Source organism: Gulosibacter sp. 10, assembly GCF_900163695.1.
In the GTDB taxonomy this organism is placed as follows: Bacteria; Actinomycetota; Actinomycetes; order Actinomycetales; family Microbacteriaceae; genus Gulosibacter.
On record NZ_FUIC01000008.1, the window covers coordinates 56,069 to 112,943 of the forward strand.

Sequence of the window (56,875 nt, forward strand, 5' to 3'; positions counted from 1 at the left end):
CTCGGGCAGGGGTCCGGCCAGGGCGGGAATGGTGTCGGTCATCGTTGCTCCTTCGGTGTCGTCCGCTGCGGCAGGGCTGCCGGCGCTGCGGGCCGGGCCGCGAGATGCTCGCGCACGAGCCGTGCGAGCGGGATCGGGGTCTCGTAGTGGATGAGGTGGCCCACCCCTCCGATGAGGTGGAGATCGGAGCCCGGCATCGCCCGGTGCAGGCGCCGGGACGCGGCCGGCGGGGCGATCTGATCGCGCTCCCCCGCGATCAGCGTCGTGCCGGGAGGGAAGGCGCCCGCGTGGGAGCGGACGTCGTCCGAGACCGAGGCCTTGAAGGCCTCGAGCAGGACGTCGCGATCGGCGAACTCCGAGAAGTGCTCCCGATGCTCGGCGTGGATCCACCGCCGCAGCGCGCGGCTGCGCGTGGTGGCCATCACCTCGCTCATGATCCGGGTGATCGCCGGCGCGCCGAGCAGTGCCCGGCCCAGGCGGCCGGGCAGCGCCGCCCCGATCCGGTAGTAGAGCACGCCGAGGTTCGTGAGCAGCCGTTCCGGGCCCTCGAGCGCGTTCTCCGCGATCGGGTTCACCAGGACGATCGAGGTCTGCCGCAGCCGCTCCGCGGCCGCCGCGACGATCATCGACCCGAAGGAGTGCCCGAGCACGGTCGCCGTGCCCGCCGGGTCCTCGGCCTCGAGCAGGGCGAGCAGCCACTCCGCGTAGGCGTCCAGCGAGTGCGGCCGGTCGAGGGGCGTCGACGCGCCGAATCCGGGGAGGTCGGGGGCGATGAACCGCACCTCGGGCAGCAGGGCGATGAGATTCGCGAGCCCGTGATGCGTGCCCCGGAAGCCGTGCACCAGCATCACCGTGCGCTCGGCGTGCGCGGGCCCGTAGTCCCAGATCGCCGTGCGCCCGCCGAGCAGCGGGAGGGTGCGGGTCGTGACCGGGATGTCGGCGAGCCGTTCATGGATTGGGTTCGAAGGTCGCATCGTGCAAGAGTGTAGGCGAGCGAGTTCCGTCGCCGCACCGGGAGCGCCCCGGCCGCCGCGATCGGCGCCGCGCAGGAATCCGTCGACCGAGGAAGCAGCTGATGACCTGGACCGATCGCATCGCCGTGTTCGATACCGAGACCACGGGGGTGGATCCCGCGCAGGCGCGGCTGGTCACGGCCTTCGTCGGCCTGCTCGACGCGGAGGGCGAGCTCGAGCGCGGAAGCGACTGGCTCGCCGATCCCGGCGTCGAGATCCCCGAGCGGGCCGCCGCCGTGCACGGGATCACGACCGAGATCGCCCGCGCGGAGGGCGCCCCGATCGCCGAGGTGCTGCAGAAGATCGCCGACTCGCTCGCCTGGATCGCCCGGCACGGCATCGCGCTCGTGATCTACAACGCCCCCTACGACCTGACGCTGTTCGAGGCGGAGTGCCGCCGGCACGGCGTCGAGCCGCCGCAGTTGGGCCCCCAGGTGGTGGACCCGCTTGTGATCGACCGGGCGGTGGACAAGTACCGCAGGGGCAAGCGCACGCTCACCGATACCGCCGCGGTGTACGAGGTCGAGCTCATGGATGCGCACGACGCGGCCTCCGATTCGCTCGCGGCGGGACGGGTGGCGCTGGCGCTGGCGCGCCGGTACCCCGAGCAGGTCGCGATCCCCCTGGACGCCCTGCACGAGCAGCAGGTCCGATGGGCCCGCGAGCAGGCGGAGGACTTCCAGGCGTACATGCGCCGCACCAAGGATCCGGAGTTCGTCGCGGAGGGCGACTGGCCGGTCCGTCCGAGCTAGCGCTCCCCCTCGGAGGCGCTGCTCGACCGGCCCGGCCGGACCGCGGCAACGTACACGAGCGACATGAGGGCGATGAAGGCGACGCCCACGATCAGGGCCGTGTGATACGCGGGCTGCCACACCATGATGCCGAAGGTGAAGAGGATGAAGGCGATCGCGAAGTACTGCCCGTAGGGCCAGAAGGGCACCGGGAAGGCGAGCTCCGCGGCCTCGGCCTTCGACATCCCCCGGCGCGAGGCGACGTGCGCGAGCAGGATCATGAGCCAGACGAAGATCGTCGCGAACGTGGCGAGGGCCGCGACGATCGTGAAGACCTCGTCCGGCAGCGCGTAGTTGAGGACCACGCCGACGACGAGGACCAGGAGCAGCGCGATCGTCGTCATGACCGGCACCCCGCGCACGGTCCTCGCGAATCCCCTCGGCGCCAGGCGCTCCCGCGCCATGCCGGCGATGACCCTGCCGGCGCCGAACAGGTCGGCGTTGATCGCGGAGAGCGCGGCGGTGATCACGACGACGTTGAGCAGCGCCGCGGCCCAGTTGAAGCCGAGCGTGTCGAAGATCTGCACGAACGGCGATTCCTCGCCCGTGATGCTGCGCCACGGGTTGAGCATCAGGATGATCAGGATCGCGAGCACGTAGAAGAGCAGGATGCGCACCGGCACGGTGTTCACGGCCTTCGGCACCGCCTGCTCGGGGTGCTCGGCCTCGGCGCCCGCGACGCCGATGATCTCGGTGCCGCCGAAGGCGAACAGGACGAGGATGAAGGCGGAGATCATGCCGCCCGCCCCGTTCGGGAAGAAGCCGCCGTCCGCCCAGAGGTTCGCCGGTCCGGAGGCCTCCGCGCCGCCGAGCCCGAAGGCGAGGATCGCGGCCCCGCCGAGGATCATGGCGACCACGGCGGCGACCTTCACGATCGTGAACACGAACTCGAGCTCCCCGAACCAGCGCACGCTCGCGAGGTTCGCGGCGCCCACGATCAGCAGCGTCGCCGCCACCCAGACCCACTGATCCGTGTCGGGGAACCACAGCCGCATGTAGATCGCGATGGCCGTGAGGTCCGCGAGGCACACGATAATCATCTCGAACGCGAACGTCCAGCCGGTGAGGTAGCCGGCCCAGCCGCCGAGGAAGCGGCGCGCGTACTCGGCGAAGGAGCCCGTGACGGGCATCCGGACCGCCAGCTCCCCCAGCCCGCGCAGCATGAAGTAGACGACCGCGCCGCCGAGCAGGTAGACGAGCAGCACCGAGGGCCCCGCCGCCTGGATGGCGCCCGCCGAGCCGTAGAAGAGGCCCGTGCCGATCGCCGAGCCGAGGGCGATGAAGTGGATGTGCCGCGTGCGCAGGCCGATGCCGCTCCGCCGGGCGGCCGCCGGTGCCGCCGGCGGCCTCGTGCCGGACGCGGAGCGGGGTTCGTCTGCGGTGTCGTTCATGGGCGTGGGCTCGTTTCCTTCCCGGTCCCCCGGATTCCGCCCGGCGTTCCTCCCTCCGCCGGACACGGCACGAGGTCCGGCGCTCGACGGAGCACCGGACCTCGTGAAGCGCTGAGGCTAGTTCTTCTTGCCGAACTTCGCGTAGCGGTTCTTGAACTTCTCGACGCGGCCGGCCGAGTCCATGATGCGCTGCTTGCCGGTGTAGAACGGGTGCGAGGCGCTCGAGATCTCGACGTCCACGACCGGGTAGGTCGCGCCCTCGAACTCGATGGTCTTCTCGGACTTCACCGTCGAACGGGTGAGGAACTTCTCACCCGAGGCGAGGTCATTGAACACCACGTAGTCGTAGTCGGGGTGGATGTTTGCCTTCATCGGGTTTCCTTCTGCGAAAAGTCGATTGGTTATGAACGAATGTCCAGGCTCTGCGACAGCACGACAACGGCCTGGAAAGCCAAGAGACGAGTCTAGCACGGGGTGCGCGTGGCGCCGAGGAGGGCTCGACCGCGCAGTCCCGGCGTGTCGCCCCGGCCCCTTCTAGTACTCGGCGCGCGCCGAGTAGCGGCCGTCCCGCTGCTCGAGCGCGAGCCGCACGCCGAAGGCCTCGGAGAGGTTCGCGGCGGTGATCGTCTCGGCGATCGGCCCGGCCGCGACGGCGCGCCCCTCCCGGAGGAGCATCGCGTGCGTCATGCCCACGGGGATCTCCTCCACGTGGTGGGTGACCATCGCGATCGCGGGCGCGAACTCGCTCGCCGCGTAGGCCGAGAGCGAGCGGAGCAGCCCCTCCCGGGACCCGAGGTCGAGGGAGGCGCTCGGCTCGTCGAGCAGCAGGAGCTCGGGGTCCGTCATGACCGCCCGGGCGATCATCGCGCGCTTGCGCTCGCCGTCCGAGAGCGTGCCGAACGTGCGGTCGGCGAGCTCCGCGAGCTGCCACTCCGCGAGGACCGTGTCGGCCTGCGCGTCGTCGATCTCGTCGTACTCCTCGTTCCAGCGACCGGTCACGGCGTACCCGGCGGTGAGCACCATGTCCCGGACCGTCTCGGCCTCCGGGATGCGCCGGGCCATCGCGGTGGAGGCCAGGCCGATGCTCGGCCGCAGATCGAACACGTTCGTCCTGCCGAGCTGCTCGCCGAGGATCGAGACCGTGCCCGAGGTCGGATGCATCTGCGCCGATGCGAGGGCGAGGAGCGTGGACTTGCCCGCGCCGTTGGGACCGAGCACCACCCAGCGGTCGCGCTCGTCGACGCTCCAGTCGATGCCATCGAGGATTGGGCGCCCGGATCGGACCACGCCGACGCCCTGGAACTTCACGACTTCTGCCATGGCTCGAGGCTACCGCCAACGGGCCGGCCGGGCGCGCGCACGCGCCGCGGCCCGCGTCCTCGGCTAGATGAGTTCCCGGTAGAGCGCCTGGGTCTGCTTCGAGATGCGGGCCCAGGTGAACTCGCGCTCGACCCGCGCCCGCCCCGCGCGCCCGTACTCGGCGGCCCGCTCCGGATCCGCGAGGACCTCGCCAAGCGCGGCCGCCAGGTCGGCGACGAACCTGTCGGGGTCGATGGGCGTGCCGGTGCCGTCCTGCACCTGCTCGATCGGGACGATCCGCCCCGTGACGCCGTCCTCGACGACCTCGGGGATGCCGCCGGTGCCGGAGCCGACCACGGCGGTGCCGCAGCTCATGGCCTCGAGGTTCACGATGCCGAGCGGCTCGTACACCGAGGGGCAGACGAAGACGTCGGCCGCGGTGAGCAGCGCCATGATCTTGGGGCGGGGCAGGTGCTCGGAGATCCAGTGCACCGCTCCCCCGCGCTCCTCGCGCAGCCGGTCCACGAGCTCGCGCACCTCGGCCTCGATCTCCTTGGTGTCCGGCGCACCGGCGCACAGCACCACCTGCACCTCGGCCGGCAGCTCGCGCAGCGCCCGCAGCAGGTACGGCAGGCCCTTCTGCCGGGTGATGCGGCCCACGAAGATGACCGTGGGGGCGTCCGGGTCGATGCCGAGCGCGCGCACCGCGTCCGGGTCGTCCGTCGGCCGCCACTCGTCGATGTCGATGCCGTTGTAGATCGTCACGACCTTCTCGGGGTCGAGGTCGGGATAGCTGCGGAGGATGTCCTCCCGCATGCCGTTCGACACCGCGATCACCCGGTCGGCGTTGAGATAGGCATCCCGCTCCATCCAGCTCGAGAGCCGGTAGCCCCCGCCGAGCTGCTCCGCTTTCCACGGGCGCAGCGGCTCGAGGGAATGCGCCGAGACGACGTGCGGGATGCCGTGAAGGAATTTCGCGATATTGCCTGCCTGATTCGCATACCAGGTGTGCGAATGGACGAGATCTGCACCCTCAACGTCGTTCGCGATGCGCAAATCGGTACCGAGGAAGCCGAGGGCGGCATTCGCGCCGACGAGGTCCGCGGGCACGTCGTAGGCGAAGGTGCCCTCCTCGTCGCGCGGGCCGCCGAAGCAGCGGACGCGGACGTCGATGTCCTGCCGCATCGCTCGAACCAGCTCGGTGACGTGCACCCCCGCTCCTCCATAGACCTCGGGCGGATACTCGCGGGAAATCACGTCGATCTTCATAGCTGCACAATACGTGAGAATTCCTACGGATTCGGTCCGCATTCCTGACTTACGATGTGGTTATGGCACAGGCGCAGAAAAAAGTCTTTGGAATTGTTTTGGCAGGCGGCGAAGGCAAGCGCCTCATGCCGCTCACGGCCGACCGGGCGAAACCCGCGGTCCCCTTCGCGGGGCAGTACCGGCTCATCGATTTCGCCCTCGCGAACCTGATGAACTCGGGGCTCGACAAGATCGTCGTGCTCACGCAGTACAAGTCGCATTCGCTCGACCGGCACATCTCGCAGACCTGGCGGCTGCCGGCGATCCTCGGCTCGTACGTGTCGAGCGTGCCGGCCCAGCAGCGCCGCGGCAAGCACTGGTTCTCCGGCTCCGCGGACGCGATCTTCCAGTCGCTCAACCTCATCCAGGACGAGAAGCCCGACATCGTCGTCGTGGTGGGCGCGGATCACGTCTACCGCATGGACTTCTCGCAGATGGTGCAGCAGCACATCGAGTCCGGCAAGGGCGCCACCGTCGCGGCGATCCGACAGCCCATCGAGATGTCCACCTCCTTCGGCGTCATCGACTCGGACCCCGAGGACCCGACGCGCATCCGGCAGTTCCTCGAGAAGCCCGAGAGCGTCGAGGGGCTCCCCGACAGCCCGCACGAGATCCTCGCGTCGATGGGCAACTACGTCTTCGACGCGGACAAGCTCGTCGACCATGTGACCCGGGACGCCGACGACGACACCTCGAAGCACGACATGGGCGGCGACATCATCCCCGCCTTCGTGGCCGAGGACGACTGCGGCGTCTACGACTTCATCAACAACGACGTACCGGGCTCCACGCCGCGCGACCGCGAGTACTGGCGGGACGTCGGCACCATCGACTCGTTCTTCGACGCCCACATGGACCTCATCGCGACGCTGCCGATCTTCAACCTCTACAACGAGCAGTGGCCGATCATGTCGCAGCAGCTCAACTCGCCGCCCGCGAAGTTCGTGCGCGACGGCCGCGGCTCGACCGGCACGATGATCGACTCGATCATCTCGCTCGGCTCGGTCATCAACGGCGCGCACGTCGAGCGCTCCGTGCTCGGCCCGTGGACCAGGGTGATGTCGGGGGCGCTCGTCGTGGACTCCGTGACCTTCGACCGGGTCGAGGTGCAGCCGGGCGCCGTGGTTCGGCGCGCGATCCTCGACAAGAACGTCGTGGTGCGCGAGGGCGCCTCCGTGGGCGAGAACGCGGAGCTCGACCGGGCCCGCGGCTTCACGGTCACCCCCACCGGCATCACCGTCGTGCCGAAGAACGCGGTGGTCGAGGCATGAGCGGTGCGCGGTTCGCGCTGAAGCCCAAGCACGGGGAGGGCGTCGTCACCGGCGGCGCGGGCTTCCTCGTGGTGCTCGACGTCGACTCGACGCTCATCGAGGACGAGGTCATCGAGCTCGTCGCCGACTACGCCGGCGTGCGGGACCGCGTCGCCGACGTCACGGAGCGGGCGATGCGCGGGGAGCTCGACTTCGAGGGCAGCCTCCGCGAACGCGTCGCACTCCTCGCGGGGGTCTCGCTCGAGGAGGTCGCGGAGGTGCGCCGCCGCATCCGCGTCACCGCGGGGGTGCCCGAGATGATCGAGGCCGTGCACGCGGGCGGCGGCCGGGTCGGTGCCGTCTCCGGCGGCTTCCACGAGATCCTCGATCCGCTGGCCGCCGATCTCGGCCTCGACCTGTGGCGGGCCAACCGCTTCGAATCGGATGCCGCGGGGCGCCTCACCGGGCGGGTATCGGGGCCGATCATCGGCCGGGAGGCGAAGGCCCACACGCTCCGCAGCTGGGCGCAGTCGCTCGACGTGCCGATGGAGCGCACCGTGGCGGTGGGCGACGGGGCGAACGACCTCGGGATGATGGCGATCGCGGGCCTGTCCGTGGCCTTCGACGCGAAGCCGGTCGTGCGGGAGCGGGCCTCGGTCGTGCTCCGCGATCGCGACATGACGGCGCTGCTGCCGCTGCTCGGCCTGCGGGGCTGAGCCTTCGCCCGACGAGGACGGGGCGGGGACCGACGTCGGTCCCCGCCCCGTCCTCGTCTCGGTTCGGCTAGTGGCCCATGCCCAGGCCGCCGTCGACGGGGATCACGGCGCCCGAGATGTAGCCCGCCTCGTCGGACGCGAGCCAGCGCACGGTCTTCGCGACCTCGTCCACCTGCCCGAAGCGCCCCGCGGGGATCGAGGCGAGGTACTGCCGCTGCGTCTCCTCGGGCAGCACGGCGGTCATCTCGGTCTCGATGAAGCCGGGCGCCACGACGTTCGCCGTGAGGTTGCGCGCGCCGAGCTCGCGCGTCAGCGAGCGGGCGATGCCCACGAGGCCGGCCTTCGAGGCGGCGTAGTTGATCTGCCCCGGCGACCCGTACAGCCCCACCACCGAGGACAGCAGCACGACCCGGCCGAACCGCGACTTGAGCATCCCCTTCGAGGCCCGCTTGATCACGCGGAACGCGCCGGTGAGGTTCGTGTCGACCACGCTCGTGAAGTCGTCCTCGCCCATGCGCAGCAGGAGCCCGTCCTTGGTGACGCCGGCATTCGCCACGACGACCTCGACGGGGCCGTACTCCGCCTCGACGGCCGAGAACGCGGCGTCCACCGAGGCGGAGTCGGTCACGTCGGCGGCGACCGTCAGCGCCCCCTCCGGCCCGCCCTCGCCGGAGCGGGAGGTGACCGCGACCCGGTGCCCGGCGGCCAGGAATTCCTCGGCGATGGCCCGACCGATGCCTCGGTTCCCGCCCGTGATCAGCACCGTGCGCTGCGTTGTCATGAAGCTCCTTCGAGAAGATGTGCAGTTCTGGCCATGGTACTGGCCGCGGAGTAGTCTTGAACCGTCGAATGGAGCGAGTCACCCGTCATGCCTAGGCAAGTGCCCAACATCACGTCGATCGAAGAGTCGGCGGAAGAGGAGCGTCGGCATCGCACCCGGCAGTACCTCATCACCATGGCGATCCGCACGGCGTGCCTGCTCCTCATGGTCTTCGTCCGCGGCCCCTGGCTGTGGGTCTGCGCCGCCGGCGCGATCTTCCTCCCGCTCATCGCCGTGATGTACGCGAATCACGCCCGGCAGCGGAGGCTCGTGCCGATCGAGCGCCCGGAGGCCGGCGCCGTCGAGGTGCGCCGCGATCCGGTGTCGGCGGATGCCTGGTACCGGGCCGCGGATGCGGACGAGGACGCCGAGCCGAGCGCCCCGGGCGAGTCCGGGGAGAGGGAGGAACGATGAGTTCAGGCGAGTTCGACCTGCGCAGCCGCCTCGGCGGCTATCTGCCCGCCGAGTCCACGGTGCCCGCATGCTCGCGGGCCGGCTGCGAACAACCCGCCGCGACGCGCATCGAATGGCGCAATCCGCGCATCCACGACGTCGAGCGTATTAAGATCTGGTTGGCCTGCGAGGAGCATCTCGACTTCCTCCTCGGCTTCCTCTCCAATCGAGATTTCCCCGTGCGCACCAGCAGCGTGCACGACCCAGTGAACGAGGCCCCGATCCAGTGACACGCGGTTCCGAGCAGACCAAGCCCCGCGCCGGCTGGCGGTTCCTCCTCTCGCGACGATGGCTGAGCTACCTGGCGCTGCTCGTCGTGTTCGCCATCGCGTGCGGATTCCTGTCCTCGTGGCAGTTCGACCGGCGCGAGCAGCGCGTGGACCAGAACAACCTGGTGGCGAACAACTTCGACGCCGAGCCCGTGCCCGTGGGCGAGGCCCTGCCCTCGCTGGACGCCTTCGACCCCCAGCAGGAGTGGCTGCCCGTACTGCTCGAGGGCGAGTACCTCGCGGACGAGGAGCTCCTCGTCCGCGCCCGCCCGCGCGACGGCATGCCCGGGTTCGAGATCCTCACCCCGCTGCTGACCGAGGACGGCACGGTGTTCGTCGTGAACCGCGGCTGGATCCCGACCGGCTCCGATCAGGACCACCCCGACGCCGTCCCCGAGGCCCCGACCGGTCACGTGACCGTCTCAGCCCGCCTCAAGCCCGGCGAGCCCGAGATCCCGGGGCGCGGCGCCCCCGAGGGGCAGATCGCGACCATCCACCTGCCCGCGATCGCCGAGTCCCTGGGCGCCGACCGCACCTACACCGGGGCCTACGGGCTGCTGCGCCAGGAGTCGCCGGCCGCGGAGACCGGCGCGCTCGTCCCCAGACCCGAGCCGACCGAGGGCAATCACCTCAGCTACGCGGTGCAGTGGATCATCTTCGCGATCATCGCGGCGGTGGGCCTCGTGGTGGGCGTGCGAGCCGAGTTCCGGGAGCGCAACGAGGACGATCCGCGCGTGATCGCCGCCGAGGAGCGCCGCCGCGCCCGGGCGGCGAAGGCGAGGAAGACCGAGGCCGAGATCGAGGACGAGCTCATCGACGCGCAGCTGCGCTGATCGATCGCGGCGCGCTGCGCAGCACGACGAAGGGAGGCGCGCCGTGCGCACACCGGTTCCGGAGTATCTCCACGAGATCCTCGAATCCTGCCGCGGGAACACCGGCGGCGAGGTCGCCACCTACATCCCCGAGCTGGGCCAGACCGACCCGGATCTCTTCGGCATCGCCATGTGCACGCCCGCGGGCACCGTCTACTCGACGGGCGACGCCGACGCGCCGTTCACGATCCAGTCGGCCTCGAAGCCGTTCGTCTACGCCGTCGCGCTGCGGGAGCGCGGCCTCGACGTCGTCAACTTCCACGTGGACGTCGAGCCCAGCGGCGACCCCTTCAACGAGATGTCCGTCGACTCGGAGACCGGCAAGCCGAGCAACCCCATGATCAACATGGGGGCCATCACGACCCATTGCCTCGTCGGCGACTCCGGCCTCTCCCCCATGGAGCGCTCGGAGATCGTGCGGCGCGAGCTCTCGCGCTTCGCCGGCCGGGAGCTCTCCGTGAACGAGACCGTGCTCGAGAGCGAGTTCAAGCACCGCTACCGGAACGTGGCGCTCGCCTCGATGGCGCGCAGCAACGGCTTCATCCTGCTCGAGCCCGACGACGCCGTGTGGGGCTACACGCGGCAGAGCGCGATCGTGGTCACGGCCCGGGACCTCGCCGTGATGGCCATGACCCTCGCGAACGGCGGGGTCAACCCGCTGACCCTCGAGCAGGTCGTCCCGCAGTGGGTGTGCCGCCAGGTGCTCAGCGTGATGGCGACGTGCGGGATGTACGACTCCGCCGGCGACTGGCTCTCGAACATCGGCATCCCCGCGAAGAGCGGCGTCGGCGGAGGCATCCTCGGGGCACTGCCCGGCCAGGTGGGGATCGGCACGTTCTCGCCCCGGCTCGACCAGCACGGCAACAGCGTGCGGGGTGTGGAGGCCTGCGAGCGGCTCTCCCGGCAGCTCGGCCTGCACCTCATGGAGCTGCCCGCGCCCTCGATCGACGCGATCGGCCAGCAGAGCACCACCGAATCGGGCGCGGTGCTCGTGGCGCTGCAGGGAGCGCTCACCTTCCCCTCCGGCGAGCTCATGCTCCGCCGCTTCGAGGAGATCCCGATGGGAGGCGACGAGATCGTGGTCGATCTCACGCTGGTGCCGAGCATCAACGTGGTCGGCGACCGGATGCTGCGGGAGGGACTGCGCCGCCTCGGCCGCGACGGGCACGAGGTGACGCTCATCGACCCGTACGAGCGGATCCCCAACCCGGTCGCGCACGACCGCTCCGAGATCCCCGTGGTCGACGATCTCGAGACCTACGAGGAGGCCTGATCCGGAGCGCCCGGGGCCTCAGCTCATCTCGATGAGCTCGAAGTACTCGGGGTTCCAGTGGTCCTCGACCGCATCGGGCATGATCAGCACGCGCTCGGGGTTGAGGGCCGCCACCGCGCCCTCGTCGTGCGAGACGAGGATGACCGCGCCCTCGTAGTGGGAGAGCGCGTCGAGGATCTGCTCGCGCGAGACCGGATCGAGGTTGTTCGTCGGCTCGTCGAGGAGCAGCACGTTGGCGCTCGAGACCACGAGCATCGCCAGCGCGAGCCGGGTCTTCTCCCCGCCCGACAGGACGCCCGCGGGCTTGTCCACGTCGTCGCCCGAGAAGAGGAACGAGCCCAGCACCTTGCGCGCCTCGGTCTCGGTGAGGTGCTGGGAGACCCGCATCATGTTCGCCTTCACCGTGGCGTCCACGTCGAGGGTCTCGTGCTCCTGGGCGTAATAGCCGACGCGCAGCCCGTGGCCGGGCACGATCTCCCCCGTGTCCGCGTCGTCCACGCCCGCGAGGATGCGCAGCAGCGTGGTCTTGCCGGCGCCGTTGAGCCCCAGCACGACGACGCGCGAGCCGCGGTCGATCGCGAGGTCGACGCCCGTGAAGATCTCGAGCGAGCCGTAGGACTTCGACAGGCCCGTCGCCTGGATGGGCGTCTTGCCCACGGGCGCGGGCGTCGGGAAGCGCAGCTTCGCGACGCGATCCTGCTGGCGCACCTCCTCGAGCGAGCCGAGCATGCGGTCCGCCCGGCGCTGCATCTGGTGGGCGGCAGCGGCCTTCGTGGCCTTCGCTCCGAAGCGCGCGGCCTGCTGCTGGAGCACGGAAGCCTTCTTCTCGATGTTCGCGCGCTCCTTCTTGCGCCGCTCCTCGTCCGCCTCGCGCTGGCGCTGGTACTGCTTCCACCCCATGTTGTAGACGTCGATGACCTGGCGGTTCGCGTCGAGGTAGAACACGCGGTTCACGGTGTCGCCGACGAGCTCGACGTCGTGCGAGATCACGATGAGCCCGCCCCGGTAGCCCTTGAGGAAGTCGCGCAGCCACACGACCGAGTCGAGGTCGAGGTGGTTCGTGGGTTCGTCGAGGATCATGGTGTCCGCATCTGAGAACAGGATGCGCGCGAGCTCGATCCGGCGGCGCTGCCCGCCCGAGAGCGTCTTCAGCGGCTGGCTGAGGATGCGATCCGGCAGGTTCAGGTTCGAGGCGATCGCCGCCGCCTCCGACTCCGCCGCGTACCCGCCCAGCGTCACGAACTCGTCGTCGAGGCGGGAGTAGCGGCGCATCGCGCGGTCCCGCTCCGAGTCCGTGGCGGCCTCCGCCATAGCGGTCGCCGCGGCGGCGAGCCGATCGCGCACGGAGCCGAGCCCGCGGGCGTCGAGGATGCGGTTGCGGGCCGTCTGCTCGGGATCCCCGGAGCGGGGGTCCTGCGGCAGGTAGCCGATCTCGCCGGAGCGCTCGATGCGGCCGTCGGTGGGGAGCGTCCAGCCGGCGAGCACCTTGGTGAGCGTGGTCTTCCCCGCGCCGTTGCGGCCGACGAGGCCGACCTTGTCGCCGTTCGAGACGCGGAAGTCCACGCCGCTCATGAGGGTGCGCGCTCCCACGGTGATTTCGAGATCGTGGACGGCTAGCACGGGGCGTACTCCTCAGAACGCGGGAACGGACAACCTTGCCATGGTAGCAATCGGCGCCCGGCACGGGAACCCCGGTGCGCCCGGACCGGCTCTCAGGCTCCGCCGAGCAGCCGGTCGAGCCCCGCCCGGAAGGTGCGCGCATCGGCGCTGACCCTGCTCTCGCTCATCGCCACGCCGAGTCGCTCCGCCTGGCGCCGCTGCTGCTCGTGCGACACGTGGCCGAGGCAGTAGTGCACGAGCGCGGTGGCGAGCAGCGCCGCCTCGGCCTCCTCCCGGCCCTGCCCGATGAGCGCGGCGCGGAAGCCCTCGTAGGCGCGGTCGGCGCCAAGCCCCAGCGCGATCGTGCTGATGACGACCTCGGCCCCGTCGGTGACGGACAGCATCGAATCGCGGAACCGCTCCGCGAGGGCGCGGGGCGCGGCGGGCGCACCGCCCTCCCCCACCGGCTCGATGATCCGGTCGGCCACGGCGGCCAGCAGCTCCTGCTTGTTCGGGTAGTGCCAGTAGAGGGCGCTGGGCTGCACGTCGAGCTCCCGGCCGATCGCGCGCATCGTGAGGTTGGGCAGCCCCTCGCGGTCGAGCAGCGCCACGGCGGCCGTGACGATGTCCTCGCGCGATCGTCGCGGCTGCCTCGCGGTTCCGCCCATGCGCGCCTCCTCCGAGCTGCGAATCCTCGCACTATCGTATAACCTGAACGCTGTTCAAGTCTCCTGAACAACGTTCATGTATCGGAGGTTCCACAGATGACCACAGCCACCGCCCCCCGGGAGCGCGGCTTCGAATCGGCGGACATCGCCCGCATCGCCGTCTTCGCCGCCCTGATCGGCGTGCTCGGGCTGCCGGGATCGATCTCGATCGGCGGCGCCGTCCCCATCACGGCGCAGACGCTCGGCGTCATGCTCGCGGGCGCCGTGCTCGGCGCCCGCCGCGGCGCCCTGGCCGTGATCGCCCTGCTCGTGCTCGTCGCCATCGGGCTCCCCCTCCTCTCCGGCGGCCGCGGCGGCCTCGGCGCCTTTGTCGGCCCCTCCGCCGGATACCTCTTCGGCTGGATCGCGGGCGCCGCGGTGATCGGCCTCGTCGTGCGACTCGGCGCGGCTCGGCCCCGGTGGTGGCGGGTCGCCCTCGGCGCCGTCGTCGGCGGCATCGGCGTGATCTACCTCTTCGGCGTCCCCGTGCAGTCGATGGTCACCGGGCTCGGGCTGTGGGAGACGATCGTCACGAGCCTGGTCTTCCTGCCCGGCGACCTCGTCAAGGCCGCGTTGACGGTGATCATCACGATGGCGCTCTGGAAGGCGTACCCGCGCGCCTTCGCGTGGCCCCGTCGCGCGCCCTCGGAGCCGATCCCGGCGGGGGCTCCGTCCGAGGCATGATCGAGCTCGCCGATGTGACCGCGGTCCGAGAGGGCCGCACCGTGCTCGCGGAGGTGAGCGTCTCGCTCCCCCAGCGCAGCATCGCCGTGATCGGCGCCAACGGCTCCGGCAAGTCCACCTTCGCGCGGCTGCTGAACGGACTCGTCGCCGCCTCCGCGGGCACGGTGCGCGTGGACGGCCTCGATCCGGCGGTCGACGGCAGGGCGCTCCGCGCTCGCGTGGGCATGATCTTCAGCAACCCGGTGGCGCAGCTGATCATGCCCACGGTGCGGGAGGACCTCGGCTTCACCCTCCGCGGGCGCCGGCTGAAGAAGCCGGAGATCGAGGCGCGCTCGGCGCGCGCCCTCGAACGCGTCGGGATGCTCGACCATCTCGAGCACTCGGTCTATCAGCTCTCGGGCGGCCAGCAGCAGCTCGTCGCCCTCGCGTCGGTGCTGGTCGCCGAGCCCTCGGTGATCCTGGCCGACGAGCCCACAGCCCTCCTCGACCTCGGCAATGCGAGGCAGATCGAGCGCATCCTGCTCGAGGAGTCGGGCGCGCAGGTGGTGCTCGTCACCCACGACCTCGAGCTCGCCTCGCGCTGCGAGCACGCGCTCTGCTTCCGCGGGGGCCGGCTCGCCGATCAGGGCGCCCCTGCCGACGTGATCGAGCGGTACCGGCGGAGCTACGCGTGATCTCGCTCTACCGGCACGGCGGCAGCCCGATGCACCGGCTGCCGGCGGGGGTCAAGCTCGCCGGCCTGGCCGTCATCGCGCTCGCCGTCTCGCTGCTCGGCCACTCGTGGCCGGTCCTCCCCGGCGCGGGCGCGGTGCTGCTCACGGGCTATCTGGCCACGGGGTTCGGCCTCGGGGAGTTCTTCCGGCAGCTGGTCGCCGCGCGCTGGCTCGTCGTAATCATGGCGGTGCCGCAGCTGATCTTCCTCGGCGCTGACCTCGCCCTGCTCAACACGACCCGGGTGATCGCCGTCGTCCTCTTCGCCGCACTGGTCACGCTCACGACCCCCATGGGAGAGCTCCTGGACGTGGTCGAGCGCCTCGCCTCGCCGCTGGCGAGGCTCGGCGTCTCCCCCGCCAAGGTGGGGCTGCTGCTCGGGCTGACGATCACCACGGTACCGGTGGTGGCCGGGTTCATGGGGCGGCTGCGCGAGGCGATGCGCGCCCGCGGCGGGCCGCGGATGAGCGTCCGGATCGTCCTGCCGCTGCTCGTGCTCGCACTGCAGCACGGCGACGAGCTGTCGGACTCGCTGCGCGCCCGCGGCCTCGACTAGCCTCGGACGCGCAGCGGGCCTCCGGTGGTCAGAACGCGCGCCACACCTGCTGCGGCCGCAGCGCTTCGACATCCGCGCGCAGCGCCTTCGCCCAGTGCAGGCCCAGGTAGGGGTTGCGCAGCCACTCCCGGCCCACGCACACGGCGTCCGCCGCGCCGAGCGTCAGCAGGCTCTCCGCCTGCGTGGGCTCGGTGATGAGCCCGACGCTCGCGACGGGCAGCCCGGCCTCGCGCACGACCGCGGCGAGCGGCGCCTGATAGGCCGGCCCCACCGGAATGGCGGCTCGAGGCGTGTTCGCGCCGCTCGAGACGTCGATGAGATCGGCGCCCGCCTCGCGCAGCCACTCCGCTGTCTGCCGGACGTCCTCCGGCGTGAGGCCGCCCTCGACCCAGTCGGTCGCGCTCAGCCGGACGAGCACGGGCAGCTCCGGGAGCTCGTCCCGGATACCGGCGACGATCTCCGTGAGGAAGCGGGCGCGGCTCCGCAGATCGCCGCCGTACTCGTCCGTGCGCCGGTTGCTGAGCGGCGAGAGGAACTGATGCCCCAGGTATCCGTGGGCGCCGTGCACCTCGACCGCGTCGAAGCCCGCCGAGGCGGCGCGCCGCGCCGCCGCCACGAAGCCGGCGATGATCTCGCGCACCCCCGCCGCGGTCAGCGCGCGGGGCTCCTCGTACTCCCCGAATGCCAGCGCGGACGGGGCGACCGTCTCCCAGCCGCCCTGATCGAGGGGCACCGAGCCGTCCGGCTCGCCGGGCAGCATCGGCCAGGTGGAGCCTTTCCGCCCCGCGTGGCCGAGCTGTACCGCGGCCTTGGCTCCCGCGGCATGCACGAGCTCGGCGATCCGCGCGAAGGCCTCCGCCTGCTCGTCGTTCCAGAGCCCCAGGCATTCCGGCGAGATGCGCCCCTCCGGCAGCACGCCGGTGGCCTCGACGATCACGAGGCCGGCGCCGCCCCGGGCCATGCCCGCGTAGTGCGCGAGATGCCAGTCCCCGGGCATACCGTCCCGCGCCGCGGCCGAGTACTGGCACATGGGCGAGACCCACAATCGGTTGCGGAACTCGACGTTCCGAAGGGTGATGGGGCTGAACAGCTTCGCGGTCATCGCGCTCCTCGTACTCGTGCGGTTCGGCGATCGCCCGCGGCGCCGCCCGACACGACAACGCCGCCCGGGGCGGGGATATTCCGCGGCCCGGGCGGCGCTCCGATGGATGCGGTCAGCCCCAGTGCCGCGCGGACCGGCGCCGCATCGATTCGCGGTGCTCCCGCGTGGTCTCCTCGAAGAGCTCGCCGGTGCCCCAGTCCAGGATGACGCCGTAGCGCCGGATCACGTCGAGCATGTCGAGCTCCCCGGAGCGGTAGCGCTCCGCGATCCCGTGCGGATCGGCCTCGAGCCATCCCCGCCGATTCGCGCGGATCCCGGCCCGTTCCGCGGCCGTCGCGTCGCGGTCGATCGAGTACTCGTCCAGCTCCGCGTCCCCGACCTCGACGACCACGCCGTAGTCCGCGCGGGCCCGGGCGACGGACACGTAGCCGTCGATCACGTCCTCGAGCACGGCCTCGGGCTCCCGCTCGAGCGGATCGCCGAAGCCGCCTCCGCCCGCGGAGGGACGGGTGAACTCGTCGCCCGGCCGGAGCGGCACCGAGGAGAACACCGAGCCGAGGAAGCGCTCCTCCTCGGTGTCCTTGTTGAGCCAGACCCCGTGCGGGATCGACGGCAGCCCGCCCTCGATCCCCCAGGTGATCGACCGGGCGCGGTCGCAGCAGTAGCTCACCACCGTGGACTGGGCGTCGGTGAGGATGCCGCCCTTCTGGATGCCCACGCCGCCGCGGAACCGGCCCGGGCCTCCCGAGTCCGTCGAGATCGAGTGCTCGGTCGTGATGACCGGCGAGAGCCGCTCCTGGCCCTCGAGCGGCTGCACGGCGAGCCCCGCCCCGAAGACCGGCGCCGTCGCGCCGGAGCCGTCCTTCGTGGCCCGGCCGCCCCAGCCCCCTGCCATCCAGTCGTACCACATGAAGTACGGCTTGGACTCGCTCCGGGCGTCCCGCCCGCCCACGAGCAGGTACTCGAGGTTGAAGGAGCACGCCATCGCGCGTTCGGGCATGATCCGGGACCAGAGCTCGAAGACGGCGTTCATGATCTTCTCGTGCGGGCCGGAGCAGAACCCGGTGACCGCGGTCGGCCAGCTCGCGTTGACCACGGTGCCCTCCGGTCCGAGGTCCGCGGTCACCGCCCGGTAGAACCCGGAGTTGAGCGGCACCTCCGGGAAGAAGGTCTTCGTGCCGGAGTAGAGGGAGGAATGCGTGGTGCCGTATCCGGAGTTGAGGAAGGCCGCCACCGCCGGCGCCGACCCGCTCAGGTCGTAGTGGATGCCGTCCTCGTCGAGCGTCAGCGCGATCCGGATCGGCACCAGCCCCTCCGGGTGCGCCGGGTCGTTGTCGATGTAGTCGACGGTCTCCCACGTCCCGCGCGGCAGATCGGCGATCCTCGCCAGCACGGTGCGCTCGACGTAGTCCTGCGTCTCCTGCATCGCGTCGACGACGGTCTGCTTCCCGTAGCGGTCCACGAGGCGGAGCACCTCGCGCGCGCACACCGCGGTGGCCTCGGACTGCGCGTGGAGATCGCCCAGCGCGACCTCCGGGGCGCGCGTGTTCGAGACGACGAGCTGCGCGACGTCGTCGAGGAAGACGCCCTTGCTCCACACCCGCACGGGCGGGATGCGCATCCCCTCGCCGAAGTGGTCCGACGCGTTGATGTAGAAGGAGCCGGGCACCACGCCGCCGATGTCCGCCCAGTGGCCCTTGTTCTGGGAGTAGGCGATGATCTCGCCCTCGGAGAAGATGGGACGGACGAAGGAGACGTCGTTGAAGTGCGTGCCGCCGCGATAGGGATCGTTGATCATGAAGACGTCGCCGGGATGGATGTCCTCCCCGAACTGCTCGCGCACGGCCTTGGCCTGGAAGTGCAGCGTGCCGACGTGGACGGCGATGTCGGCGGATCCCTGCATCACCGTGTTCCCCTCGGCATCGCACAGCGCGGAGGAGAAGTCCCGCGAGTAGATCACGAACGAGTAGCAGGTGCGCAGGATCTGCTCGCTCATGAGGTCCACGGAGGTCGCGAACGCGTTCTTGAGGACTTCGAAGGTCACCGGGTCGAGCCGCGCGATCTGCTTCGCGGCCTCGGTCTGGGCGGTCATGCGTGCTTCCTCTCGAGATGGATGCGGATGTTGAGCCACTCGTCGATCTCGGCGTCGGTGCCGACGGGGACGACGGTCGTGGCGTCGAGCTGGTTGATGATGGCGGGCCCCTCGATCCTGGCGCCGGCGGGGATCTGGGCACGGTCGAACACCGGCGTCTCCGACCACTCGCCGTCGAAGTACACCGGGCGCCACTCGATCGGCTCGGGCAGCGCTCCCGCCTCGACCGGCGCCGGCTGGAAGTTCGGCTTCGGGGTCCGGCCCACCGCCGTCAGCTGGAGCTGGTACAGCTCGACCGGCGTCTCGTCGTTCCGGAACGCGAACTCCCGCTCGTGCTGCTCGTGGAAGGCCTCGACGGTCCGCTCGAGCGCGTGTTCACCGCGCCCCATCGGGACGACGAGGGAGCGCCACTGCCCCGCGTACCGCATCGAGACGAGCCGCTGGAGCACGACCTGCTCCTCCGGGACGCCCTCGTGCCGCAGCCGTGCGCGGGCCTCGTTCTCGATCTGCCCGAACGCCGTCTCGATCTCCTCGGCATCGGCCTCCGACGCGAGCCCCGTGTACATCCGCGAGAAGTCGTGCTGGATGTCGACGAGCAGGCAGCCCATCGCCGAGGTGACGCCGGGATTCGGCGGCACGACCACGACGGGGATGCCGAGCTCGCGCGCCACGTCGACGCCGTGCAGCGCGCCGGCACCGCCGAACGCGAGCAGCGCGAAGTCCCGGGGGTCGTGGCCGCGACGGATCGAGACCAGCCGCACGGCGTCGGCCATGTTCGCGTTGGCCACGCGGACGATCGATTCCGCGGCCTCCTCGAGGCCGAGTCCCAGCGGTTCCGCGATCGCCCGCCGGACGGCCTCCTCCGCGAGGCGTCGATCCAGGGTCTTCGCGCCGTCGGCGAGCGAGGTGCCGAGCCGGCCCAGCACGAGATTCGCATCGGTGTTCGTGGGCTGCTCCCCGCCGGCGCCGTAACAGGCCGGCCCCGGGTCGGCGCCCGCCGACTGGGGTCCGTTCCGGAGCGACCCCGCGATGTCGATGTGCGCGAGGGATCCTCCGCCGGCCCCGATCGTCAGCACCTCGATGGAGGGGAAGATGATGGGGTGGCCGTATTCGACGGACCATTCCTTCGTCACCCGCAGCTCGCCGTCCGCGACCAGCGAGATGTCCGTGGAGGTGCCGCCCATGTCGAGGCTCACGGCGTTGCGATAGCCGCACTGCGAGGCGATGTGCTGCGCCGAGATCGCTCCCGCCGCGATGCCCGAGGCCGCCAGCCTGACGGGGAACCGGTCCACCATGCGCGGGGTCATCGAGCCTCCGCCGGAATGGAGCAGCAGCAGGTCTCCCGTGTAGCCGCCCTCGGAGAGGCGCTCGCCGAGGCGCCCGACGTAGCCGGTCACGAGCGGGGCGAGCACCGCGTTCGCGACCGCCGTGTTGAACCGCCCGTACTCGAACATCTCGGGGAGGATCTCGGCCGAGGTCGTGACCGCGGCGTCGGGGAGCTCCTCCTCGAGGATCTCCCGCATCCGCAGCTCGTGCGCGGCGTTGGCGAACGAGTTGATGAAGCACACCGCCACCGTGCGGGTGCCCCGCTTGCGCAGCAGGGCGGCGACCCGGCGGGCCTCCTCCTCGTCGAGCGGCGCGACCACCCTCCCCCGGTAGTCGATGCGCTCGAGCACCTCGAAGCGATCGCGGCGCCGGATGTACGGGCCGGAGACGTCGTTGTAGGCGTCCCACAGGTCGTCCTTCGTCCCGTCGCGGATCTCGATGACGTCCCGAAAGCCCCTGGTCGTGACGAGCGCGGCCTTCGGGAAGTTGCGGGTGATCAGCGCGTTGGTGGCGACGGTGGTGCCGTGGGAGAAGAGCGATACGTCCGCCAGGTCGATGGCGCCCCGCTTCACACCGTCCATGACGGCGACCATCGGGTCCTCCGGCGTCGAGGGCACCTTGGTGACGCGGGTCGTCTTGGCCTCGTCGTCGAATATGCAGACGTCGGTGAACGTCCCGCCGACGTCGACGGCGACTCGAAGTTGCGGCATTCCTACCTCCAGGTGGTTGTTCTTCGTCGAACGTAGGGCCCACCCTGCTGGATGCCGAGCACGAATGCCACTGTCCCGGATGAGAAACCGGGCGCTCCGGAGTTGTGCTTTCTCCAAGACCGCCGCTGCCGTGCCGTGCCGCGGCCGGCGGATCCCGCCCGGAGGCCAGGCAGCCGGTGCATACTGGGAGCAGGATCCGGGAGGGCGATGATGCACGATGACCGATGAGCGCGCGGCGTTGCAGTTTCTCCAAGCGACGATGCGCACGCTGCCCGACGCGGATCAGCTCGCCCACGTGCTGTCCGAGACGGCGAAGGCCACCGGCGCCGCCGTGCTGCTGTTCGACGCGCAGGGGGAGCTCCGCGGATCGGTGGGGGGATGCGCCATCCCGGCTCGTGTGGGAGTACGCCTCCGAGGCGGCCCCGGACGCGGTCGGCACGATCGGGCGCTGGTCGGTGCGGGTGCGCCGCTCCGGTCCTCGCGGCGACGTGTTCACGCTCGTGCTCGCGGACAAGCGGATGGGCGCGGCGCCCGTTCCGGACGCCGTCCTCGCCGCCGCGGAGATCGCCGTCGCGGCCGTGCTGGGGAGCATGCGAGGTGCGGATGTGCGGCAGGTGCGGGCGAACTCGCAGCTGCTCGAGACGCTCGAGCGCGGCATCCCCGCCGCGCGCCAACACCGCTACTGGGCCAGGCTCGCCGACTTCGGCTTCGTCCCGGGAACCGGATTCCTCGTCCTCGTGGAGGAGCCCCTCGAGGACGCGCCGCGGGGCGAGCACGCGCTCGTGGACGCGCTCGACGAGGCGGCCGCGGCCGGACTCCCCCTGCTCGTCGCAAATCGTATCATCGCGGCGGCCAGCGACGCCGAGCTGCACGCACTCCTGCCCGACACCGCGGCCGCGCGGCATTGGCTCGGCGCCCGCGGGACGCGTCTGGCGGGCGGCGTCTCGAGCCCCCACGGCTCCCTCGCGGACGTGCCGCAGGCGGTGCGCGAGGCCGAGCACGCCCACCGGATCGCGGTGCGGCGCTCCCGCGCCGCCCGGTCGCGCGGAGCCGCCCCGGCGCACCTCGTCGCCTACGACGGGCTCCGGTTCGGCGCGTGGCTGGCGGGCCGGGCCTCCGACGCGGAGACGCGGACGAGGATCCGACGGCTCATGTCCCCGTTCGACGAGCACGACGACCTGCTCGAGACGCTCATCGTCTACCTGGCGGAGTCGCTCAGCGTCATCGGCACGGCCGGTCGCCTCTTCCTCCATCCGAACACCGTGCGATACCGGCTCCGGAAGACCGAGGAGCTCCTGGACGGCGCCCTGGACGACCCGTTCCTCCTCGCCGACCTCGTCCTGGTGCTGGGCCCCGATGTCGCCGCCGCGCGGGCCGCGCATGACGAGCGGCACTGACCCGGGCGGCGTCGGAAACGCCTTCGGCCCGGAGTCGCGCAGCGCGGCTCCGGGCCGAGGGATCGGGTCGGGATCAGATGTTGAACCCGAGCGCCCGCATCATCTCGCGGCCGTCATCGGTGATCTTCTCTGGGCCCCACGGGGGCATCCAGACCCAGTTGATCTTGAATCGTTCGACGTGGCCGTCGAGCGACTTCGCCATCTCGTCCTCGATCACGTCGGTGAGCGGGCAGCCCGCCGACGTGAGCGTCATCGAGACGACCAGCGCATCCATCTCCTCCTCCCAGTGGAGGTCGTAGATGAGGCCGAGGTCGACGATGTTCACGCCGAGCTCGGGGTCGACCACGTCCTTGAGCGCCTCTTCGATCTCGTCGAAGCGCTCGGGGGCGAGTGAAACGAGTGCCATGCGAGTGCCTCCTAGGCTCCGGCGGCGGCCTTGAGGTAGCTGTCGTACCCCTCGGCCTCGAGCTTGTCGGCCAGTTCGGGGCCGCCCTGGTCCGCCATCTTGCCTGCGACGAACACGTGCACGAAGTCCGGCTTGATGTAGCGGAGGATGCGCGTGTAGTGGGTGATGAGCATGACGCCGAGGCCGTTCGCCTCGTGCGCGCGGTTCACGCCCTCCGAGACGATGCGCAGCGCGTCGACGTCGAGGCCGGAGTCGGTCTCGTCGAGCAGCGCGATCTTCGGCTTGAGCACCTCGAGCTGCAGGATCTCGGCGCGCTTCTTCTCGCCGCCCGAGAACCCCTCGTTGACGTTGCGCTGCAGGAACTCCTCGCCGATGCGCAGGCCCTCCATGGACGCCTTGATGTCCTTGAGCCACGTGCGCAGGGCGGGCGCCTCGCCGTCGATCGCGGTCTTGGCGGTGCGCAGGAAGTTGGACATGCTGACGCCGGGGATCTCGACGGGGTACTGCATCGCGAGGAAGAGGCCCGCCTTGGCGCGCTCGTCGACGGACATCTCGAGGACGTCCTCGCCGTCGAGCGTGATGCTCCCCTCGGTCACCTCGTAGGCGGGGTGGCCCGCGATGGTCGAGGCGAGCGTGGACTTGCCGGAGCCGTTCGGGCCCATGATCGCGTGGATCTCGCCCGAGTTGATGGTGAGGTCGACACCGCGGAGGATCTCCTTGGTGCCCTGGTCGGTTTCAACCTCGACGTGGAGGTTGCGGATTTCAAGGGTGCTCATGACTAGTTGTTCTCCTTGTAGATCGGAGTCGGGTCGATCAAAATGTCATCGCCCTCGACCTTGACGTCGAAGACGGGTACCGGCTCGAACGCCGGGAGGGACTGGGGCCAGCCGGTGCGCAACGAGAACTGCGATCCGTGCGCCCAGCATTCGAGGGTGTCGTCTTCCACGAACCCCTCCGAGAGTGAGATGTCTCCGTGCGTGCATCGGTCCCCGATGGCGAACACCTCGCCGGCGGAGTCCTTCACCACGGCGATCGCCTGACCGCCGACCTCGACGCGCACAGGCGTGTCCACCTGCACCTCGTCGACCGCACAGACGCGCTCGAAGGCCACTACGCATTCACCTCTGCGGCGAATGCATGGTCTGCGATCGCGAGCTCCTCCTCAAGACGTTCGTTGAGCTCGGCGGTGATCTCCTCGTTGCCGATCTGCTGGATGATCTCGTTCAGGAAGCCGTGGACCACGAGTCGACGGGCGGAGCGCTCGTCGATGCCGCGGGCCATCAGGTAGAAGAGCTGGTCCTCCTCGAACCGGCCGGTGGCCGAGGCGTGACCCGCGCCCTCGATGTCGCCGCACATGATCTCCAGGTTGGGGATCGAGTCCGCGACGGGGCCGCGCGAGAGCAGCAGGTTCCGGTTCTCCTCGTAGGTGTCGGTGCCGATGGCGGCCGCGCCGATGAGGACATCCCCGATCCACACGCTGTGCGCGTTCTCGCCCTGCAGCGCGCCCTTGTAGGTGACACGGGAACGGGTGCGCTCCGCCACGTGGTGCACCCACACCTGGTGCTCGAGGTGCTGCCCCGAGTCGGCGAAGTACAGGCCGTACATCTCGACGTCGGCGCCCGGCTCGGCGAGGGCCACGGAGGGGTTGAGCCGCACGGTCCTGCCGGTCAGCGAGACCACGATGTGCTTGAGGAACGCGTCGCGACCCACGCGGATGTGGTGGCTCGACAGGTCCACGGCGTCGTCGGCCCATTCGCCGATGGTGACGAACGTGACGTTCGCGCCCTCCCCGACCCGGATCTCGACCGACTCGGCCAGGCGGGCGGGGCCCTCCTGCACGAGCACGACGAGGCCGCGGGCGTGCGGGGCGATGTCGACGAACGTGTGCGCCGCCTGCGGCGCGCCGGTGTAGCCGTTCAGGCGGATGACCGCCTGCTTCTCCTCCTCGCCCGAGATCGACACGAGCAGGGCCTGCTCGAACGATTCCCAGGCGCCCGCGGCGGCGCGGTCCTCGGGGGCGTGCACGGAGCCGAGGCGCTCGTCATCGCGTCCGATGAACGAGGTCTCGACGCCGGCCGTGCCGGGGTTCCCGACGTTCGGCAGCTCGGCGCCGAGCGGACCGTCGAGCAGGTCGCCGACCTCGCGGACGGGCGTGTACTTCCACTCCGCCTCGCGGCCGGTCACCGGCGGGAAGTCCGCGCGCGCGAACGAGGCGGGACGCTCCGAGCGGGTCTGTACGGGGATGAACTTCTCGGACGCCGAGGCGGCCGGAGTCTGCGTCGCTGTCATGTGGGTTAGCCCACCGATCCTTCCATGCTCAGGTCAATGAGCTTGTTCAGCTCGAGTGCGTACTCCATGGGGAGCTCCCGCGCGATCGGCTCGATGAAGCCGCGCACGATCATCGACATCGCCTCGGTCTCCTCGAGGCCGCGGCTCATGAGGTAGAACAGCTGCGCCTCGGAGACCTTCGTGACGGTGGCCTCGTGGCCCAGCTGCACGTCGTCCACGCGGATGTCGATGGCCGGGTACGTGTCCGACCGGGAGATCTTGTCGATGAGCAGGGCGTCGCAGACGACCGAGTTGGCCGAGTTGTGCGCCTTCTCGTCGACGCGCACCTCGCCGCGGTAGCCCGCGCGACCGCCGCCGCGGGCGATCGACTTCGCCGTGATCGAGGACTGCGTGTGCGGGGCGAGGTGGATCATCTTCGCGCCGGCGTCCTGGTGCTGGCCGGGGCCCGCGAAGGCCACCGAGAGGGTCTCGCCCTTCGCGTGCTCGCCGGTCAGGAAGATCGACGGGTACTTCATCGTGACCTTCGAGCCGATGTTGCCGTCGACCCACTCCATGGTCGCGCCCTGCTCGGCGATGGCGCGCTTGGTCACGAGGTTGTAGACGTTGTTCGACCAGTTCTGGATCGTCGTGTAGCGGACGCGGGCGTCCTTCTTCGCGATGATCTCGACCACGGCCGAGTGCAGGGAGTCCGACTTGTAGATCGGCGCGGTGCAGCCCTCGATGTAGTGGACGTAGCTGCCTTCGTCCGCGATGATGAGCGTCCGCTCGAACTGGCCCATGTTCTCCGTGTTGATGCGGAAGTAGGCCTGCAGCGGGATCTCCACGTGGACGCCCTTGGGCACGTAGACGAATGAGCCGCCCGACCATACCGCCGTGTTGAGCGCCGCGAACTTGTTGTCGCCGGCCGGGATCACGGTGCCGAAGTACTCCTCGAAGAACTCCGGGTGCTCCCGCAGAGCCGTGTCGGTGTCCATGAAGATGACGCCCTGGCGCTCGAGCTCCTCGTTGATCTGGTGGTACACCACCTCGGACTCGTACTGGGCGGCCACGCCGGCGACCAGCCGCTGGCGCTCGGCCTCGGGGATGCCGAGCTTCTCGTAGGTGTTCCGGATGTCCTCTGGCAGGTCCTCCCAGGTCTGGGCCTGCTGCTCCGAGGCCCGGACGAAGTACTTGATGTTGTCGAAGTCGATCCCGGAGAGGTCCGCGCCCCAGGTGGGCATCGGCTTCCGGTCGAACATCTTCAGCCCCTTGAGGCGCCGCTCGAGCATCCACTCGGGCTCGCCCTTGATGCGGGAGATGTCGCGGACGACATCCTCGTTCAGGCCGCGTTTCGCCGATGCGCCGGCCCGGTCCGGATCCGCCCAGCCGAACTCGTAATGACCGAGGTCATTCAGTTCGGGGCGATCGATGAGCACGTCTGACATCGCTACCTCTTTCGTCGTGTTGATTGTTCGCCGCCGCGCTCTCGCTGAAAGCGCACATAGAATAGAACCATCGAGGGCGCAGGAATGTTCCGTTCCACTCCGAGCACTGCCGATGATCTCGCTGGCAATGAACAGCACCCTCCATCCTAGGTCACCGCCCGCGCGGCGCCACCCGCCACTGAGAGGTACTTGTGTCATTCATCGCACGGCTCATGCCCGACCGCGTCACCGTCTGGACCCGCTTCGCGGCGTGGCTCAACCTCGTCCTCAACATCCTCATCGTCGCGACCGGTGGGCTCGTGCGGCTCACCGGATCGGGCCTCGGCTGCCCCACGTGGCCGATGTGCACGGACGAGTCGCTCGTGCCCACGTCCGAGATGGGCGTCCACGGCGTGATCGAGTTCGGCAACCGCACGCTCACCGGCGCGCTGGCGATCGCCGCGCTGCTCGTGTTCCTCGCGGTGATCAACACCCGTGGCTCCGGGCTCGGCCTCGTCGGCCCCGCGGTGTGGATCGGCTCCCTCGTGGTCGTCCAGGCCGTCATCGGCGGGATCACCGTGCTCGTGGACCTCGACCCCCGCGTGGTCGGCGTGCACTTCCTCTTCTCGGTCTCGCTCGCCGGCATCTGCGCCCTGCTGCTGCAGCGGGTCCGGCTGAACGAGCCGCTGCCCGCGGCGGGCGCGGCCTCGGCCGACAGGCTCCTGTGGGCCTCCCTCATGGCCGTCGCGGTGCTCACCTGGATCACCGAGATCGTCGGCGTCCTCACCACCGGCGCGGGGCCGCACGCCGGCGACACCGCGGCGGCGCGCAACGGCCTCGACCCGCAGGTCATGCAGCACGTGCACTCCTGGCCGGGCTACGCGCTCGCCGTCGCGCTCCTCGTCCTGCTCGTGCTCCTCTTCCGCAGCGGCTCCGCGCGCAGCCGCTCGCTCGGCGTGTCGCTCACGCTGCTCGTCATCGTCCAGATCGCGGTCGGCGTGTACCAGTCGCGCATGGGCCTGCCCATCTGGTCCGTCGCCGTCCACATGGTGCTCGCGGTGGTCGCCGTGGCGGTGCTCACGGTGCTGATCGTGAACGTCCGCCGCGACGGCGCGGCGAAGCGGTCGGGCGACGGCGAGCGCCGACCCGATTCCGGGGCCCGGGTGCCGGTCGGCGCCTGAGCCGGAACAGCTCGGAACCGCCGTGCACGACGCCGAAGCCCCCGTCCTCTCCCTGCAGGAGCTCGCGGAGGAGCTCCGGCTGCTGCTGCGCCGAGCCGAGCGGGCCGAGCGGCGCGCCGCGGCGCTCGTCGACGCCGTCCTGCCCGAGCATCGGGCGTCGGCGCGCAACCTCCTCCACTATCTCGCCGTGCGCGAGCATGATCTCCGGCCGCTGCAGCGATCGCTCTCCGCGTACGGCCTCTCGAGCCTCGGCCGGATGGAGTCGATCGTCCGCTCCTGGCTCCTCACCGTGCTCGAGACGGTCTCCGCCCTGGACGAGGGCCGCCGGCGCCGCGAGATCTGGGGGCCGCTCGACGGCGGCGGCCATGTGCTCGACCGCAACCGCGACGAGGTGCTCGGCCGGGCGCACTCTGCGGAGCGCTCGACGCGCATCATGGTCACCCTCCCCTCGGAGGCCGCCGCGGATGCGGCGCTCGTCCGACGGATGGGCGAGGCGGGCATGGACATAGCGAGGATCAACTGCGCCCACGACGACGAGCACGCGTGGGCCGCGATGATCGAGTCCGTGCGCTCGCTGCCGGGGAACGTGCTCGTGGCGATGGACCTCGGCGGGCCGAAGCTGCGCACGGGCCCGCTCGAGCCGGGGCCGCGGGTCGTGAAGGTCAAGCCCCGGCGCGACGCCGAGGGCCGCGTGGTCGAGCCCGCGCGGATCCGCCTCGTCGAGGAGGCCGGGTTCGACGCCGAGCGCGACCTGCAGGCCGAGCCGATCCGGGTGCCGGTGAGCGGGCTGGACGACGCGGCGCCCGACGAGGATGCGGAGCTGCGCTGCCGGGACGCGCGCGGGCGCAAGCGCCGCTTCCGCGTCGAGCGCTCGGAGGACGGCGGGATCGAGCTCGTCTCGGACCGCACGAGCTATCTCGCCACCGGCACCGTCCTACGGGGACGAGGCGCGGACGGCCCGGAGCTCGTCGTGGGCGGGCTCCCGTCGGTGCGCGAGCACCTGCTCGTGCGCCCCGGCGACGAGATCACGCTCCTGCGGAGCCTCGATCCCCAGCCCGCGAGCCGCACAGGGCCCCACCGGATCGGCTGCACGCTCGATCGCGTCTTCGACGACGCTCGGCCCGGCGAGCGGCTCCTCTTCGACGACGGCAAGATCGCCGGCCGCATCGCCCGCGTCTCCTCGACCGCGATCGAGGCGACGGTGGAGCGGGCCGCGCCGGACGGGACCAAGCTCCGCGCGGAGAAGGGGATCAACCTGCCGGACACCGAGCTGCGCGTCGCCGCACTCACCGACGAGGACCGGAGCCACCTCCCGTTCGTCGCCGAGCACGCGGACACCGCGAACCTGTCCTTCGTCCGCTCCCACGAGGACGTCGCCGAGCTCATCGACGAGCTCGAGACGCTCGGCGCTCGGCAGATCGGCATCACGCTGAAGATCGAGACCGAGCGGGCGGTGGCCTCGCTCCCCCGAATGCTGCTCGAGGCGATGCGCTGGGGCGGGGTGGGCGTCATGATCGCCCGTGGCGACCTCGCCGTCGAGCTCGGCTTCGAGCGCCTGGCCGAAGTGCAGGAGGAGATCCTGTGGCTCTGCGAGGCCGCGCACGTCCCGGTCATCTGGGCCACGCAGGTGCTCGACACCCTGGCCAAGACCGGCCTGCCCTCTCGCGCCGAGGTCACGGACGCGGCCATGGGGCGCCGCGCCGAGGCGGTCATGCTCAACAAGGGCCCCTATATCGTCGAGGCCATCGAGGCGCTCGACTCGATCCTCGGCCGCATGGGAGGGCACATCTCCAAGAAGCGCGCCCTGCTGAGCCCGCTGGACACCTTCGACCTCGACGGGCTCGAGGGCCAGGCGCCGGTCGGTCCCGACGAGCCGTTCCGCTAGTAGGGCAGCAGCGGCAGATACAGCAGCGGGTCGAGCCCGACGCCGAGGAACACGAGCGTGAGATACGTGATCGACAGGTGGAAGACGCGCATCGGCTTGGCCTCCCCGTTGTTCGTGACCACGTTGTAGTAGAGCCGGTGGGCCTCGATCACGAACCAGGCCCCCGAGCCCAGCGCCGCGACCACGTAGACCCAGCCCATGGGCGCGATGGGGACGAGCAGGAGACTCGCGATCACGGTCGCCCACGCGTAGATCACCGACTGCAGCGCGACCGCGCCCTCGCCCATGGTCACCGAGAGCATGGGCACCTCGGCCTTCTCATAGTCCTCGGCGTACTTGACCGACAGCGGCCAGTAGTGGGCCGGGGTCCACAAGAAGATGATGAGGAAGAGGATCAGCGGCTCCCACGAGAGGCTGTTGGTCACCGCGGCCCAGCCGATCAGCACGGGCATGCAACCCGCGATGCCGCCCCAGACGATGTTCTGATCCGTGCGGCGCTTCAGCACGATGGTGTAGAAGACCGCGTACAGCAGGATGGCCGCCACCGCGAGGCCCGAGGTCAGCGGATTCGCGACGAACCAGAGCAGCGCCGCGGAGCCGATGCCGAGCAGCCAGCCGAAGACGAGCGCCTCGCGCCCGGAGACCTCGCCCGTGACCAGCGGCCGGTTCTCGGTCCGGCGCATGAGCCGGTCGATGTCGCGGTCGATGTAGCAGTTGAAGACGTTCGCGCTGGCGGCCGCCATGGCACCGCCCAGCAGCACGCCCAGGGCGAGCCACGGGGAGAAGAGGCCTCGCGCTGCCAGGAACATGGTCGGGAGGGTCGTCACGAGCAGCAGCTCGATGATTCTCGGCTTCGTGAGCGAGATGTACGCGGAGATCTTGCGCCGCGCTCGAGAGGCCCGCACCGCCTCGGCGTCCGCGGCGGCCGATACCGTCCCGCCAGCCTGAGAAGCACCCGTCATTTCGTGGATCGACACCGTCACCATTCCTAATCGACTTAACCTTATTAAGTCTATCGCGAAAGTCCTGTCATATCAGGTCAAGAATCGTCGTAGAGCGCCATGCTGAGTTGTAGTCTGTTTCGACGTGCCGCACGGCCGTCAACGCAAGCCCGTCAAAGGAGTCGTCAGTGACTGAATTCGAATGGACCGACCTCGACCAGCGCGCCGCCGACACGGCGCGCCTGCTCGCCGCGGACGCGGTCGAGAAGGCGAAGGGAGGCCATCCGGGCACCGCAATGAGCCTGGCGCCGGTCGCGACCTACTTCTATCAGCACGCGATGCGCCTCGACCCGAAGGACCCGAAGTGGATCGGCCGCGACCGCTTCATCCTCTCGAACGGCCACAGCTCGCTCACCCAGTACACGCAGCTCTTCCTCGGCGGCTTCGGGCTCGAGCTCGAGGACCTGCAGCACATCCGCTCCTGGGGCTACCCCACCGCCGGGCACCCCGAGTACGGGCACGTCGACCACGTCGAGATGACGACCGGGCCGCTGGGCCAGGGGCTCGCCTCCGCGGTCGGCTTCGCCTATTCGCAGCGCTTCGAGCGAGGCCTCTTCGACCCGGAGGCGCCGGAGGGCGAGAGCCCCTTCGACCACCACGTCTTCGTCATTACCGGCGACGGCTGCCTGCAGGAGGGCGTCACCTCGGAGGCCTCCTCCCTCGCGGGCCACCAGCAGCTCGGCAACCTCGTCGTGATCTACGACTCGAACCAGATCTCGATCGAGGACGACACGGACATCGCCTTCACCGAGGACGTCGCCGAGCGCTACGAGGCGTACGGCTGGGACGTCCGCACGGTCGACTGGGTGCCCGGCGGCACCGAGGTCCAGGAGGACGTGCCGGCGCTCGCCGCCGCGGTGGAGGCCGCCAAGGCCGAGACGGGCAAGCCCTCGCTGATCATCCTCAAGAACCTCATCGCCTACCCGGCCCCCACCGCGCAGAACACGGGCGCCTCGCACGGCGCCGCCCTCGGCGCCGACGAGATCCGCGCCACCAAGGAGCTCCTCGGCTTCGACCCCGACCGCGACTTCATCGTCGAGGACGAGGTGCTCGAATACACGCGGGGGCTCGCCGACCGCAACCGCGCCGCGCGGGATGCGTGGCAGGAGTCCTTCGACGCGTGGGCCGCGCGCGAGCCCGAGCGCAAGGCGCTCTTCGACCGCCTCCAGGCGGGCGAGCTCCCCGAGGGCATCGAGGAGTCGCTGCCCGGCTTCGAGGGCGTCGAGAAGGTGTCGACGCGCAAGGCCTCCGGCAAGACCATCAACGCGCTCGCGCAGCGGCTGCCCGAGCTCTGGGGCGGATCCGCGGACCTCGCCGGCTCGAACAACACCACCATCGAGGGCGCGAAGTCCTTCGTCCCCGCCGAGCACTCGACGGGCGCCTGGCAGGGCGACCCGTACGGCCGCGTCCTGCACTTCGGCATCCGCGAGCACGCGATGGCCGCCATCATCAACGGCATCACGCTCGCCGGCAGCACCCGCGCCTTCGGCGGCACCTTCCTCATCTTCTCCGACTACATGCGGCCGGCCCTGCGCCTGGCGGCGCTCATGAACATCCCCTCGATCTTCGTGTGGACCCACGACTCGCTCGCCCTCGGCGGCGACGGCCCCACCCACCAGCCGGTCGAGACCCTCACCACGCTCCGCGCCATCCCGAACTTCAGCGTGGTGCGCCCCGCCGACGCCGCCGAGACCGCGCAGGCCTGGCTCGAGACGCTGCGCCGCCATGGCGGCCCGACCGGCCTCGTCTTCTCCCGGCAGGACCTGCCGGTGCTCGACCGCGGCGCGGGCGTGGCCTCGGGCGACGAGCTCGCCACCGCCGAGCTCACCTCGCGCGGCGCGTACGTGCTCGCCGAGGCGCGCAGCGGCGAGCCGGAGCTCATCATCCTCGCGACGGGCTCCGAGGTGAAGCTCGCCCTCGCCGCGCGCGAGACCCTCGAGGCCGACGGCGTTGCGACGCGCGTCGTCTCGGTGCCGAGCCAGGAGTGGTTCGCCGAGCAGCCCGCGGAGTACCGCGAGCAGGTGCTCCCCTCCGGCGTCACCGCCCGCGTCGCCGTCGAGGCGGGGCTCTCCCTCACGTGGGCGCCCTTCCTCGGCGTGCGCGGCCGCGCCGTCTCGGTCGAGGACTTCGGCGCCTCGGCGGACGGCGACGAGCTGCTCGAGCGCTACGGGATCACCGCGGAGGCCGTCGTGGCCGCCGCCCGCGAGTCGCTCTCGGCCGGCTAGCACCGACCTTCCACACTTCATCCGGACCTGCAAGGAGTCTCCATGTCCAACCAGAACACCGCGGCGCTCGCCGCATCCGGAGTCAGCATCTGGCTCGACGACCTCTCCCGCGAACGCCTCGACAGCGGTTCGCTCGAGACGCTGCTCGACGAGCGCGATGTCACCGGCGTCACCACCAACCCCAGCATCTTCGCGGCCGCGCTGAAGAACGGCGAGGCCTACTCGGAGCAGGTCGCCGAGCTCGCCCGATCCGGCGCCTCCGTGGACGAGGCCATCCTCGAGATCACCACCGAGGACGTGCGCCGGGCCTGCGATCTCCTCCGCCCGCTCTACGACCGCACCCAGGGCGTCGACGGCCGCGTGTCCATCGAGGTCTCGCCGTTCCTCGCGAACGACACCGAGGCGACCATCGCCGAGGCGAAGCTCCTCTCGGAGAAGGTCGGCCGCGAGAACGCGATGATCAAGATCCCCGCGACCGAGGCCGGGCTGCCCGCGATCACCGAGGTCATCGCCTCCGGCATCTCGGTCAACGTCACCCTGATCTTCTCGCTCCCCCGCTACCGCGAGGTCATCAACGCCTACTTCACCGGCCTCGAGCAGGCCATCGAACGCGGCAACGACATCGCGAAGATCCACTCCGTGGCCTCGTTCTTCGTGTCCCGCGTGGACGTCGAGATCGACAAGCGCCTCGACGCGATCGGCGGCGAGGAGGCCAAGGCGGTCCGCAGCCAGGCCGGCGTCGCGAACGCCCGCCTCGCCTACCAGGTCTTCGAGGAGCTGTTCGACTCCGAGCGCGCGAAGACCCTGCGCAACGCCGGCGCCCGCCTGCAGCGCCCGCTCTGGGCCTCGACCGGCGTCAAGGACCCCTCGCTGCCCGACACGCTGTACGTCGTCGAGCTCGTGGCGCGCGACGTCGTGAACACGATGCCGGAGAAGACCCTCGAGGCCGTGGCCGACCACGGCGAGATCCGCGGCGATTCGGTCTCGGGGACCCACCACGACGCGAACCGGCTCCTCGACGCGATCGACGCGCTCGGCATCTCCTACGCCGAGGTCACCCAGCAGCTCGAGGACGAGGGCGTCGAGAAGTTCAACGACGCCTGGAGCCAGCTGCGGGCCACCGTGCAGGGACAGCTCGAGCAGGCTCGCTGAGCCGGGAGTGAGGAAACCGTCATGACGATCAAAGTCTCCACCGCGGGCAGCGCCACCGAGGCCGCCAAGCGCCATCTCGACCGCCTCGTGGAACAGCGCTTCGCGAGCCGGCTCTTCGCCGGGGACCACACGCTCTGGGGTCCCGCGGCCGAGGACGAGTCCTCGAAGCGCCTCGGCTGGACGAAGGCGGCCGAGGTCTCGGCGCCCCTCGTCCCCGAGGTGCTCGCCCTCAAGCAGCGGTTCGACGAGCAGGGCGTGGACCGCATCGTGCTGTGCGGCATGGGCGGCTCCTCGCTCGCGCCCGAGGTGATGACCCGCACCGCAGGCGTCGAGCTCGAGGTGCTGGACGCGACCAACCCGGCGCAGGTCGCCGCGGTCGTGGGCACCGGCATCGAGCGCACCGCGATCGTGGTCTCCTCGAAGTCGGGCTCCACCGTCGAGACCGACTCCCAGCGCCGCGCCTTCGTCGCCGCCTTCGAGCAGGCCGGCGTCGACCCGGCCGAGCGCATCGTCGTCGTCACCGACCCGGGTTCGCCGCTCGAGGAGGCCTCCAGGGCCGCGGGCTACTCGGTGTTCCTCGCCGACCCGTCCGTCGGCGGCCGGTTCTCGGCGCTCACGGCGTTCGGGCTCGTCCCGGCCGGCCTCGCCGGACTGGACCTCGAGGCTTTCCTCGACTCCGCCGCCTCGGTGACCGGAGAGCTCGCCGAGGACTCGGCCGACAACCCGGGCCTCCTGCTCGGCGCCGCGATCGCCGGTGGGGAGCCGATCAAGACCTTCCTCGGCGTGGTGGCCGACGGCACCGGCATCGTCGGCTTCGGCGACTGGGCCGAGCAGCTCATCGCCGAGTCCACGGGCAAGGAGGGCAAGGGCCTCCTGCCCGTGGTGCTGTCGGGGGACGCGCCGGAGATCGGCCTGCCGATCCCGGATCTGCAGATCGTCCGTCTCGTCGGCGACGCCGCCGAGACTCCCGCCGTCGGCGATGAGATCGCCGTCTCCGGCGGGCTCGGCGAGCAGATGCTGCTCTGGGAGGTGGCGGTCTCGGTCGCCGGCGCCATCATCGGCATCAACCCCTTCGATCAGCCGGACGTCGAGTCCGCGAAGGCCGCCGCGCGCACCCTGCTGGACGCCACGCCCGAGCCGGAGCCGGCCTCCTTCGAGGCCGGTCTGATCGCCGTGCGCGGCACCGACTCGGTGGTCGAGGGCCAGTCCACCGTCGCGGGCGCCATCGAGGCGCTGCTCTCCCGGCTCCCCGAGAACGGCTACGTCTGCGTGCAGGCCTACGCCGACCGGCTCGGCCTGCCCGAGCTCGCCGAGGTCCGCGACCTGCTCGCCCACCGGGCGCGCCGCCCGGTCACCTTCGGCTGGGGGCCGCGCTTCCTGCACTCCACCGGCCAGTTCCACAAGGGCGGGCCCAGGGTCGGCGCGTTCCTGCAGATCACCACGGACGAGGCCGAGGACGTCGAGATCGCCGAGCGGCCGTTCACCTTCGGCCAGCTCATCCAGGCCCAGGCCGCGGGCGACGCGTCCGTCCTGGAGGGGCACGGCATGCCGGTGCTCCGGCTCGAGCTGCGCGAGCCCGCCGACGGGGCCGCCCAGCTCCTCGCTACACTGCGTAGCATCTAATCGATCCACATCACCCGCCGCGGGGTGGGAGCGCACCGCTCCCACCCCGCGGACTGTGAAGGGAAACCTTTGACTCCAGTCAACATTGCCCCCGGTTCGAACCCGCTGCGCCCGGCGGGCGAACGTCGGCTCGAGCCGATCGCGGGGCCATCGAGCCTCGTCTTCTTCGGCGTGACGGGCGACCTCAGCCGGAAGAAGCTCCTCCCCGCGGTCTACGACCTCGCCAATCGCGGGCTGCTCTCCCCCTCCTTCGGCCTCGTCGGCTTCGGCCGCCGCGAGTGGTCGCACGAGGAGTTCCGCGCGTTCGTGCGCGAGAACGCGAAGAAGCATGCCCGCACCGAATGGAGCGAGGACGTCTGGCGCCAGCTCAGCGCGGGCATCCGCTTCGTCTCCGGACAGTTCGACGACGACGAGGCGTTCGACCAGCTCCGCGACACCCTCTCCGCGCTCGAGCAGGACCAGGGCACCCGGGGCAACCACGCGTTCTACCTCTCGATCCCGCCGCGCGACTTCCCCATCGTCACGGATCAGCTGCGCCGGTCGGGGCTCGCCAACGAATCCGAGCGGTCCTGGCGGCGCGTCATCATCGAGAAGCCGTTCGGCCACGACCTCGAGTCCGCGCGCGAGCTCAACGACATCGTCGAGTCGGTCTTCCCGAGCGATTCGATCTTCCGCATCGACCACTACCTGGGCAAGGAGACGGTGCAGAACATCCTCGCCCTCCGCTTCGCCAACACGATGTACGAGCCGCTGTGGAACGCCAACTGGGTCGACCACGTGCAGATCACGATGGCCGAGGACATCGGCGTGTCGGGCCGGGCCGGCTACTACGACGGCGTGGGCGCTGCGCGCGACGTCATCCAGAACCACCTCCTGCAGCTGCTCGCGCTGACCGCGATGGAGGAGCCCCTCACCTTCGGAGCCCGCGACCTCCGCGCGGAGAAGGAGAAGGTGCTCGCCGCGGTCCGCCTCGGCGACGACCTCGCCGCCACCACGGCCCGCGGCCAGTACTCGAGCGGATGGCAGGGCGGCGAGGAGGTTCGCGGATTCCTCGAGGAGGAGGGTATGAACCCCGAGTCCACCACCGAGACCTACGCCGCGCTCCGCCTCGAGATCGACAACCGCCGGTGGATGGGCGTGCCCTTCTACCTCCGCGCCGGCAAGCGCCTGGGCAGGCGGGTCACCGAGATCGCGATCACGTTCAAGGACGCGCCGCGCTATCTCTTCGCCCCCGCCGAGCGCGCCTCGCTGGGCCCGAACGCGCTCGTCATCCGCGTCCAGCCGGACGAGGGGGTCACCATGCGCTTCGGCGCGAAGGTGCCCGGCGTGGGCATGCGCGTCCGCGACGTCACGATGGACATGGGCTACGGCCACGCCTTCACCGAGTCGAGCCCGGAGGCCTACGAGCGGCTCATCCTCGACGTGCTGCTCGGCGACCCGCCCCTGTTCCCCCGCCATGAGGAGGTGGAGCTCTCCTGGCGCATCCTCGATCCCGTCGAGGAGTACTGGGCCTCCACCGGGGCGCCCGAGCCCTACAAGCCGGGCTCCTGGGGGCCCGAATCCGCCCACGAACTGCTCCGCCGCGACGGCCGTACCTGGAGGCGCCCGTGATCACCAAACTGCACAACACGACCACATCCGAGGTCGCCCGCGAGCTCGTCCGGCTCCGCGAGGAGGGCGGGGCGGTGGCCCTCGGCCGCGTGCTCACCCTGGTGCTCGTCTCCGGCGAGAACCTGAACGAGGAGGCCATCCGGGCGGCGAACACCGCCTCGGGCGAGCACCCGATGCGCGTCATCGTGCTGCACGCCTACCCCGAGTCCGGCGAGGCCCGCATCGACGCGGAGATCCGCATCGGCTCCGATGCGGGGGCGAGCGAGGTCGTCATCCTCCACGCCCGCGGCCAGGCGGCGAACGACCCCGAGACCCTCGTGCAGGCCCTGCTGCTGCCGGACGCCCCGGTGGTCGCCTGGTGGCCCGGCAACGAGTGCTCCTCGCCCTTCGCATCCCCGATCGGCCGGATCGCCCAGCTGCGCATCGTGGACACGCACGAGGATCCCGACGGCCTGCAGTCCGTGAAGCGGCTCATCGCGGGCTACCACGACGGCGATACCAACCTCGCGTGGACCAGGCTCACCCGCTGGCGCGCCCAGCTCGCGGCGGTCCTGGACCAGCCTCCGTACGAGGCCGTGCTCAAGGCCGAGGTCGTCTCGAGCCGCGTCTCCACCGGAGCGCTGCTCATGGCCGCCTGGCTGCGGCACTACCTGGACGTGCCCGTGGAGCTCTCGCTCCACTCGGACGCGCGCCCCGGCAACCTGCGTACCGTTCGCCTCGTCCGCGAGTCCGGCATCGTCGAGCTCGAGCGCATCGCCTTCGAGAACGCGCGACTCCGGCAGACCGGACAGCCGGATCAGATCGTGCCGCTGATGCTGCGCGACCGCTACGAGGTGCTCGCCGAGGAGCTGCGCTCGCTCGCGCACGACCCCGTCTACGCGACCGCCCTGCTCGAGGGCGTTCCGGCCCTCGACCTCGACTCGCTCGCGGAACTGCACGCGGCGGGCTGAGCGGAGGGACGTCATGGAATTCACGAACGCCCGGCTGGTCGAGGCCCCCTCGGCCGAGGAGCTCGACCGCCGGTTCGCCGAGGAGGTCGCCGACTACGTGCAGGAGCGCATCGCCGCCGCCGGCACCGTCCACCTGGCGGTATCGGGCGGCTCGCTCGCCGAGCGCGCGCTCCCCCGCGTCATCGCCGCGGCCAACGAGCGCGGCATCGACTGGTCGAACGTGCACATCTGGTTCGCGGACGAGCGCTTCTCCCCGCGCGGCAGCATCGATCGCAACGCGACGCTCGTCGTCGCGGCCGGACGCGAGGCCGCCGGCTTCCGCCCCGAGCACCTCCACATCACGGAGGCGAGCGACTCCGGCATCTCCCTGGACGAGGTCGCCGAGCGCTATGCGGAGCAGCTGCGGACGTACGTGGGCGCCCAGCACTCCGGCCGCGTACCGCAGCTCGACCTCGTGCTGCTGGGGATGGGGCCGGACGGGCACACCGCCTCCCTCTTCCCCGGCCTGCCCGGCGTGCGGGCCGAGGAGGAGCTCGTGATCGCCGTCCGCGACTCCCCCAAGCCGCCCGCCGAGCGGGTGAGCCTGACCCTGCCGGTGCTCGCCGCGAGCCGCCGCTGCTGGCTCTACGCGACCGGCGAGAACAAGCGCGAGGCCCTCGCCTTGGCCCGCAGCGGCACCGCCACGCGCGAGGAGTCCCCCGTCGGCGCGATCCGCGCGGCCGAGGAGGTCGCGATCTTCGCCGACGCCGCCGCGCTGGGCACGGCCTCGGGCTGAGCCCCCGAGCCGCGCGGAACACTGCCCAGCGCGAACCACTGCCCAGCGCGAACCACTGCTCAGGGCGAACACGGAGCGGCCCGGACGATGGCGATCGTCCGGGCCGCTCCCGTTCGCGTCGTGCACGCCCCGCTAGATGCCGGGCGTCTGGAACTTCATGAGGATGCCCATGAAGACGATCGCGAGACCCCAGATGACCAGCGTCCAGGTCGTCATCCGGTTGAGGTTCTTCTCGGCCACGCCGGACGACGAGGCGTTCGACGTGACGCCGCCGCCGAACATGTCGCTCAGCCCGCCGCCCTTACCGCGGTGCAGCAGGATGAACAGGATGAGCAGGAGGCTCGAGATGGCGAGCACCACCTGCAGGATGACGAGGAGGATGTCCACGGGGACCTTTCGACGGGTCGGGGTTGAGCGGAGGACGGCGGGGCCGGAGTCCGGCCCCGCCCCGAGTATAGGCGATCGGGTCGTTCCCTACACGCCGACGTGCGAGCGGTAGCGGATGATGGAGGAGAAATCCTCCACGCTCAGGCTCGCGCCGCCGACGAGCGCGCCGTCGATGTCCGGTTCGCGCATGATGCTCGCGACGTTGCCGGGCTTCACCGAGCCGCCGTAGAGGATGCGGACGTTCGCGGCCGCCTCCTCGCCGAGCAGCTCCGAGACCGCGCGCCGGATCGAGGCGCAGACCTCCTGCGCCTGCTCGCTCGTCGCGACCTCGCCGGTCCCGATGGCCCAGACCGGCTCGTAGGCGATGACCACCTCGGCGCCGGCCTGCACATCGGCCAGACCCGCCTTGAGCTGCTCGACCGATACGCTCGCGGGGTCCTCGAGCGATTCCCGCTGCTCGAGGCTCTCGCCGACGCACAGCACCGGCACGAGCCCGTGCCGCACCGCGGCGTTCACCTTGGCGCGGCAGACCTCGTCGGTCTCGTCGTGCAGCGTGCGGCGCTCGGAGTGCCCGACGAGCACGTACTTGGCGCCCAGCTGCGCGAGGAACTCGCCGGAGACGTCGCCGGTGTAGGCGCCCGAGTCGTGCTGCGAGAGATCCTGCGCGCCGTAGCCGAGCTTGAGCTTGTCGGCGTCGACGATGGTCTGCACGCTGCGGATGTCGGTGAACGGCGGGAAGACCGCGGCCTCGACCTCTTCGTAGTCGTGGCCCGCGTCCTTGAGCGTCCAGGCGAGCTTCTGCACGAAGGCGATCGCCTGGAGATGATTGAAATTCATCTTCCAGTTGCCCGCCATGAGCGGCGTGCGAGTGGTTACCATCCGAGTACCTCCAGTCCGGGCAGGCGCTTCCCCTCGATGAGTTCGAGGCTGGCCCCGCCGCCGGTTGACACGTGTCCGAATTCGTCGTCGGCGAAGCCGAGCGTGCGGATCGCCGCGGCCGAGTCCCCGCCGCCCACGACCGAGAGCCCGTCCACCGCGGTGAGCGCCTGGGCGATCGCCGCGGTGCCGGAGGCGAAGGCGGGGAACTCGAACACGCCCATCGGCCCGTTCCAGAACACCGTCCTCGACGTGCGGATCGCCTCCGCGTACGCGCGTTCGGCCTCGGGCCCGATGTCGAGGCCGATGCCCTCCGCCCCGAAGGAGGAGGACTCGATGGCATCCGCCGGCACGACCTCGTGGGCCGCATCCGCGGCGAACCGGTCCGCCACCACGACGTCGGCCGGCAGCAGCAGCTCGACGCCGCGCTCCTCGGCCTCGGCGAGGTATCCCCGGACCGCCTCGATCTGCTCCGATTCCAGCAGCGAGCTCGCCACCGCGTGGCCCTGCGCCGCCAGGAACGTGAAGAGCATCCCGCCGCCGACCACGAGCCGGTCGACGCGCGGCAGCAGGTTGCTGATGACGCCGAGCTTGTCGGAGACCTTGGAGCCGCCGAGCACCACGGTGAACGGCTGCTCCGGGTTGTCGACGACGCGCCCCAGCTTCTCGACCTCGGTGGCGACGAGCGCCCCCGCCGCGGAGGGCAGCAGCTGCGCCAGCTCGTAGACCGAGGCCTGCTTGCGGTGCACGACGCCGAAGCCGTCCGAGACGAAGGCGTCGCCGAACTGGGCGAGCCGCTCGGCGAAGGCGCGCCGTTCGGCGTCGTCCTTGCTCGTCTCCCCCGGGTTGAAGCGGAGGTTCTCGAGGACGACCAGCTCGCCGTCCTCGAGCGACGCCACCGCCTCGCGGGCGCTCTCGCCCACGGTGTCCGCGGCGAGGACGACGTCCTTCTCGAGCAGCTGCCCGAGACGCTCGGCCGCGGGCGCCAGCGAGAACTCCGGGTTCGGCTCGCCCTTGGGCCTGCCGAGATGCGAGATCACGACGACCTTGGCGCCCTGATCGAGCAGCGCGCGGAGCGTCGGCAGCGAGGCGCGGGCGCGGCCGTCATCGGTGATCTCGCCGTCGCTGAGCGGCATGTTGAGATCGCAGCGGACGATGACGCGCTTGCCGGCGAGATCGCCGAGCGAGTCGAGGGTGCGCAGTGGCATGGTGTGCTCCTCCTGGTATGGGCCGTGGCGGGAACCGCGGGCTCAGATGCGATCGGCGATGTACGAGGTGAGGTCCATGAGCCGCTCCGTGTAGCCCCACTCGTTGTCGTACCAGGACGAGATCTTCACCAGCTGCCCCTGGACCCGGGTGAGCGGCGCGTCGAAGATCGAGGAATGGTTCTCGCCGATGATGTCGCGCGAGACGATCGGGTCCTCGTTGTACTTGAGGATGCCCTTGAACTCGCCCTCGGCGGCCTCGCGGAAGACCGTGTTGACCTCGTCCACCGTGAGCTCGCGCTCGGTCTGCACGGTGAGGTCGGTGATCGAGCCGGTCTCGACGGGCACGCGCAGCGCGAAGCCGTCGAGGCGGCCCGCGAGCTCGGGCAGCACGAGCGAGACGGCCTTGGCCGCCCCGGTGCTCGTGGGCACGATGCTCAGCGCGGCGGCGCGCGCGCGGCGCAGGTCCTTGTGGGGCGAGTCCTGCAGGCGCTGGTCCGCGGTGTAGGCGTGCACGGTGGTCATGAGGCCGGAGACGATGCCGAAGCGGTCGTTGAAGACCTTGGCGATCGGCGCGAGGCAGTTGGTGGTGCACGAGGCGTTCGAGACGACGTGGTCGGTCTCGGGGTTGTAGTCGGTGTGGTTCACGCCGTAGACGAAGGTGGGCGCGGGGCCCTTGGCCGGCGCGGAGAGCAGCACCTTCTTGGCGCCGGCCGTGCGGTGCGCCTCGGCCTTCGCCGGGTCGTTGAAGCGGCCGGTGCACTCGAGCACGATCTCGACGCCGAGGTCCGCCCACGGCAGCTTGGCGGGGTCCGGCTCCGAGAGCGCGTGGACCTGGTGCTCGTCCACGTAGATGTTCTCGTCGTCGTAGGTGACCCGGTTGGGCAGGACGCCGGAGGTCGAGTCGTACTTCAGGAGGTGCGCGAGGGTCTGGTTGTCCGTCAGATCGTTGATGGCGACCAGTTCGAGGTTCGGATGGCTGCCGTCCAGCAGCGCGCGGGCGTAGCTGCGTCCGATGCGGCCGAAGCCGTTGATGGCGATCTTCGTCAAGGGTGACTCCTTTTATGAAGTGCGATTGCGAACAGAACCGGGACGGCTCAATCGCAAGAGTTTCCTCTGCGTCCACCGTACTCGGCGCAGATCACGGGCTCGCTCAGATTTCGCCGAGTGCGCGCCCCGCGCGGAGGCGTCCGCGGCCGGGTCCGCTAGTCGAGCTCCTCATGCTCCGCCACGCCCTCCGCGGTGCCGGGGATGCCCTGCTCGCCCGCCTGCCGATCGGCGAGCGAGAGGAGCCTTCGCACCCGACCCGCGACCGCGTCCTTGGTCATCGGCGGGTCCGCGCGCTGACCGAGCTCGTCCAGCGAGGCCTCGCGGTACTTGAGCCGGAGCTCCCCCGCGTAGCGCAGGTGCTCGGGCACGTCGTCCCCGAGGATCTCGAAGGCCCGCTCGACGCGTGCGCAGGCGGTCACCGCGGCCTGCGCGGAACGGCGCAGGTTCGCGTCGTCGAAGTTGACGAGCCGGTTGGCTGTGGCGCGGGTCTCCTTCCGCTGCCGCTGCTGCTCCCACTCCGCCAGCACCTGCTTCGCGCCGATCGCGGCGAGCATCGCGTTGATGGCGTCGACATCGCGGACGATGACGCGGTTCACGCCGCGCACCTCGCGCGCCTTCGCCTCGATCCCGAGCCGGCCGCCGGCGCCCACGAGCGCCATCGCCGTCTCGCGGTTGGGGCAGGCCACCTCGAGCGAGGCGGACCGACCCGGGTCGGAGAGCGTTCCGCTCGCCATGAAGGCCCCCCGCCAGATCGCGGCGAGGATGTCGGCGCGGCCGAGCGCCAGCTTGTTCGGGATGCCGCGCACGATCCGGCCGCGGCTGTCCATCAGCCCGGTCTGCCGGGCGAGGGTGTCGCCCTGCTCGAGCACGCGCACGAAGTAGCTCATCTGGCCCGGCTTCGCGGCCGAGGCCCTGCCCAGCCGCGCGCGGATCCCGTAGAGGGCGCCGATCTCGCGCCCGAGCCGCAGCGCCAGCTGCTCGCTGTCGAGCTCCGCCTCGATGATGTAGCGGTGCGAGATCATCTGCAGCGCGCCTGCGAAGCGCAGGATGCTCGAAACCTGAGCGGCCCGGGCCTGGTTCGACCCCGGACTGACCCCTACGATCTCTTGCTTGACCTGCGCGGTGAGCGACAATTTTCCTCCATAACCGGGGCCTTGGACGGGCCCGTCGAACCGTTGAACTGCACGTGCCGCCCGTCGCGGCGATCGCGGGCGGAGAAGACGATGCTACTCGCGACCGAGGTCGCGGTGGCGCACCGAGACCGCGATGTCCTCCCGGCCGCGGAGCTGATTGGCGATCTGCTCGGTCATGGCGACCGAGCGGTGCTTGCCGCCCGTGCACCCGATCGCGATGAGGGCGTGGCGCTTGTTCTCGCGCAGGTACCCCTCCACCACGGGCTCGAGCATGCCGAGGAAGTGCTCGACGAACTCCTCCGCGCCGGGCTGCGCCAGGACGTAGTCGCTCACGCGCTTGTCGCGTCCGTTGAAGGGGCGCAGCTCGGGGTTCCAGAAGGGATTGGGCAGGAAGCGCATGTCGAGGACGATGTCGGCGTCGGTGGGGGTCCCGTACTTGAAGCCGAAGCTCATGACCGTGAGCTGCAGCCGCTGGTGGTCCGGCTCGCCGAACCGCTCGGTCACGCGCTGGCTCAGCTGGTGAACGTTGAGCTCGGAGGTGTCGAACACGACGTCGGCGAGGCTGCGGATCTCGCGGACCCGGTCCCGCTCGTGGGCGATGGCCTCGGTGATCGTGCCGTCCTGCTGCAGCGGGTGCGGGCGGCGCGACTGCTCGTAGCGCCGGATGAGGGATTCGTCGGTCGCGTCGAGGAACAGGACCTGCACGTCGTAGGTCTTCCGGAGCTCGTCGAGGAAGCCGTCGAACTGCTCGAGGAGGCGGCCGCCGCGGATGTCGATGGCCACCGCGAGCTTGGGCAGCGAATCGCGCGCCTTGCCGGCGACCTCGATGAGCGGGCGGATCATCTGCGGCGGCAGGTTGTCGACGACGAACCAGTCGAGGTCCTCGAACGCCTTGCACGCGGTCGACCTGCCGGCGCCCGACATGCCGGTCACGATGACGAGCTGCTGGCGCTCGCCCTCCTCCAACGGACCGGGCCCCTCATTCGACACGTGCATGCTCACTCCTGATCCTCACGAACGGATTCCTAGCCTAGCCACTCTTCGTGCCGATGGCGCGCACGATCGCCTCGGCCGTCTCCGCCCCGATGCCCGGCACCTCGAGCAGCTCCTCCGGCGACGCCGCCCGCAGCCGCTTGACCGATCCGAACTCGCGCAGGAGCGTCTTGATGCGCGCCGGGCCCACCCCCGGGATCTCGGCGAGCTGCGTCTGGATGTCGCGCCGGCGGGATCTGCGCTGCGCGCTGATCGCGAACCGGTGCGCCTCGTCGCGGAGCCGCTGCACGAGGAAGAGCGCCTCGGAGGTGCGCGGCAGGATCACCGGGAACGGGTCGTCCGGCAGCCACAGCTCCTCGAGCCGCTTCGCGATGCCCGCGACGGCGATCTCCGTCGCGCCCGAGTCCCGCAGCGCCCTGGCCGCGGCCGCCACCTGCGGCTCGCCGCCGTCGATGAGCAGCAGCTGGGGGCGGTAGGCGAAGCGCCGCTTGCGCTCCTCGCCCTCCTCCGGCTCCTCGTCCTCGTCCAGCCGCGCGAGGCGGCGCATGAGCGTCTGGTAGATCGAGTCCGTGTCGTCCCTCGACTCGGCGATGTTGAAGCGGCGGTAGTCGCGCTTCTTCGGCAGGCCGTCCTCGAAGACCACCATCGACGCGACGATGCCGCTGCCCTGCAGGTGCGAGACGTCGTAGCACTCGATGCGCAGCGGCGCCTCCTCGAGGCCGAGCGCGTCGCGGAGGTCGTTGAGCGCGTCGGAGCGCGCCACGTAGTCGGCCGTCCGCCGCAGCTTGTACTGGCGCAGCGACTCCATCGCGTTCACCCCGGCGGTCCGCAGCAGCTCCGCCTTGGGGCCGCGCTGCGCCGTGCGGACGCGCACGCGACCGCCCCGGATCTCGCCCAGCACCTCGCCGAGCGCCTCCGCGTCCTCGGGCAGCCGCGGCACGATCACCTCGGGCGGCGGCTCGTGCCGCTGCTCGCCGTAGACCTCCTGCAGCGCCTGCTGCACGAGCGTGGTCGAGGCGACGTCGAGCTCCTTGTCGAGCACCCAGCCGCGGACCCCGCGCACGCGGCCGCCGCGGACCATGAAGACCTGGACCGCGGCCGAGAGCTCGTCCTCGTAGAGGCCGAAGAGGTCCGTGTCGGCGGAGTTCGGGAGCACCACGGCCGACTTCTCCAGCAGCGTCTCGAGCGCCTGGATGCGGTCGCGCATCCGCGCCGCGTCCTCGAAGCGGAGCTCGGCCGAGGCGCGCGCCATCTCCTCCTGCCAGCCGTCGGCGATCGATCGGTCGTAGGTGTCCATGAAGTGGACGAAGTCCTCGACGATGCGACGGTGCTCCTCGATGCTCACCCGCTGGGAGCAGGGGCCGGCGCACTTGCCGATCTGGCTCGCGAAGCAGGGCTTGCCCGAGTCCATCGCGCGCCGATAGTTCGAGTCGTTGCACGTGCGGATCGGGAAGATCTGCATCATCAGCGAGACCGCCTCGTTCACGGCCCACACCTTCGGGAAGGGGCCGAAGTACTTGGCGCCGCGGATCCTCGTATTGCGCGAGACCATGACCCGCGGCGCCTCGTCCCCGAGCGTGACGACCATGTACGGATAGGACTTGTCGTCCTTGAGCCGGACGTTGTAGGGCGGCGAGTACTCCTGGATCAGCGCGTACTCGAGCTGCAGCGCCTCGCGCTCGGTGTTCACCACCGTCCAGGCGACGTCCACCGCGCTCGTCACCATGCGGCGCGTGCGCTCGTGCAGGGTCTCGAGCGGCGCGAAGTAGTTGCTCAGCCGCATCCGCAGATTCTTCGCCTTGCCGACGTAGAGGATGCGCCCGCCGGAGTCGAGCCAGCGGTAGACGCCCGGAGCGGCCGGGATGTCCCCGCGCTTCGGGCGCCAGTCGAGGTAGGTGCCCACCGCTACCTCGCCGCCGCGAGGTCTGCGGCCCGGACCGATGCGCCTCCGCTCCCCTCGCCCGCGAGGATCTCGCGGAGGAACTCGCCGGTCGCGCTCTCGGGCACCTTCGCGACCTGCTCGGGCGTGCCGGTGGCGACCACGGTGCCGCCGCCCGAGCCGCCCTCCGGCCCCATGTCGATGACCCAGTCGGCGCATTTGATGACGTCGAGGTTGTGCTCGATCACGATCACCGAGTTCCCCTTCTCGACCAGTCCGTCCAACACGAGCAGCAGCTTGCGCACATCCTCGAAGTGCAGCCCGGTGGTGGGCTCGTCGAGCACGTAGATCGTGCGGCCGTTGGAGCGCTTCTGCAGTTCCGTGGCGAGCTTCACCCGCTGCGCCTCGCCGCCCGACAGCGTGGTCGCGGACTGCCCGAGGCGGACGTAGCCGAGGCCCACGTCCACGAGCGTCGCCAGGTAGCGGTGGATGGCCGTGATCGGCTCGAAGAACTCCGAGGCCTCCGCGATCGGCATCTCGAGCACGTCCGCGATGGTCTTGCCCTTGTAGTGCACCTGCAGGGTCTCGCGGTTGTAGCGCTTGCCGTCGCAGACCTCGCACTTGACGTAGACGTCGGGCAGGAAGTTCATCTCGATCTTGATGGTCCCGTCGCCGCGGCACTCCTCGCAGCGGCCGCCCTTCACGTTGAAGGAGAACCGGCCGGCCTGGTAGCCGCGCACCTTCGCCTCGGGGGTTTCGGCGAAGAGCGTGCGGATGCGGTCGAACACGCCCGTGTAGGTCGCGGGGTTCGACCTCGGCGTACGGCCGATCGGCGCCTGGTCCACGTGCACGACCTTGTCGAGGTGCTCGACCCCCGTGATGCGCGTGTGCTTGCCGGAGACGCCGCGCGCGCCGTTCAGCCTGTTCGCGAGCGTGCGCTCGAGCACGTCGTTGACGAGGGAGGACTTGCCCGAGCCCGAGATGCCGGTGACCGCCGTCATGACGCCGAGCGGGAAGTCGACGGTCACGTTCTTGAGGTTGTTCTCGCGCGCGCCGACCACCGTGAGCTTGCGCTTCCTGTCGAGCTTGCGCCGCTTCGCCGGCGTCTCGATCCGGCGGCGCCCGGCCAGGTAGTCGCCGGTGATCGAGGCCGTGTTGGCCAGCAGCCCCTCGTAATCGCCGGAGTGGACCACCTCGCCGCCGTGCTCGCCCGCGCCGGGGCCGATGTCGACGAGCCAGTCCGCGGTGCGGATGGTGTCCTCGTCGTGCTCGACGACGATGAGCGTGTTGCCGAGATCGCGCAGCTCCTCGAGCGTCTTGATGAGGCGCCGGTTATCGCGCTGGTGCAGGCCGATCGAGGGCTCGTCGAGCACGTAGAGCACCCCGGTCAGACCGGCGCCGATCTGCGTCGCCAGCCGGATGCGCTGCGCCTCGCCGCCCGAGAGGCTGCCGGCCGAGCGCGCGAGGGTGAGGTAGTTGAGGCCGACCTGCGTGAGGAAGGAGAGTCTGGCCCGCAGCTCGCGGAGCACCTGCGCGGCGACCTCCGCCTCGCGCGGCGTGAGCTCGATCGCGTCGAAGAACGCCTTGCTCTCCTCGAGGGAGAGGAAGGTGACGTCCGCGATCGAGCGCTCGTTCACCGTGACGGCGAGCACCTCGGGGCGGAGGCGGGTGCCGCCGCAGGTCTTGCACGGCACGTCGCGGAGGTACTGCTCCCAGCGCTCGCGCTTGGCGTCGCTCTCGGCCTCGGCGTACTGCCGCTCGATGTAGGGCACCACGCCCTCGAACCCCGAGGAGTAGGTCACCTGGCGGCCGAACCGGTTGCGGTACCGCACCCGGACCTGGTGGTCCTTGCCGTGCAGCAGCGCCTCCTGCACCGCCTTCGGCAGCTTCCGCCACGGGGTGTCGAGCGAGAACCCGAGCTCCTCGGAGAGCGCGACGAGCAGCCGCTCGTAGTACTGGTAGAGCGACTTGCCCTGCGTGGACCACGGCAGGATCACGCCGCCGTTGATCGAGGCCTCGGGGTCGCCGATCATCAGGTCCTCGTCGACCGCCATCCGGATGCCGAGGCCGTCGCAGGTGGGGCAGGCGCCGAAGGGCGCGTTGAACGAGAACGTGCGCGGCTCGATCTCGTTGAGCTCGAGCGGATGCTGGTTCGGGCACGAGAGCTGCTCGGAGAACGTCCGGAACTCCTCGTCGCCCTCGCGGTCGACGAACTGGACCACGAGTCGGCCGTTCGCGAGCCCCAGCGCGGTCTCCACCGAGTCGGTGAGGCGCCCGAGCAGATCCTCGTTCGCCACGAGGCGGTCGACGATCACCGCGATGTCGTGCTTATAGGACTTCTTGAGCTTCGGCGGGCTGCTGAGCTGGATGCGCTCGCCGTCGACGAGCGCGCGGGCGAAGCCCTGCTGCGACAGCGAGGAGAACAGGTCGACGAACTCGCCCTTCTTCTGCTGCACGACGGGGGCGAGGAGCTGGAAGCGCGTGCCCTCCGGCAGCGTCATCAGCTCGTCGGCGATCTGCTGCACCGTGGACGACTCGATGCGCTCGCCGCAGACCGGGCAGTGGGGGATGCCGATGCGCGCCCACAGCAGACGCATGTAGTCGTAGATCTCGGTGATGGTGCCCACCGTCGAGCGCGGGTTGCGGTTCGTCGACTTCTGATCGATCGACACGGCCGGGCTGAGCCCTTCGATGAAGTCCACGTCGGGCCGGTCGACCTGGCCGAGGAACTGCCTCGCGTAGGCCGAGAGCGACTCGACGTAGCGGCGCTGCCCCTCCGCGAAGATCGTGTCGAACGCGAGGGAGGACTTCCCGGATCCGGAGAGCCCCGTGAACACCACGAGCCTGTCTCGCGGGATCTCGAGGTCGACGTTCTTGAGGTTGTGCACGCGCGCGTGCTTCACCCGCATGGTCGCCTGACCGGCGGGGAGGTTCGACTGGGTGTTCGAAGCGGACAGGGCGTTCGAGGATTGCAAGCTCACCCGATCAAGGGTACTCCTCCCCCACGACTTCGGGCACGCCGCTCTCGGGGAGCGAACAGACCATCGAACGCGGCGGCGCCCGCATCCGCTACCCGCCGCCCACGTGGCCGGCCGAGTGCATGGCTCGCAGGTCCTTCTTCAGATCGGCGAGCTCGTCCCGCAGCCGCGCGGCGAGCTCGAACTTCAGCTCCGCCGCGGCCGCGAGCATCTGCTCGTCGAGATCGGCGATGAGCGCCTCGATGGCGGCCGCGCCCTCGCCCGCGATGCCTTCCTTGCGGAGGTAGGGCGCGGCTTTGCGCCTGCCCTCCTCGGGCCGGTCCCCGAGCAGCTCCCGGGTGTCCTGGCCCTCGCGCATGAGCACCTCGGTGATGTCGTTGATCTTCTTGCGCAGCGGCTGCGGGTCGATCCCGTGCTCGGTGTTGTACGCGATCTGCTTCTCCCGGCGGCGCTCGGTCTCGTCGATCGCGAAGCGCATCGCGGCGGTGATCTTGTCGGCGTACATGTGCACCTGGCCGGAGACGTTGCGCGCGGCGCGCCCGATGGTCTGGATGAGCGAGGTCGAGGAGCGCAGGAACCCCTCCTTGTCGGCGTCGAGGATGGCCACGAGCGAGACCTCCGGGAGGTCGAGCCCCTCCCGCAGCAGGTTGATGCCGACGAGGACGTCGTAGACCCCGGCGCGCAGCTCGCTGAGCAGCTCCACGCGCTTGAGCGTGTCGACATCCGAGTGGAGATAGCGCACGCGCACGCCGTGCTCGCCGAGGAACTCCGTGAGGTCCTCGGCCATGCGCTTCGTGAGCGTGGTGACGAGGACCCGCTCCTGCTTCTCGACGCGGGTGCGCACCTCCTCGAGGAGGTCGTCGATCTGCCCCTTGGTGGGCTTGACCACGATCTCCGGGTCCACGAGGCCGGTGGGGCGGATGATCTGCTCGACCACGCCGTCGGCCTGCGCGAGCTCGTACTTGCCGGGCGTGGCCGAGAGGTAGACCGTCTGACCGATGCGGTCGCGGAACTCGTTCCAGGTCAGCGGCCGGTTGTCGAGCGCCGAGGGCAGCCGGAACCCGTGGTCGACGAGCGTCCGCTTGCGGGACGCATCGCCCTCGTACATGGCGCCGATCTGCGGCACCGTCACGTGCGACTCGTCGATGACGAGGAGGAAGTCGTCCGGGAAGTAGTCGAGCAGGCAGTGCGGCGGGTCCCCCGGCTTCCGGCCGTCGATGTGCATCGAGTAGTTCTCGATGCCGGAGCAGAAGCCGAGCTGCTCCATCATCTCGAGGTCGAAGGTGGTGCGCATCTCCAGCCGCTGCGCCTCGAGCAGCTTGTTCTCCGATCGCAGCTGGTCGAGGCGCCACCGGAGCTCCTCTCGGATGTCCGCCATGGCCCGGTGCATGACGTCCTGACTCGCGACGTAGTGCGAGGCCGGGAACACGCTCACGGACTCCGACTCGCGCACCACGTCCCCGGTGAGCGGGTTGAGCATCGAGATGGCGTCGACCTCGTCGCCGAAGAACTCGATGCGCACCGCGAGCTCCTCGTAGACCGGGATGATCTCGATCGTGTCGCCGCGCACCCGGAACGTGCCGCGCTCGAAGGCCACGTCGTTGCGCGAGTACTGCATCGCGACGAAGCGGCGGATGAGGTCCTCGCGCGAGATGAGGTCGCCCACGTGCAGGGCCACCATCGAGTCGTAGTACTCCTCGGGCTTGCCCAGGCCGTAGATGCAGGACACCGTCGAGACGACCACGGCGTCGCGGCGCGAGAGCAGGGAGTTCGTGGTCGAGTAGCGCAGCCGCTCGACCTCGTCGTTCACGGAGGAGTCCTTCTCGATGAAGGTGTCCGTCTGCGGCACGTAGGCCTCGGGCTGGTAGTAGTCGTAGTACGAGACGAAGTACTCGACGGCATTGTTCGGCAGCAGCTGGCGGAACTCGTTCGCGAGCTGGGCCGCCAGCGTCTTGTTGTGCGCCATCACGAGCGTGGGCCGCTGCACCTGCTCGATGAGCCACGCCGTGGTGGCGGATTTGCCGGTGCCCGTCGCGCCGAGGAGCACCACGTCGGTCTCCCCCGCGTTGATGCGCTTCGCGAGCTCCGCGATCGCTTGCGGCTGGTCGCCCGCCGGCTGATACTCACTGACGACCTCGAACGGTCGCACGATGCGCGTAGGTTCCATTGCTCCAGCCTAGGCCGCCGCAGCGGGTCGCAGGCTCAGCCGCGGCTCGGAATCAGGATCCGGTCCGGCAGCGCCTCGCCGTCCTCGCGCTGGCCCGAGACGACCAGGTAGCCGTCCATCACCGCGAGGTGGGATGCGGAGCTCACGTCCAGGTGCGCGGTGCGGTTGCCGGCGGCGTCGACGAGCCGCGGCTCGCCGCCCTCCTCGGCGTGGAGGATCACGAACGCGCCGCCGTCCGCGGAGACCGCCCAGACGCCGTCGGCCCGTCCCGGGGCCGGCCCGTCGCGGAGCACGGTCGCGCCGTCCTCGTCCCGATGCGCCGCCACGGCGCCCTCGACATCGACGGCGAGCGGTCCCCGCTGCTCGAGATCGGCGAGCGGGAAGTGCACGCCGCCGGCGGGCTGCGGGGCGTGCATGTGCTCCAGAGGGCCGAGATCGACGCCCGAGAAGTCGAAGGCCCGCGGCGGCGCATCCTCTTCGCGGTAGTCGAGGGCGTAGCCGTCGGCGGCCCAGACGATCCCCTCGACGCGGCCGCCCAGGGCGCCGAGCGCGCTCGACTCCCCCGAGGACTGCGTGTCGAGCACGACGAATCGGTCGGCGCCCTCGCAGCCGATCACCGTGCCGATGAGCGCGCACTCGTCGGTCGCCGAGATCGGCGCGTCCCACTCCGCCTCGCGATCGCGCAGCGCGAGGATCCTGTGGTTCCCCGAGACCAGCTCGATCCGCACGAAGTCCGTCTCGCCGATCGAGCCGAGCGGGGCGCCCTCCACGAGCGCGTCGCCGCCCTCGGGGTACAGGTCGGCGGTCTCCCCCGTAGCGGGATCGACCCGGATCACGCGGTCCTCGCCCGTGCGGTATGCGGGGCTCGTGACGAGTGCGAGCCCGCCCTCGACCGAGCCCGGGGCGCAGTGCAGTCCGGGCAGCTCCCAGCGCTGCTCGCCGGTGAGCAGGTCGAGCCCGATCACGGCGCCCTCGTCCGCGCCGGCGTGCGAGCCGATCAGCGCGACGTCCCCGGCGATGCCGCACACGCGCTCGTACTCGCTCGCGGCCTGCCACTCCTCCTCGACCCCCGTCGCGTAGCCGGGGTCGAGCCAGGCGCCGTCCGCTCCGACGGGCTGGTAGGCGGGAGGGGCCTGCTGCTCGGGGCCGGCGCAGCCCGCCAGGACCGCGCCGAGGCAGAGCAGCGCCGTCGAACGGGCCATCCGGACCGGGGTGCTGTGGGGCATGGGGCTCGCGCTTTCGGGGATCGGCCGGGAGACGAGGATGGGGCGGGGACACCGTACGGTGCCCCCGCCCCATGCTACGCGGCGCCGCGACGGCGGCGTCGCGATGCGCCTAGCGCTCGAGGTGCGCGCGCATGAACCACTGGAACTTCTCGAACTCCGCGGACTGGCCGATCAGGATGTCCTCCGAGATCTTGTCGACCTCGCCTGCCTCGTCGATCGTCTCGCGGAAGCCCTTGATGACCCGGTCGTAGACGGCGACGAGCGCCTCGAGGTGATCCGTGGTCGAGGCGAACCCGAGATCGTAGTCGGCGTGGTGCCGCTGCTCGACGATGGCTCCCGGCACGCCGCTTGCGGCGACGCCCAGGGTCACGATCCGCTCGGCGACCTCATCCGCGAATGCGCGCACGGACTCGATCTGGGGGTCGAGCATCTCGTGCACGGCGATGAAGTTCGGACCCTGCACGTTCCAGTGCGCGTGCTTCAGGGTCAGGTGCAGCTCGTTGAGGTCGTTGAGCCGGTACTGCAGCGACTTCGCGAGTCCGCGAGCGGTCGAGACCTCCATGCCGGGGACGGTGTAGTCGGCGGTGTGCTGTCCCGATCGAAAATCAACCTTGTGGGTGACGCTCATGATGGATTCCCTTCGTTTGCCTGATCTCTACTATGGTCCCGCCCGCTGGGCGAAGTCTGACGGAGCGGGGCCCTTGTCTCTCTCCTCGATGCAACGCCCGGGCCGTGCGGTTTATGCCCGATCGGCGAGGCCTAGACTCTTCGGCATGGGCGATCCCGATCTGAGCCGCGCGATCCGGTACGGCGTGCTGGTCGAGGACCTCGAGCACGAGATCGAGATCAGGCGATCCCGCTTCATCTGCCATCTCTCCCGCGTCGAGAGTTCGGAGGACGCGCGCGCCTTCGTCGAGCTGGTCCGCGCCGATCACCGCCTTGCCCGCCACCACTGCACCGCGTTCGTCCTGGGGCCGGATCGCATGACCCGGCGGTCGAACGACGACGGCGAGCCCTCCGGCACGGCGGGCGTGCCCATGCTCGAGGCCCTGGCGCAGTTCACCCGGCCCGGCGAGCAGGAGGCCGACCTCTCGGACGCGATCGCCGTCGTGGTCCGCTACTTCGGGGGCGTGCTGCTCGGCGCCGGCGGACTCGTCCGCGCCTATTCCGATGCCGTCTCGCAGACGCTGCTCCGGGCGCGCTTCGCGACCCGGCAGCGGATGCGCCTGCTCGAGCTGCCCGCGCCGCACTCGGCCGCAGGCCGTTGGGAGAACGATCTCCGGGCGAGCGGCCTCGAGGTGCTCGGCACCGACTATCTCGCCGAGCACGCCCGGATCCGGCTCGCGGTCGAGGACGACCCCGAGTCCATCGGCGCCGCTCGACGGCGCATCGCCTCGATGACCCAGGGGGAGGCCGCCGCCGCGGACGCCGGCACCTCCTGGGTCGATCTCCCCGCGGTCCGCTGAGCAGAAGGCCGCGGCCTCAGCCGTCCTCGCTGCGCTCCTCTACGGGAACCGTCACCGGCGCGGTGTCGTAGCTCACCTCGTCGCGCTCCTGCTCGCCGTCCCCCCTGAGCCGGGCGAACAGCAGGTCCACCTCGTCGAGCGTCTCGGGGATCGGCCTCGTGGTGTCGATGACGATATCGGCGATCTTGCGCCGCTCCTCATCGCTCACCTGCGCCTCGATGCGCGCCCTGGCCTCATCCGCGCTCATGCCGCGATCCTCCATGAGGCGCTCGAGCCGCACCTCGGCCGGCGAGTCGGCCACCCAGATGAAGTCGTAGTCGTAATTCGATCGGTTCTCGGCGAGCAGCGGGATGTCGTGCACGAAGATCGTGTCCGGGTCGGCCGCGCCCACCTCCTCGATGATGGCTCTGGTCCTGCGGCGGATCTCCGGGTGCGTGATGTCGTTGAGGTCGAGGCGCGCCTCCTCGTCGTTGAACACGATGTCGGCGAGCGCCTGGCGGTTCAGCCTGCCGTCCGCGTCGATGACCTCCTCGCCGAAGCGCTTGCGGATCTGCTGGAGCGCCGGCTGGTCCGGCTCCACGATGAGCCGGGCGATCTCGTCGGCGTCGATGACCACCGCGCCGAGTTCGCGGAGCCGCGAGGAGATGGTGGTCTTTCCCGAGGCAATACCTCCGGTCAGTGCGATGGTGATCACTTCGGTACCTCCGTTTCGGGATGGCCTCGCTCCGATGCGGGACGCATGTGCCTGTTCCTGCAGCCTACTTCCTCGATCCTCCACGTGCGTGGGGAACGCCGCCCGCGATGCGCCCTCGGAAACGCCGGATGCCCCGGGAACGATTCCCGGGGCATCCTGCGGATGGACCGTACCGGCCGCGCGGCCTGCTAGTGGCCTGCGAGCTTCTCGCGAAGCGCCGCGAGCGACTCGTCGTCGGCGAGGGTGCCGCCGCCGTCGCGCGACTCGCTCGAGAAGCTCGAGGAACCGGTCGCGGGCGCGGCGGGCTCGCCGGCCGTGGCCTCGGCCTCGAGCACCGAGCGGACCTGCTCCTTGTGCGCCTCCCAGCGGGTCTGGGCCTGCGCGTACTCCTGCTCCCAGGCCTCGCGCTGGGTCTCGAAGCCCTCGATCCACTCGTTGGTCTCGGGGTTGAAGCCCTCGGGGTACTTGTAGTTGCCCTGCTCGTCGTACTCGGCGAGCATGCCGTAGGTGGCCGGGTCGAACTCGGTGCCCTCGGGGTCGACGCCCTCGTTCGCCTGCTTGAGCGACAGCGAGATGCGGCGGCGCTCCAGGTCGATGTCGATGATCTTGACGAAGAGCTCCTGGCCGACCGAGACGACCTGGTCGGCGGTCTCGATGTGCTGGTGCGACAGCTCCGAGATGTGCACGAGGCCCTCGATGCCGTCCACCACGCGGACGAACGCGCCGAAGGGGACGAGCTTGGTGACCTTGCCCAGCACGATCTGGCCGATCGCGTGGGTGCGGGCGAGCACCTGCCACGGGTCTTCCTGCGTCGCCTTGAGCGAGAGCGAGACCCGCTCGCGGTCGAGATCCACCTCGAGCACCTCGACGGTGACCTCCTGGCCGACCTCGACGACCTCCGAGGCGTGGTCGATGTGCTTCCAGCTGAGCTCCGAGACGTGCACGAGGCCGTCCACGCCGCCCAGGTCGACGAACGCGCCGAAGTTGACGATGGAGGAGACGACGCCCTTGCGGATCTGGCCCTTCTGGAGGTCCGCGAGGAAGTTCGCGCGGGTCTCCGACTGGGTCTGCTCGAGCAGCGCGCGGCGCGAGAGCACCACGTTGTTGCGGTTCTTGTCGAGCTCGAGGATCTTCGCCTCGATCTCCTGGCCCAGGTAGGGGCTGAGGTCGCGCACCCGGCGCAGCTCGATGAGCGAGGCGGGGAGGAAGCCACGGAGCCCGATGTCGACGATCAGGCCGCCCTTGACGACCTCGATGACGGTACCGGTGACGACGCCGTCCTCTTCCTTGATCTTCTCGACATCGCCCCAGGCGCGCTCGTACTGGGCGCGCTTCTTCGACAGGAGGAGGCGGCCTTCCTTGTCCTCCTTCTGGATGACCAGCGCCTCGACCTCGTCGCCGAGCTCGACCACCTCGCTGGGGTCGACGTCGTGCTTGATCGAGAGTTCGCGCGAGGGCACGACGCCCTCGGTCTTGTAACCGACGTCGAGGAGCACCTCGTCGCGGTCGATGCGAACGACGGTGCCCGTGATGAGGTCGCCGTCGTTGAAGTACTTCATCGTCTCTTCGACCGCGGCGAGGAAGTCCTCTGCAGTGCCGATGTCGTTGACGGCGATCTGCTTGGTTGCCTGATCGGTCGTGGTGTTCGTCATGTAGTTAGTGCTCCAGCTGGATAGGATGAGTCAGCCCGGTCGGCGCTCGGGGGTCCGGGGGCCCTCGAGCATGCGCCGCCGGGAAGCGGATAGGTCGAAACGCACAAAAGTGCCTTTCAATCCTACCCGAGAATTCCAGGAAGCTCCAGCCGATTCGCCCTTCTCCCGCGGGCGCCTCCCGGGCCGGTCCCGCCTACTCCTCCATCAGGGTCGACCGCAGGAGGAAGCGCTTGCCGGTGGGCCCCTCGAGCGAGAAGCCGGCGCCCCGTCCCGGGACCGCGTCGACGAGCAGGCGCGTGTGCCGCCAGTACTCGAACTGCTCCTTCGAC

At 70.4% G+C, this 56,875-nt stretch carries 52 protein-coding genes (2 of these 52 cut by a window edge); 20 read left to right on the forward strand and 32 right to left on the reverse strand.

Going from position 1 to position 56,875, the window contains the following annotated elements; all coding sequences use genetic code 11:
• Both FM112_RS02745 and FM112_RS02750 read right to left on the reverse strand, forming a co-directional pair.
• A protein-coding gene (locus FM112_RS02745) for an NAD(P)H-binding protein (RefSeq protein ID WP_087003107.1) crosses the window boundary here: on the reverse strand, positions 1–42 show its beginning. It extends 675 nt beyond the left edge of the window; the window shows 42 of its 717 coding nt (coding positions 1–42); its start codon is at positions 40–42; the stop codon falls past the left edge of the window.
• A complete protein-coding gene (locus tag FM112_RS02750; protein ID WP_087003110.1) occupies positions 39–974 on the reverse strand; it encodes an alpha/beta fold hydrolase in 936 nt (311 codons plus the stop codon). Before FM112_RS02750 ends, FM112_RS02745 begins: the two co-directional genes overlap by 4 nt.
• A gap of 101 nt (positions 975–1,075) precedes the next feature.
• On the opposite strand from FM112_RS02750, the gene FM112_RS02755 reads away from it, so the two are divergent.
• Positions 1,076–1,765: a 3'-5' exonuclease gene (locus FM112_RS02755; RefSeq protein ID WP_176386636.1), complete on the forward strand. Its 690-nt coding sequence runs from the start codon at positions 1,076–1,078 to the stop codon at positions 1,763–1,765.
• Here the strand turns inward: FM112_RS02755 and FM112_RS02760 are convergent.
• From FM112_RS02760 to glgA, 4 genes are all read right to left on the reverse strand, one after another.
• Entirely contained in the window at positions 1,762–3,195 is a 1,434-nt protein-coding gene (locus FM112_RS02760; RefSeq protein ID WP_087003113.1) for an amino acid permease, read from the reverse strand. The two genes, FM112_RS02755 and FM112_RS02760, sit on opposite strands and share 4 nt — an antisense overlap.
• A gap of 117 nt (positions 3,196–3,312) precedes the next feature.
• The gene (locus FM112_RS02765; protein ID WP_087003116.1) at positions 3,313–3,567 is read right to left on the reverse strand and encodes a type B 50S ribosomal protein L31; all 255 of its coding nucleotides are present in this window, start codon (positions 3,565–3,567) and stop codon (positions 3,313–3,315) included.
• Between the two features lie 162 nt (positions 3,568–3,729).
• Entirely contained in the window at positions 3,730–4,515 is a 786-nt protein-coding gene (locus FM112_RS02770) for an ABC transporter ATP-binding protein (protein WP_087003121.1), read from the reverse strand.
• 63 nt (positions 4,516–4,578) lie between these two features.
• Positions 4,579–5,763: a glycogen synthase gene (gene glgA, locus FM112_RS02775; RefSeq protein ID WP_087003124.1), complete on the reverse strand. Its 1,185-nt coding sequence runs from the start codon at positions 5,761–5,763 to the stop codon at positions 4,579–4,581.
• Between the two features lie 62 nt (positions 5,764–5,825).
• Here glgA and FM112_RS02780 point away from each other — a divergent pair, with 62 nt between their 5' ends.
• Together FM112_RS02780 and serB are read left to right on the forward strand one after the other, a co-directional pair.
• Entirely contained in the window at positions 5,826–7,073 is a 1,248-nt protein-coding gene (locus tag FM112_RS02780; RefSeq protein WP_087003127.1) for a glucose-1-phosphate adenylyltransferase, read from the forward strand.
• A complete protein-coding gene (gene serB / locus FM112_RS02785; RefSeq protein ID WP_087003130.1) occupies positions 7,070–7,768 on the forward strand; it encodes a phosphoserine phosphatase SerB in 699 nt (232 codons plus the stop codon). Before FM112_RS02780 ends, serB begins: the two co-directional genes overlap by 4 nt.
• A gap of 67 nt (positions 7,769–7,835) precedes the next feature.
• Here serB and fabG read toward each other — a convergent pair whose 3' ends face one another.
• A complete protein-coding gene (fabG, locus tag FM112_RS02790) occupies positions 7,836–8,549 on the reverse strand; it encodes a 3-oxoacyl-ACP reductase FabG (RefSeq protein ID WP_087003133.1) in 714 nt (237 codons plus the stop codon).
• 87 nt (positions 8,550–8,636) lie between these two features.
• On the opposite strand from fabG, the gene FM112_RS02795 reads away from it, so the two are divergent.
• The 4 genes from FM112_RS02795 to FM112_RS02810 are packed head-to-tail and all read left to right on the forward strand — an operon-like array spanning position 8,637 to position 11,455.
• Entirely contained in the window at positions 8,637–9,002 is a 366-nt protein-coding gene (locus FM112_RS02795) for a DUF3099 domain-containing protein (protein ID WP_087003136.1), read from the forward strand.
• Positions 8,999–9,271, forward strand: a complete 273-nt coding sequence (locus tag FM112_RS02800; protein WP_369678157.1) for a hypothetical protein — start codon at positions 8,999–9,001, stop codon at positions 9,269–9,271. Before FM112_RS02795 ends, FM112_RS02800 begins: the two co-directional genes overlap by 4 nt.
• Positions 9,268–10,143 (forward strand): SURF1 family protein, encoded by an 876-nt coding sequence (locus tag FM112_RS02805; protein WP_254910342.1) that lies wholly within the window; start codon positions 9,268–9,270, stop codon positions 10,141–10,143. Before FM112_RS02800 ends, FM112_RS02805 begins: the two co-directional genes overlap by 4 nt.
• A 43-nt stretch (positions 10,144–10,186) precedes the next feature.
• Positions 10,187–11,455: a glutaminase gene (locus tag FM112_RS02810; RefSeq protein ID WP_087003139.1), complete on the forward strand. Its 1,269-nt coding sequence runs from the start codon at positions 10,187–10,189 to the stop codon at positions 11,453–11,455.
• Positions 11,456–11,473: 18 nt separating this feature from the next.
• Here the strand turns inward: FM112_RS02810 and FM112_RS02815 are convergent, their stop codons facing one another.
• The gene (locus FM112_RS02815; RefSeq protein ID WP_087003142.1) at positions 11,474–13,075 is read right to left on the reverse strand and encodes an ABC-F family ATP-binding cassette domain-containing protein; all 1,602 of its coding nucleotides are present in this window, start codon (positions 13,073–13,075) and stop codon (positions 11,474–11,476) included.
• 92 nt (positions 13,076–13,167) lie between these two features.
• Positions 13,168–13,722, reverse strand: coding sequence for a TetR/AcrR family transcriptional regulator (locus FM112_RS02820; RefSeq protein WP_087003145.1), 555 nt, complete (start codon positions 13,720–13,722; stop codon positions 13,168–13,170).
• Positions 13,723–13,818: 96 nt separating this feature from the next.
• Between FM112_RS02820 and FM112_RS02825 the strand changes: the two genes are divergently transcribed.
• Genes FM112_RS02825 through FM112_RS02835 form a run of 3 tightly spaced genes read left to right on the forward strand, consistent with a single transcriptional unit; the run spans position 13,819 to position 15,712 of the window.
• Positions 13,819–14,445 carry a biotin transporter BioY gene (locus FM112_RS02825; protein ID WP_087003148.1) on the forward strand — a complete coding sequence of 209 codons (627 nt, stop codon included), beginning with the start codon at positions 13,819–13,821 and terminating at the stop codon, positions 14,443–14,445.
• A complete protein-coding gene (locus FM112_RS02830) occupies positions 14,442–15,119 on the forward strand; it encodes an energy-coupling factor ABC transporter ATP-binding protein (RefSeq protein ID WP_087003475.1) in 678 nt (225 codons plus the stop codon). The genes FM112_RS02825 and FM112_RS02830 overlap by 4 nt, the downstream gene beginning before the upstream one ends.
• On the forward strand, positions 15,116–15,712 hold the full coding sequence (locus FM112_RS02835; protein ID WP_087003151.1) for an energy-coupling factor transporter transmembrane protein EcfT: 597 nt from the start codon (positions 15,116–15,118) through the stop codon (positions 15,710–15,712). Before FM112_RS02830 ends, FM112_RS02835 begins: the two co-directional genes overlap by 4 nt.
• A gap of 28 nt (positions 15,713–15,740) precedes the next feature.
• Here FM112_RS02835 and FM112_RS02840 read toward each other — a convergent pair whose 3' ends face one another.
• The 3 genes from FM112_RS02840 to FM112_RS02850 all read right to left on the reverse strand — a co-directional run bounded on the left by FM112_RS02840 (position 15,741) and on the right by FM112_RS02850 (position 20,942).
• Positions 15,741–16,814, reverse strand: coding sequence for an NADH:flavin oxidoreductase/NADH oxidase (locus FM112_RS02840; RefSeq protein WP_087003154.1), 1,074 nt, complete (start codon positions 16,812–16,814; stop codon positions 15,741–15,743).
• 112 nt (positions 16,815–16,926) lie between these two features.
• Positions 16,927–18,906: a hydantoinase B/oxoprolinase family protein gene (locus FM112_RS02845; RefSeq protein WP_087003157.1), complete on the reverse strand. Its 1,980-nt coding sequence runs from the start codon at positions 18,904–18,906 to the stop codon at positions 16,927–16,929.
• The gene (locus tag FM112_RS02850) at positions 18,903–20,942 is read right to left on the reverse strand and encodes a hydantoinase/oxoprolinase family protein (RefSeq protein WP_087003160.1); all 2,040 of its coding nucleotides are present in this window, start codon (positions 20,940–20,942) and stop codon (positions 18,903–18,905) included. The genes FM112_RS02845 and FM112_RS02850 overlap by 4 nt, the downstream gene beginning before the upstream one ends.
• Before the next feature lie 395 nt (positions 20,943–21,337).
• Between FM112_RS02850 and FM112_RS02855 the strand changes: the two genes are divergently transcribed.
• Positions 21,338–22,339, forward strand: a complete 1,002-nt coding sequence (locus FM112_RS02855; RefSeq protein WP_176386637.1) for a CdaR family transcriptional regulator — start codon at positions 21,338–21,340, stop codon at positions 22,337–22,339.
• Between the two features lie 73 nt (positions 22,340–22,412).
• On the opposite strand, the gene FM112_RS02860 is transcribed toward FM112_RS02855, so the two are convergent.
• The 5 genes from FM112_RS02860 to sufB are packed head-to-tail and all read right to left on the reverse strand — an operon-like array spanning position 22,413 to position 26,458.
• Complete coding sequence (locus FM112_RS02860) at positions 22,413–22,745, reverse strand: metal-sulfur cluster assembly factor (RefSeq protein ID WP_087003166.1); 333 nt, start codon at positions 22,743–22,745, stop codon at positions 22,413–22,415.
• An 11-nt stretch (positions 22,746–22,756) separates the two neighbouring features.
• Positions 22,757–23,521 (reverse strand): Fe-S cluster assembly ATPase SufC, encoded by a 765-nt coding sequence (gene sufC / locus FM112_RS02865; protein ID WP_087003169.1) that lies wholly within the window; start codon positions 23,519–23,521, stop codon positions 22,757–22,759.
• A 2-nt stretch (positions 23,522–23,523) separates the two neighbouring features.
• The gene (locus tag FM112_RS02870) at positions 23,524–23,856 is read right to left on the reverse strand and encodes a non-heme iron oxygenase ferredoxin subunit (RefSeq protein WP_087003172.1); all 333 of its coding nucleotides are present in this window, start codon (positions 23,854–23,856) and stop codon (positions 23,524–23,526) included.
• Positions 23,856–25,034 (reverse strand): Fe-S cluster assembly protein SufD, encoded by a 1,179-nt coding sequence (sufD, locus tag FM112_RS02875; RefSeq protein ID WP_087003175.1) that lies wholly within the window; start codon positions 25,032–25,034, stop codon positions 23,856–23,858. The genes FM112_RS02870 and sufD overlap by 1 nt, the downstream gene beginning before the upstream one ends.
• Positions 25,035–25,039: 5 nt before the next feature.
• Positions 25,040–26,458 carry a Fe-S cluster assembly protein SufB gene (sufB, locus tag FM112_RS02880; protein WP_087003179.1) on the reverse strand — a complete coding sequence of 473 codons (1,419 nt, stop codon included), beginning with the start codon at positions 26,456–26,458 and terminating at the stop codon, positions 25,040–25,042.
• Positions 26,459–26,649: 191 nt separating this feature from the next.
• Between sufB and FM112_RS02885 the strand changes: the two genes are divergently transcribed.
• Both FM112_RS02885 and FM112_RS02890 read left to right on the forward strand, forming a co-directional pair.
• Complete coding sequence (locus tag FM112_RS02885; protein WP_254910343.1) at positions 26,650–27,618, forward strand: heme A synthase; 969 nt, start codon at positions 26,650–26,652, stop codon at positions 27,616–27,618.
• A 22-nt stretch (positions 27,619–27,640) separates the two neighbouring features.
• Positions 27,641–29,503: a pyruvate kinase gene (locus FM112_RS02890; protein ID WP_217874402.1), complete on the forward strand. Its 1,863-nt coding sequence runs from the start codon at positions 27,641–27,643 to the stop codon at positions 29,501–29,503.
• Here the strand turns inward: FM112_RS02890 and FM112_RS02895 are convergent.
• Complete coding sequence (locus FM112_RS02895) at positions 29,500–30,480, reverse strand: heme o synthase (RefSeq protein WP_254910344.1); 981 nt, start codon at positions 30,478–30,480, stop codon at positions 29,500–29,502. The genes FM112_RS02890 and FM112_RS02895 overlap by 4 nt on opposite strands.
• 152 nt (positions 30,481–30,632) lie before the next feature.
• On the opposite strand from FM112_RS02895, the gene tkt reads away from it, so the two are divergent.
• From tkt to pgl, 6 genes are all read left to right on the forward strand, one after another.
• Positions 30,633–32,729 carry a transketolase gene (tkt, locus tag FM112_RS02900; protein ID WP_087003181.1) on the forward strand — a complete coding sequence of 699 codons (2,097 nt, stop codon included), beginning with the start codon at positions 30,633–30,635 and terminating at the stop codon, positions 32,727–32,729.
• Between the two features lie 42 nt (positions 32,730–32,771).
• Positions 32,772–33,881, forward strand: coding sequence for a transaldolase (tal, locus tag FM112_RS02905; protein ID WP_087003184.1), 1,110 nt, complete (start codon positions 32,772–32,774; stop codon positions 33,879–33,881).
• A 21-nt stretch (positions 33,882–33,902) separates the two neighbouring features.
• A complete protein-coding gene (locus tag FM112_RS02910) occupies positions 33,903–35,504 on the forward strand; it encodes a hypothetical protein (RefSeq protein ID WP_087003187.1) in 1,602 nt (533 codons plus the stop codon).
• A 69-nt stretch (positions 35,505–35,573) separates the two neighbouring features.
• Positions 35,574–37,115, forward strand: a complete 1,542-nt coding sequence (zwf, locus tag FM112_RS02915) for a glucose-6-phosphate dehydrogenase (protein ID WP_087003190.1) — start codon at positions 35,574–35,576, stop codon at positions 37,113–37,115.
• Complete coding sequence (locus FM112_RS02920; protein WP_087003193.1) at positions 37,112–38,065, forward strand: glucose-6-phosphate dehydrogenase assembly protein OpcA; 954 nt, start codon at positions 37,112–37,114, stop codon at positions 38,063–38,065. The genes zwf and FM112_RS02920 overlap by 4 nt, the downstream gene beginning before the upstream one ends.
• A gap of 13 nt (positions 38,066–38,078) precedes the next feature.
• On the forward strand, positions 38,079–38,840 hold the full coding sequence (gene pgl / locus FM112_RS02925) for a 6-phosphogluconolactonase (RefSeq protein WP_087003195.1): 762 nt from the start codon (positions 38,079–38,081) through the stop codon (positions 38,838–38,840).
• Positions 38,841–38,972: 132 nt separating this feature from the next.
• On the opposite strand, the gene secG is transcribed toward pgl, so the two are convergent.
• The 11 genes from secG to dps form a co-directional block, all read right to left on the reverse strand.
• Entirely contained in the window at positions 38,973–39,227 is a 255-nt protein-coding gene (secG, locus tag FM112_RS02930) for a preprotein translocase subunit SecG (RefSeq protein ID WP_087003198.1), read from the reverse strand.
• Between the two features lie 87 nt (positions 39,228–39,314).
• Positions 39,315–40,106, reverse strand: coding sequence for a triose-phosphate isomerase (gene tpiA / locus FM112_RS02935; RefSeq protein ID WP_087003201.1), 792 nt, complete (start codon positions 40,104–40,106; stop codon positions 39,315–39,317).
• Positions 40,100–41,311 (reverse strand): phosphoglycerate kinase, encoded by a 1,212-nt coding sequence (pgk, locus tag FM112_RS02940; RefSeq protein ID WP_087003204.1) that lies wholly within the window; start codon positions 41,309–41,311, stop codon positions 40,100–40,102. Before pgk ends, tpiA begins: the two co-directional genes overlap by 7 nt.
• A gap of 42 nt (positions 41,312–41,353) precedes the next feature.
• Positions 41,354–42,358, reverse strand: a complete 1,005-nt coding sequence (gap, locus tag FM112_RS02945; RefSeq protein ID WP_087003207.1) for a type I glyceraldehyde-3-phosphate dehydrogenase — start codon at positions 42,356–42,358, stop codon at positions 41,354–41,356.
• 155 nt (positions 42,359–42,513) lie between these two features.
• Positions 42,514–43,491, reverse strand: a complete 978-nt coding sequence (gene whiA / locus FM112_RS02950; protein WP_087003210.1) for a DNA-binding protein WhiA — start codon at positions 43,489–43,491, stop codon at positions 42,514–42,516.
• 93 nt (positions 43,492–43,584) lie between these two features.
• The gene (gene rapZ, locus FM112_RS02955; RefSeq protein ID WP_087003213.1) at positions 43,585–44,487 is read right to left on the reverse strand and encodes an RNase adapter RapZ; all 903 of its coding nucleotides are present in this window, start codon (positions 44,485–44,487) and stop codon (positions 43,585–43,587) included.
• Between the two features lie 34 nt (positions 44,488–44,521).
• Positions 44,522–46,387, reverse strand: a complete 1,866-nt coding sequence (gene uvrC, locus FM112_RS02960; RefSeq protein WP_087003217.1) for an excinuclease ABC subunit UvrC — start codon at positions 46,385–46,387, stop codon at positions 44,522–44,524.
• Positions 46,388–46,389: 2 nt separating this feature from the next.
• Complete coding sequence (uvrA, locus tag FM112_RS02965) at positions 46,390–49,272, reverse strand: excinuclease ABC subunit UvrA (RefSeq protein ID WP_087003220.1); 2,883 nt, start codon at positions 49,270–49,272, stop codon at positions 46,390–46,392.
• Positions 49,273–49,432: 160 nt separating this feature from the next.
• Entirely contained in the window at positions 49,433–51,508 is a 2,076-nt protein-coding gene (uvrB, locus tag FM112_RS02970) for an excinuclease ABC subunit UvrB (RefSeq protein ID WP_087003223.1), read from the reverse strand.
• Between the two features lie 35 nt (positions 51,509–51,543).
• Entirely contained in the window at positions 51,544–52,734 is a 1,191-nt protein-coding gene (locus FM112_RS02975) for a hypothetical protein (protein ID WP_140400550.1), read from the reverse strand.
• Positions 52,735–52,843: 109 nt separating this feature from the next.
• The gene (dps, locus tag FM112_RS02980; protein ID WP_087003229.1) at positions 52,844–53,362 is read right to left on the reverse strand and encodes a DNA starvation/stationary phase protection protein Dps; all 519 of its coding nucleotides are present in this window, start codon (positions 53,360–53,362) and stop codon (positions 52,844–52,846) included.
• 145 nt (positions 53,363–53,507) lie between these two features.
• Between dps and FM112_RS02985 the strand changes: the two genes are divergently transcribed.
• Positions 53,508–54,200, forward strand: a complete 693-nt coding sequence (locus tag FM112_RS02985; RefSeq protein ID WP_087003233.1) for a YigZ family protein — start codon at positions 53,508–53,510, stop codon at positions 54,198–54,200.
• A 16-nt stretch (positions 54,201–54,216) separates the two neighbouring features.
• On the opposite strand, the gene coaE is transcribed toward FM112_RS02985, so the two are convergent.
• The 3 genes from coaE to FM112_RS03000 all read right to left on the reverse strand — a co-directional run.
• Positions 54,217–54,894, reverse strand: a complete 678-nt coding sequence (gene coaE, locus FM112_RS02990) for a dephospho-CoA kinase (RefSeq protein ID WP_087003236.1) — start codon at positions 54,892–54,894, stop codon at positions 54,217–54,219.
• Between the two features lie 188 nt (positions 54,895–55,082).
• A complete protein-coding gene (rpsA, locus tag FM112_RS02995; protein ID WP_087003239.1) occupies positions 55,083–56,546 on the reverse strand; it encodes a 30S ribosomal protein S1 in 1,464 nt (487 codons plus the stop codon).
• Positions 56,547–56,739: 193 nt separating this feature from the next.
• Positions 56,740–56,875, reverse strand: partial view of a DUF779 domain-containing protein gene (locus tag FM112_RS03000; protein WP_087003242.1) — the end only. The gene runs 290 nt beyond the window's last position; only the last 136 of its 426 coding nucleotides appear in the window; the start codon falls outside the window, past its right edge; its stop codon occupies positions 56,740–56,742.

Excerpts from the sequence above, each read along its gene's own strand:
- rapZ (WP_087003213.1), bottom strand. The coding sequence starts at position 44,487 with ATGCACGTGTCGAATGAGGGGCCCGGTCCGTTGGAGGAGGGCGAGCGC.
- pgk (WP_087003204.1), bottom strand. The coding sequence starts at position 41,311 with ATGCCACTGCGCACCCTCGACTCGCTCGGCGATCTCGCCGGCAAGCGC.
- FM112_RS02840 (WP_087003154.1), bottom strand. The coding sequence starts at position 16,814 with ATGACCGCGAAGCTGTTCAGCCCCATCACCCTTCGGAACGTCGAGTTC.
- uvrA (WP_087003220.1), bottom strand. The coding sequence starts at position 49,272 with ATGCGGGTGAAGCACGCGCGCGTGCACAACCTCAAGAACGTCGACCTC.
- FM112_RS02765 (WP_087003116.1), bottom strand. The coding sequence starts at position 3,567 with ATGAAGGCAAACATCCACCCCGACTACGACTACGTGGTGTTCAATGAC.
- FM112_RS02860 (WP_087003166.1), bottom strand. The coding sequence starts at position 22,745 with ATGGCACTCGTTTCACTCGCCCCCGAGCGCTTCGACGAGATCGAAGAG.
- sufB (WP_087003179.1), bottom strand. The coding sequence starts at position 26,458 with ATGTCAGACGTGCTCATCGATCGCCCCGAACTGAATGACCTCGGTCAT.
- FM112_RS02755 (WP_176386636.1), top strand. The coding sequence starts at position 1,076 with ATGACCTGGACCGATCGCATCGCCGTGTTCGATACCGAGACCACGGGG.
- FM112_RS02845 (WP_087003157.1), bottom strand. The coding sequence starts at position 18,906 with ATGACCGCCCAGACCGAGGCCGCGAAGCAGATCGCGCGGCTCGACCCG.
- pgl (WP_087003195.1), top strand. The coding sequence starts at position 38,079 with ATGGAATTCACGAACGCCCGGCTGGTCGAGGCCCCCTCGGCCGAGGAG.
- glgA (WP_087003124.1), bottom strand. The coding sequence starts at position 5,763 with ATGAAGATCGACGTGATTTCCCGCGAGTATCCGCCCGAGGTCTATGGA.
- FM112_RS02825 (WP_087003148.1), top strand. The coding sequence starts at position 13,819 with ATGACCACAGCCACCGCCCCCCGGGAGCGCGGCTTCGAATCGGCGGAC.
- rpsA (WP_087003239.1), bottom strand. The coding sequence starts at position 56,546 with ATGACGAACACCACGACCGATCAGGCAACCAAGCAGATCGCCGTCAAC.
- FM112_RS02760 (WP_087003113.1), bottom strand. The coding sequence starts at position 3,195 with ATGAACGACACCGCAGACGAACCCCGCTCCGCGTCCGGCACGAGGCCG.
- uvrB (WP_087003223.1), bottom strand. The coding sequence starts at position 51,508 with ATGGAACCTACGCGCATCGTGCGACCGTTCGAGGTCGTCAGTGAGTAT.
- FM112_RS02830 (WP_087003475.1), top strand. The coding sequence starts at position 14,442 with ATGATCGAGCTCGCCGATGTGACCGCGGTCCGAGAGGGCCGCACCGTG.
- FM112_RS02820 (WP_087003145.1), bottom strand. The coding sequence starts at position 13,722 with ATGGGCGGAACCGCGAGGCAGCCGCGACGATCGCGCGAGGACATCGTC.
- FM112_RS02750 (WP_087003110.1), bottom strand. The coding sequence starts at position 974 with ATGCGACCTTCGAACCCAATCCATGAACGGCTCGCCGACATCCCGGTC.
- sufC (WP_087003169.1), bottom strand. The coding sequence starts at position 23,521 with ATGAGCACCCTTGAAATCCGCAACCTCCACGTCGAGGTTGAAACCGAC.
- FM112_RS02985 (WP_087003233.1), top strand. The coding sequence starts at position 53,508 with ATGGGCGATCCCGATCTGAGCCGCGCGATCCGGTACGGCGTGCTGGTC.
- FM112_RS02770 (WP_087003121.1), bottom strand. The coding sequence starts at position 4,515 with ATGGCAGAAGTCGTGAAGTTCCAGGGCGTCGGCGTGGTCCGATCCGGG.
- serB (WP_087003130.1), top strand. The coding sequence starts at position 7,070 with ATGAGCGGTGCGCGGTTCGCGCTGAAGCCCAAGCACGGGGAGGGCGTC.
- tpiA (WP_087003201.1), bottom strand. The coding sequence starts at position 40,106 with ATGGTAACCACTCGCACGCCGCTCATGGCGGGCAACTGGAAGATGAAT.
- FM112_RS02795 (WP_087003136.1), top strand. The coding sequence starts at position 8,637 with ATGCCTAGGCAAGTGCCCAACATCACGTCGATCGAAGAGTCGGCGGAA.
- FM112_RS02800 (WP_369678157.1), top strand. The coding sequence starts at position 8,999 with ATGAGTTCAGGCGAGTTCGACCTGCGCAGCCGCCTCGGCGGCTATCTG.
- sufD (WP_087003175.1), bottom strand. The coding sequence starts at position 25,034 with ATGACAGCGACGCAGACTCCGGCCGCCTCGGCGTCCGAGAAGTTCATC.
- dps (WP_087003229.1), bottom strand. The coding sequence starts at position 53,362 with ATGAGCGTCACCCACAAGGTTGATTTTCGATCGGGACAGCACACCGCC.
- FM112_RS02780 (WP_087003127.1), top strand. The coding sequence starts at position 5,826 with ATGGCACAGGCGCAGAAAAAAGTCTTTGGAATTGTTTTGGCAGGCGGC.
- FM112_RS02850 (WP_087003160.1), bottom strand. The coding sequence starts at position 20,942 with ATGCCGCAACTTCGAGTCGCCGTCGACGTCGGCGGGACGTTCACCGAC.
- tal (WP_087003184.1), top strand. The coding sequence starts at position 32,772 with ATGTCCAACCAGAACACCGCGGCGCTCGCCGCATCCGGAGTCAGCATC.
- FM112_RS02975 (WP_140400550.1), bottom strand. The coding sequence starts at position 52,734 with ATGCCCCACAGCACCCCGGTCCGGATGGCCCGTTCGACGGCGCTGCTC.
- FM112_RS02910 (WP_087003187.1), top strand. The coding sequence starts at position 33,903 with ATGACGATCAAAGTCTCCACCGCGGGCAGCGCCACCGAGGCCGCCAAG.
- fabG (WP_087003133.1), bottom strand. The coding sequence starts at position 8,549 with ATGACAACGCAGCGCACGGTGCTGATCACGGGCGGGAACCGAGGCATC.